General features: G+C 62.8%; 55 protein-coding genes and 2 pseudogenes (1 of these 57 running past the window's edge). 28 read left to right on the top strand and 29 right to left on the bottom strand.

Translation table 11 applies throughout. The annotated features are described in order from the left end of the window. Positions 1-262: the end of a DEAD/DEAH box helicase gene (locus tag NKH78_RS13895; RefSeq protein WP_352477469.1), read on the top strand. The gene continues 1,334 nt to the left of window position 1, outside the view; only the last 262 of its 1,596 coding nucleotides appear in the window; its start codon lies off the left edge, out of view; the stop codon is at positions 260-262. A gap of 45 nt (positions 263-307) precedes the next feature. On the opposite strand, the gene NKH78_RS13890 is transcribed toward NKH78_RS13895, so the two are convergent. After that, positions 308-2,320, bottom strand: coding sequence for a BTAD domain-containing putative transcriptional regulator (locus tag NKH78_RS13890; RefSeq protein ID WP_352739751.1), 2,013 nt, complete (start codon positions 2,318-2,320; stop codon positions 308-310). A 175-nt stretch (positions 2,321-2,495) separates the two neighbouring features. On the opposite strand from NKH78_RS13890, the gene NKH78_RS13885 reads away from it, so the two are divergent. Continuing rightward, positions 2,496-2,738: a YjiS-like domain-containing protein gene (locus NKH78_RS13885; protein WP_352689927.1), complete on the top strand. Its 243-nt coding sequence runs from the start codon at positions 2,496-2,498 to the stop codon at positions 2,736-2,738. Between the two features lie 25 nt (positions 2,739-2,763). Here NKH78_RS13885 and NKH78_RS13880 read toward each other — a convergent pair whose 3' ends face one another. Then, positions 2,764-3,657 (bottom strand): LysR family transcriptional regulator, encoded by an 894-nt coding sequence (locus tag NKH78_RS13880; protein ID WP_352739749.1) that lies wholly within the window; start codon positions 3,655-3,657, stop codon positions 2,764-2,766. 119 nt (positions 3,658-3,776) lie between these two features. Here NKH78_RS13880 and NKH78_RS13875 point away from each other — a divergent pair, with 119 nt between their 5' ends. Further along, positions 3,777-4,661 carry an NmrA/HSCARG family protein gene (locus NKH78_RS13875; protein WP_352777934.1) on the top strand — a complete coding sequence of 295 codons (885 nt, stop codon included), beginning with the start codon at positions 3,777-3,779 and terminating at the stop codon, positions 4,659-4,661. A gap of 48 nt (positions 4,662-4,709) precedes the next feature. After that, entirely contained in the window at positions 4,710-4,982 is a 273-nt protein-coding gene (locus tag NKH78_RS13870) for a DUF2798 domain-containing protein (protein WP_254817107.1), read from the top strand. Between the two features lie 90 nt (positions 4,983-5,072). Here the strand turns inward: NKH78_RS13870 and NKH78_RS13865 are convergent, their stop codons facing one another. From NKH78_RS13865 to NKH78_RS13840, 6 genes are all read right to left on the bottom strand, one after another. After that, positions 5,073-5,720 carry a YiaD family glycine zipper/OmpA-like lipoprotein gene (locus tag NKH78_RS13865; protein ID WP_254817106.1) on the bottom strand — a complete coding sequence of 216 codons (648 nt, stop codon included), beginning with the start codon at positions 5,718-5,720 and terminating at the stop codon, positions 5,073-5,075. A 174-nt stretch (positions 5,721-5,894) separates the two neighbouring features. After that, positions 5,895-6,263, bottom strand: coding sequence for a GFA family protein (locus NKH78_RS13860; protein WP_352739745.1), 369 nt, complete (start codon positions 6,261-6,263; stop codon positions 5,895-5,897). A gap of 197 nt (positions 6,264-6,460) precedes the next feature. Continuing rightward, on the bottom strand, positions 6,461-6,847 hold the full coding sequence (locus tag NKH78_RS13855; protein WP_352508561.1) for a hypothetical protein: 387 nt from the start codon (positions 6,845-6,847) through the stop codon (positions 6,461-6,463). A gap of 472 nt (positions 6,848-7,319) precedes the next feature. Next, positions 7,320-8,451, bottom strand: a protein-coding gene (prfB, locus tag NKH78_RS13850) for a peptide chain release factor 2 (protein WP_352752614.1) whose coding sequence is annotated in 2 segments (ribosomal slippage) — positions 7,320-8,384 and positions 8,386-8,451 — 1,131 coding nt in all. Because the reading frame shifts where the segments join, the coding sequence is not laid out codon by codon here. A gap of 166 nt (positions 8,452-8,617) precedes the next feature. Then, positions 8,618-11,074 (bottom strand): penicillin-binding protein 1A, encoded by a 2,457-nt coding sequence (locus NKH78_RS13845; RefSeq protein WP_352508562.1) that lies wholly within the window; start codon positions 11,072-11,074, stop codon positions 8,618-8,620. 215 nt (positions 11,075-11,289) lie between these two features. Next, positions 11,290-12,552, bottom strand: coding sequence for an N-acetylmuramoyl-L-alanine amidase (locus NKH78_RS13840; protein WP_352883105.1), 1,263 nt, complete (start codon positions 12,550-12,552; stop codon positions 11,290-11,292). A gap of 668 nt (positions 12,553-13,220) precedes the next feature. Here NKH78_RS13840 and NKH78_RS13835 point away from each other — a divergent pair. Further along, complete coding sequence (locus tag NKH78_RS13835; protein ID WP_352752616.1) at positions 13,221-16,202, top strand: Rne/Rng family ribonuclease; 2,982 nt, start codon at positions 13,221-13,223, stop codon at positions 16,200-16,202. Between the two features lie 97 nt (positions 16,203-16,299). On the opposite strand, the pseudogene NKH78_RS13830 reads toward NKH78_RS13835, so the two are convergent. Together NKH78_RS13830 and NKH78_RS13825 are read right to left on the bottom strand one after the other, a co-directional pair. Next, a pseudogene (locus NKH78_RS13830) lies at positions 16,300-17,264 on the bottom strand (glutaminase). A gap of 11 nt (positions 17,265-17,275) precedes the next feature. Then, complete coding sequence (locus NKH78_RS13825) at positions 17,276-18,424, bottom strand: pyridoxal phosphate-dependent aminotransferase (protein ID WP_352739740.1); 1,149 nt, start codon at positions 18,422-18,424, stop codon at positions 17,276-17,278. Positions 18,425-18,569: 145 nt separating this feature from the next. On the opposite strand from NKH78_RS13825, the gene NKH78_RS13820 reads away from it, so the two are divergent. The 6 genes from NKH78_RS13820 (at position 18,570) to aat (ending at position 23,918) form a co-directional block, all read left to right on the top strand. Further along, positions 18,570-19,964, top strand: coding sequence for a M48 family metalloprotease (locus NKH78_RS13820; protein WP_352883103.1), 1,395 nt, complete (start codon positions 18,570-18,572; stop codon positions 19,962-19,964). Positions 19,965-20,034: 70 nt separating this feature from the next. Further along, entirely contained in the window at positions 20,035-20,838 is an 804-nt protein-coding gene (locus NKH78_RS13815; RefSeq protein WP_352705055.1) for a DsbA family protein, read from the top strand. Between the two features lie 164 nt (positions 20,839-21,002). Further along, positions 21,003-21,437 carry a type II 3-dehydroquinate dehydratase gene (aroQ, locus tag NKH78_RS13810; protein WP_031211260.1) on the top strand — a complete coding sequence of 145 codons (435 nt, stop codon included), beginning with the start codon at positions 21,003-21,005 and terminating at the stop codon, positions 21,435-21,437. 26 nt (positions 21,438-21,463) lie between these two features. Continuing rightward, positions 21,464-21,922 (top strand): acetyl-CoA carboxylase biotin carboxyl carrier protein, encoded by a 459-nt coding sequence (accB, locus tag NKH78_RS13805; RefSeq protein ID WP_352477448.1) that lies wholly within the window; start codon positions 21,464-21,466, stop codon positions 21,920-21,922. A 19-nt stretch (positions 21,923-21,941) separates the two neighbouring features. Continuing rightward, positions 21,942-23,285, top strand: coding sequence for an acetyl-CoA carboxylase biotin carboxylase subunit (gene accC / locus NKH78_RS13800; protein ID WP_352477446.1), 1,344 nt, complete (start codon positions 21,942-21,944; stop codon positions 23,283-23,285). 15 nt (positions 23,286-23,300) lie between these two features. Continuing rightward, on the top strand, positions 23,301-23,918 hold the full coding sequence (gene aat / locus NKH78_RS13795) for a leucyl/phenylalanyl-tRNA--protein transferase (protein WP_292662502.1): 618 nt from the start codon (positions 23,301-23,303) through the stop codon (positions 23,916-23,918). A gap of 95 nt (positions 23,919-24,013) precedes the next feature. Here aat and NKH78_RS13790 read toward each other — a convergent pair whose 3' ends face one another. The 3 genes from NKH78_RS13790 to NKH78_RS13780 form a co-directional block, all read right to left on the bottom strand. Continuing rightward, entirely contained in the window at positions 24,014-24,364 is a 351-nt protein-coding gene (locus tag NKH78_RS13790; RefSeq protein WP_352705115.1) for a hypothetical protein, read from the bottom strand. Positions 24,365-24,452: 88 nt separating this feature from the next. Next, complete coding sequence (locus tag NKH78_RS13785; protein WP_352739736.1) at positions 24,453-24,935, bottom strand: DUF2155 domain-containing protein; 483 nt, start codon at positions 24,933-24,935, stop codon at positions 24,453-24,455. Between the two features lie 156 nt (positions 24,936-25,091). Beyond that, the gene (locus NKH78_RS13780; RefSeq protein ID WP_254817092.1) at positions 25,092-25,490 is read right to left on the bottom strand and encodes an NADH:ubiquinone oxidoreductase subunit NDUFA12; all 399 of its coding nucleotides are present in this window, start codon (positions 25,488-25,490) and stop codon (positions 25,092-25,094) included. Positions 25,491-25,743: 253 nt separating this feature from the next. Between NKH78_RS13780 and NKH78_RS13775 the strand changes: the two genes are divergently transcribed. The 5 genes from NKH78_RS13775 (at position 25,744) to NKH78_RS13755 (ending at position 30,746) form a co-directional block, all read left to right on the top strand. Further along, positions 25,744-26,904, top strand: a complete 1,161-nt coding sequence (locus NKH78_RS13775) for a helix-turn-helix transcriptional regulator (RefSeq protein ID WP_352739734.1) — start codon at positions 25,744-25,746, stop codon at positions 26,902-26,904. Between the two features lie 205 nt (positions 26,905-27,109). Then, positions 27,110-28,510, top strand: a complete 1,401-nt coding sequence (locus NKH78_RS13770; protein ID WP_352739732.1) for an ArnT family glycosyltransferase — start codon at positions 27,110-27,112, stop codon at positions 28,508-28,510. Positions 28,511-28,604: 94 nt separating this feature from the next. Continuing rightward, entirely contained in the window at positions 28,605-28,904 is a 300-nt protein-coding gene (locus NKH78_RS13765; RefSeq protein WP_352646745.1) for a hypothetical protein, read from the top strand. 146 nt (positions 28,905-29,050) lie between these two features. Continuing rightward, the gene (locus NKH78_RS13760) at positions 29,051-30,262 is read left to right on the top strand and encodes a hypothetical protein (protein ID WP_352649225.1); all 1,212 of its coding nucleotides are present in this window, start codon (positions 29,051-29,053) and stop codon (positions 30,260-30,262) included. A 142-nt stretch (positions 30,263-30,404) separates the two neighbouring features. Next, positions 30,405-30,746, top strand: coding sequence for a hypothetical protein (locus NKH78_RS13755; protein ID WP_352739730.1), 342 nt, complete (start codon positions 30,405-30,407; stop codon positions 30,744-30,746). Positions 30,747-30,762: 16 nt separating this feature from the next. Here NKH78_RS13755 and NKH78_RS13750 read toward each other — a convergent pair whose 3' ends face one another. The 4 genes from NKH78_RS13750 to NKH78_RS13735 form a co-directional block, all read right to left on the bottom strand. Then, positions 30,763-31,251, bottom strand: coding sequence for a GNAT family N-acetyltransferase (locus tag NKH78_RS13750; RefSeq protein WP_352649223.1), 489 nt, complete (start codon positions 31,249-31,251; stop codon positions 30,763-30,765). 1 nt (position 31,252) lies between these two features. After that, the gene (gene gatB / locus NKH78_RS13745; RefSeq protein ID WP_352649222.1) at positions 31,253-32,752 is read right to left on the bottom strand and encodes an Asp-tRNA(Asn)/Glu-tRNA(Gln) amidotransferase subunit GatB; all 1,500 of its coding nucleotides are present in this window, start codon (positions 32,750-32,752) and stop codon (positions 31,253-31,255) included. 190 nt (positions 32,753-32,942) lie between these two features. Beyond that, complete coding sequence (locus tag NKH78_RS13740; protein WP_023717464.1) at positions 32,943-33,374, bottom strand: CBS domain-containing protein; 432 nt, start codon at positions 33,372-33,374, stop codon at positions 32,943-32,945. A 100-nt stretch (positions 33,375-33,474) separates the two neighbouring features. After that, the gene (locus NKH78_RS13735) at positions 33,475-34,245 is read right to left on the bottom strand and encodes a rhomboid family intramembrane serine protease (protein WP_352739728.1); all 771 of its coding nucleotides are present in this window, start codon (positions 34,243-34,245) and stop codon (positions 33,475-33,477) included. 392 nt (positions 34,246-34,637) lie between these two features. Here NKH78_RS13735 and NKH78_RS13730 point away from each other — a divergent pair, with 392 nt between their 5' ends. The 3 genes from NKH78_RS13730 to NKH78_RS13720 all read left to right on the top strand — a co-directional run bounded on the left by NKH78_RS13730 (position 34,638) and on the right by NKH78_RS13720 (position 36,870). Continuing rightward, positions 34,638-35,276 carry a PAS domain-containing protein gene (locus NKH78_RS13730; RefSeq protein ID WP_352477429.1) on the top strand — a complete coding sequence of 213 codons (639 nt, stop codon included), beginning with the start codon at positions 34,638-34,640 and terminating at the stop codon, positions 35,274-35,276. 117 nt (positions 35,277-35,393) lie between these two features. Then, positions 35,394-36,011 carry a PilZ domain-containing protein gene (locus NKH78_RS13725; protein WP_254817716.1) on the top strand — a complete coding sequence of 206 codons (618 nt, stop codon included), beginning with the start codon at positions 35,394-35,396 and terminating at the stop codon, positions 36,009-36,011. A gap of 259 nt (positions 36,012-36,270) precedes the next feature. Then, positions 36,271-36,870: a transglutaminase-like cysteine peptidase gene (locus NKH78_RS13720; RefSeq protein ID WP_352508589.1), complete on the top strand. Its 600-nt coding sequence runs from the start codon at positions 36,271-36,273 to the stop codon at positions 36,868-36,870. 302 nt (positions 36,871-37,172) lie between these two features. On the opposite strand, the gene NKH78_RS13715 is transcribed toward NKH78_RS13720, so the two are convergent. Continuing rightward, complete coding sequence (locus NKH78_RS13715) at positions 37,173-38,069, bottom strand: LysR family transcriptional regulator (protein ID WP_352883097.1); 897 nt, start codon at positions 38,067-38,069, stop codon at positions 37,173-37,175. A gap of 140 nt (positions 38,070-38,209) precedes the next feature. Here NKH78_RS13715 and NKH78_RS13710 point away from each other — a divergent pair. Further along, a pseudogene (locus tag NKH78_RS13710) lies at positions 38,210-39,283 on the top strand (MFS transporter); the annotation flags it as partial. Between the two features lie 30 nt (positions 39,284-39,313). Further along, on the top strand, positions 39,314-40,060 hold the full coding sequence (locus tag NKH78_RS13705; RefSeq protein ID WP_352739724.1) for an SDR family oxidoreductase: 747 nt from the start codon (positions 39,314-39,316) through the stop codon (positions 40,058-40,060). Between the two features lie 57 nt (positions 40,061-40,117). Here the strand turns inward: NKH78_RS13705 and NKH78_RS13700 are convergent, their stop codons facing one another. Together NKH78_RS13700 and NKH78_RS13695 are read right to left on the bottom strand one after the other, a co-directional pair. Continuing rightward, positions 40,118-40,645, bottom strand: a complete 528-nt coding sequence (locus NKH78_RS13700; protein WP_352739722.1) for a gamma carbonic anhydrase family protein — start codon at positions 40,643-40,645, stop codon at positions 40,118-40,120. A gap of 18 nt (positions 40,646-40,663) precedes the next feature. Further along, on the bottom strand, positions 40,664-41,008 hold the full coding sequence (locus NKH78_RS13695) for a DUF6949 family protein (protein WP_352739720.1): 345 nt from the start codon (positions 41,006-41,008) through the stop codon (positions 40,664-40,666). Positions 41,009-41,128: 120 nt separating this feature from the next. Here NKH78_RS13695 and NKH78_RS13690 point away from each other — a divergent pair, with 120 nt between their 5' ends. Beyond that, entirely contained in the window at positions 41,129-41,860 is a 732-nt protein-coding gene (locus NKH78_RS13690; RefSeq protein WP_352739718.1) for a hypothetical protein, read from the top strand. Positions 41,861-41,928: 68 nt separating this feature from the next. Here NKH78_RS13690 and NKH78_RS13685 read toward each other — a convergent pair whose 3' ends face one another. Then, positions 41,929-42,132, bottom strand: coding sequence for a DUF3126 family protein (locus NKH78_RS13685; protein WP_023674799.1), 204 nt, complete (start codon positions 42,130-42,132; stop codon positions 41,929-41,931). Between the two features lie 211 nt (positions 42,133-42,343). Continuing rightward, entirely contained in the window at positions 42,344-43,192 is an 849-nt protein-coding gene (cysE, locus tag NKH78_RS13680) for a serine O-acetyltransferase (RefSeq protein ID WP_352739716.1), read from the bottom strand. 153 nt (positions 43,193-43,345) lie between these two features. On the opposite strand from cysE, the gene NKH78_RS13675 reads away from it, so the two are divergent. Next, entirely contained in the window at positions 43,346-43,945 is a 600-nt protein-coding gene (locus NKH78_RS13675) for an HD domain-containing protein (protein ID WP_352739714.1), read from the top strand. A 39-nt stretch (positions 43,946-43,984) separates the two neighbouring features. Here the strand turns inward: NKH78_RS13675 and NKH78_RS13670 are convergent, their stop codons facing one another. The 4 genes from NKH78_RS13670 to NKH78_RS13655 all read right to left on the bottom strand — a co-directional run bounded on the left by NKH78_RS13670 (position 43,985) and on the right by NKH78_RS13655 (position 46,441). Further along, entirely contained in the window at positions 43,985-44,356 is a 372-nt protein-coding gene (locus tag NKH78_RS13670; RefSeq protein ID WP_352739712.1) for a hypothetical protein, read from the bottom strand. A 134-nt stretch (positions 44,357-44,490) separates the two neighbouring features. After that, positions 44,491-45,258, bottom strand: a complete 768-nt coding sequence (locus NKH78_RS13665) for an alpha/beta fold hydrolase (RefSeq protein ID WP_352739710.1) — start codon at positions 45,256-45,258, stop codon at positions 44,491-44,493. 24 nt (positions 45,259-45,282) lie between these two features. After that, on the bottom strand, positions 45,283-45,846 hold the full coding sequence (locus NKH78_RS13660; RefSeq protein WP_352509414.1) for a DUF192 domain-containing protein: 564 nt from the start codon (positions 45,844-45,846) through the stop codon (positions 45,283-45,285). A 19-nt stretch (positions 45,847-45,865) separates the two neighbouring features. Then, positions 45,866-46,441 (bottom strand): cold-shock protein, encoded by a 576-nt coding sequence (locus NKH78_RS13655; protein ID WP_352739759.1) that lies wholly within the window; start codon positions 46,439-46,441, stop codon positions 45,866-45,868. A 236-nt stretch (positions 46,442-46,677) separates the two neighbouring features. On the opposite strand from NKH78_RS13655, the gene gloA reads away from it, so the two are divergent. Beyond that, on the top strand, positions 46,678-47,118 hold the full coding sequence (gloA, locus tag NKH78_RS13650) for a lactoylglutathione lyase (RefSeq protein ID WP_352509416.1): 441 nt from the start codon (positions 46,678-46,680) through the stop codon (positions 47,116-47,118). Positions 47,119-47,195: 77 nt separating this feature from the next. Continuing rightward, entirely contained in the window at positions 47,196-47,489 is a 294-nt protein-coding gene (locus NKH78_RS13645) for a DUF2218 domain-containing protein (protein ID WP_254817703.1), read from the top strand. Positions 47,490-47,497: 8 nt separating this feature from the next. Here NKH78_RS13645 and NKH78_RS13640 read toward each other — a convergent pair whose 3' ends face one another. Both NKH78_RS13640 and ilvA read right to left on the bottom strand, forming a co-directional pair. After that, positions 47,498-48,070: a DUF1697 domain-containing protein gene (locus NKH78_RS13640; RefSeq protein ID WP_352739708.1), complete on the bottom strand. Its 573-nt coding sequence runs from the start codon at positions 48,068-48,070 to the stop codon at positions 47,498-47,500. Next, complete coding sequence (ilvA, locus tag NKH78_RS13635; RefSeq protein ID WP_352739706.1) at positions 48,067-49,323, bottom strand: threonine ammonia-lyase IlvA; 1,257 nt, start codon at positions 49,321-49,323, stop codon at positions 48,067-48,069. Before ilvA ends, NKH78_RS13640 begins: the two co-directional genes overlap by 4 nt. A gap of 127 nt (positions 49,324-49,450) precedes the next feature. Here ilvA and NKH78_RS13630 point away from each other — a divergent pair, with 127 nt between their 5' ends. The 3 genes from NKH78_RS13630 (at position 49,451) to NKH78_RS13620 (ending at position 53,326) form a co-directional block, all read left to right on the top strand. Beyond that, positions 49,451-50,854, top strand: a complete 1,404-nt coding sequence (locus NKH78_RS13630; RefSeq protein ID WP_352883089.1) for an aminopeptidase P family N-terminal domain-containing protein — start codon at positions 49,451-49,453, stop codon at positions 50,852-50,854. A 102-nt stretch (positions 50,855-50,956) separates the two neighbouring features. Continuing rightward, positions 50,957-52,030, top strand: a complete 1,074-nt coding sequence (locus NKH78_RS13625; protein WP_254817699.1) for an alpha/beta hydrolase — start codon at positions 50,957-50,959, stop codon at positions 52,028-52,030. A gap of 132 nt (positions 52,031-52,162) precedes the next feature. Beyond that, on the top strand, positions 52,163-53,326 hold the full coding sequence (locus NKH78_RS13620; protein ID WP_352739700.1) for an alpha/beta hydrolase: 1,164 nt from the start codon (positions 52,163-52,165) through the stop codon (positions 53,324-53,326). A gap of 19 nt (positions 53,327-53,345) precedes the next feature. Here the strand turns inward: NKH78_RS13620 and ade are convergent, their stop codons facing one another. Next, on the bottom strand, positions 53,346-55,157 hold the full coding sequence (gene ade / locus NKH78_RS13615) for an adenine deaminase (RefSeq protein ID WP_352883086.1): 1,812 nt from the start codon (positions 55,155-55,157) through the stop codon (positions 53,346-53,348). Positions 55,158-55,448 lie beyond the last annotated feature (291 nt).

Here is a 55,448-nt window from a genome sequence, read left to right as displayed (position 1 = left end):
GCCGGTCGTGGCCGAAGCCGCCGTCGCCGATATTGGCGAGCGGCGTACCCGCAAGGAGGCGATCCGCTCGGAAAACAGCGAGCGCCAGGCTTCACCTGAACGGAAGGCTTCCCCCGATCGCAACGAACGGCGCGCGCCCGAACGCGGCGACACCAGGCCGCAGCGCGAGCGCCCTGCCCGCCAGCGCCAGGAAGACAATGACGCGACCGTCGGCTTCGGCGACGACATGCCGGCCTTCATGCGGATCGTCGCCAAGGTCTGATATCCAGCTTGCGCGTCCCACGGCCGCGCGAAGCGTTGCCGCGAGTCAGTCCGGCAGGCCAGCCTTGCGAAGACCTTCGATATATCTGCTGCGATCGTCCGGTCGATAAAACGGCGGCAGCACCTCGGCGAGATTCGAGAGCCGCAGCGAGGGATCGACCTCGCACACCCGGGCCATAGTCTGCTGCGCTTCCGACAGGCGTCCCGCCAGGGCATGACTCGCCGCCACTACACGCATCGCGCTCACGTAGTTCGGTTGGTACCGTAGCGACTTTCCCGCCCAAGCGGCGGCGTCATCGTAGTGGCCGGCACAAAAATGAGCGAGCCCGGTGTTGAATTGCCAAGCGAACAGACGTGGATCCAATGGGCTTAGGCGCATGGCAAGCGCGGCGTGCTCGACGGCCTTGCCTGGCTCGCCAAAGCAAGCCTTGACCCAGCTGCTTAGGCCCCACGCGGCCGCTAGATTCGGGTTGAGAACGAGCGCGCGATCGATGCAAGCCGCACTGTCGTCAAGGTCGCCACCTACGTAGCCGAGGACGTATCCACCGAAGGAAAGCGCAATCGCATCGTCCCTTCCGAGTTCGACCGCTCTCCTGGCCAGTCGAGTAGCCTCGGCATTCTCTTTCGCGCGGTCTGTCATCCAGCCGTTGCTTTTTCGGGTGGCGTAGCACCGCGCCGCCCGCGCATAGGCTGCGGCAAACTCCGGGTCACGGTCGATCGCTTTCATGAAGAGGCGCAAGGCATCGTCGATGGCCGATCTACTAGTGATCGTCCGGTCAAAGGCCGCCAGCCCGCGGAGGTAGTAATCATAAGCGTCGAGGCTTTCTGTCGGCTTGCGTTTGGCACGCTCGATCTCAGCCTCCTCCATTTTCGGTGTGATTGCGCCGACAATACTCGAGGCGACCTGGTCCTGCAGATCGAAGACTTCGGCGAGCGTCCCGTCAAAACGGTCGGCCCAGAGATAGGCCTCCGTCGAGGTGTCGATGAGCTGCCCGGCGATGCGCAGGCGGTCGCCCGCCCGGCGAACACTTCCCTCGACCACATAGCGCACGCCCAGCTCACGCCCGACCTGCTTTATGTCTATGGACCGTCCCCTGTAGGTGAAGCTCGAATTCCGTGCGACTACGAACAGGTGCCGAAAGTGAGCCAAGGCGGTGACAATGTCTTCCACCATGCCGTCGGCAAAATATTCCTGCTCGATATCACCGCTTAGGTTCTGAAACGGCAGCACCGCAATCGATGGCTGGTCGTCGCGCCTCGTCGGGACTGCCAGAACCGGCGCCAGTGATGCGGCGCCAGAGCTTGGCTCCGGCCGCTGATGTTCAGGTCGTTCACGGGACTGCAGGGAAGCCGCCAGCGAGCTTGTCTGCTCTTCAGGCTCGGCGTTCAGATGTTTCCTTAAAGCTGCCCGACACAGCTCGAACTGACGCAAGGCCGCGTTTTCGTGGCCTCGATGAGCATGGATGCGGATCAGCGCCCGATGGGCTGCCTCCGCCGTCGGATCCGAGGCGAGCAATCGCTCCGCGAGCCCTTCGCAGGCCGTCTCTTCGGCTGAGCCGGGTGCGGGCAGCGCCAGGCTCAGCCGGTCGACCAATTGCAGCGCCTTGCGCTGATACTTGCTCAGATACGGTCCAAACCACTCGTCCAGTTCGTCAGGGATGGCTTGCCCGGCAAGCAGCTCACCGCGGTAGAGATCGGCGGCGAAGGCGAGATCGGCGGTTCGGCCCTGCTCCAATTTCCGGTCGAAGATCGAGATGTCCGCCTCATCCGGACCGGCAATAAGCGCAACGGTTTCCTGATCCCCATAGATGTAGACGGCTGCATCCGAGCTGGCGGGGAACGTGCGCCTGATGTCGACCAGCGCTTGCCGCAAACTATTGCGGGCCTGCCCGTTGCTTCGCCCCGGCCAAAAGGCTTCGGAAAGCTGCTCGCGACCATGGCCGCGGCGGCCCGCGAGAACCAGGGCAGCAAAAAGGAGCGAAGTCTTGCGTGTGGCGAACCGGACAGGCCGGTGCTCCGGGGAAGTAACCTCCAGGCCACCAAGCAACCGGATGCGCACAAATCGTCTCCAGACTTTGACCGCGGCGACAGAATAGCATCTCGGTGGATCGATTTAACACCGATTTAACGGCGGATCGCCGGACTTCTCCCAGTTGTTCACGCCCAGCCGAACAGGCCGAAAACGTCTGCGTGGCACGCTCCCATGCGCAAACTCGAAATGGGAGACCAAAACAATGGCTCACTCGGAAACTCGCGCCGCCCGCAGCATGTCCAAACGCTTGCTTGGGTCTAGCTTGAAAGGCGCAGCAATGATGATCGCTGCCTTCACGGGATGGCGGCGGACCGCCGCAAGACGGAGGGCACTGGCAGATTTGACGACCGATCAGTTGAAGGACATCGGTCATTCGGAGGTCCATCAACCCGCACTCGATGCCGCCACGGCTGTTCTAGTCACGAACTTGATGTCAATGAGGTAAGCTCGGCGTTGAGTTTGGTCTGCGCCTAAAGGTTCTTGAGTTCCAGGCGGGATGCCAACAGGTCCAGAAAAGCGCGGACTTTGGCCGAGGATGATCTGCCTTCCGGCCACACGGCGTGTATCGGCACCGGCACTGGCTCGAATTCGGTCAGAGCCAGTTCCAGGCGGCCGTCGTCCACCAGGTGTTTTACCTGCCAAAGCGGCGAGTAGCCCAAACCCAATCCGTGAACCGCGGCTGCATAGATCGATATCATCAAATTTGACCGGAAGGTGCCCGCGACCTTCACCGGCCGGGGCTTGCCTTCTATCTGAAACATCCATTCGCCTGGGCGGCCGTCATCGGTTCGTACGATGCATTCATGCTCGCGCAATTCGAGCGGATGGGCCGGTCGGCCGTGTTGCTGGAAGTAGGCAGGTGCGCCGAACACCACGCGCCGCAGTGCGCCCAGGCGCTTCGCACGTAAATTGGAATCCGGCAAATTGCCGATCCTTACCGCCAGATCGAGACCCTCGGCATCGAGATCGACAAATTCATCGGAAAGCTGGAGGTCAACCTCGACCCGGGGATATGTCCGCATATAGTCGGCGATAACCGGCACGAGGAAGTCCGGGCCGAACAGAACCGGGGCGCTCATGCGCAGGATGCCGGACGGCTCCGACCGTCGATTGGCCGCCTGAAGCCTGGCTTCGTTAATTTCCTCGACGGCGGGTTTGATGCGCTGGAAAAAGGCCGCTCCGGCTTCGCTCGGCGTCGAGCGGCGTGTCGTCCTGTGCAGAAGCTCGACCCCGATTGATTCCTCCAATGTCGCCAGGGCCCGGCTGACCGACTGCAGCGAGCGGTTCAGCCGGCGTGCGGCAGCCGTCAGGCTGCCATGCTCGACAATGGCAATGAAGGCTTCGAAATCATCTATCCGGCTCATCGCTCATTCTCCCGAAAATCGGGAGAAACTATCGCAAATTCGATTAATTGTAACGCAGTTCGCTAGATTTTATCTTCCCTGCACAGGCCGAAAGGCAGACTCGAGGGAAGGAGATCGTCATGCGAACGTCCAGTCCAACCATCCTGGTCGTAGGCGCCGCAGGCCGCGTTGCCGGTTTGGTAGTGCCTGAACTCGTCGGCCGCAATGCCAGGATTCGGGCGCTTGTTCGTGACGCCGCGAGTGCCGAAAAAGCCCGGAAAGCCGGCGCATCCGAGATCGCGATCGGAGATCTGCGCAACCATCAGAGCCTTGAGCAGGCCGTGAAAGGTGTCGACGGTGTCTTTCACATCGGACCGGCCTTTGCTCCCGACGAAGCCGCCATGGGGGTTGCCATGGTTGAGGCGGCGGCGCGAGCAGGCGTTCGGAAATTCGTTTTTTCGTCGGTGATCCAGCCCACCAACACGAGGCTGGAAAACCATGCAAGCAAGGTACCCGTCGAAGCTGCCCTCTATTCGACGAACATGGAATACACCGTTCTGCACCCGGCCAATTTCATGCAGAATATCGCGGCGGCCTGGCCCTCTGTCGTCGAGCATGGCGTTTTCGCCGAGCCGTTTCCAAAGACGGCGAAGCTCGCCCGCGTCGACTACCGCGATGTCGCTGAAGTGGCAGCGATCGCACTGACCGAAGCGCGTTTGTCCTATGCGACCCTCGAGCTGTGCGCCGACGGTATGCACAGCCGCGAAGAGGTCGTCGCCATGATGAGCGAAGAGCTTGGCCGGCCGGTTTCGGCGGGCGAGCCGACATTTCAGGACTGGGCGGCGAAGGCCCGCCTTCCCTATACCGACCGGCAGTTGCAGATGCTGGCCAAAGTACACAGCTACTACGCCAAATACGGCCTCGGCGGGAACAGCCTGACGTTGCGTGCCGTGCTTGGCCGCGAGCCGCGTTCGCTGCGAAGCTTCATTCGAGAATTGGCGCTGCAGACGGCATATGCCGCCTGATCGTCCTCACAATAACGCCTACGCATATTTTCTGATTAGGAGACTTCGATGCAAGCATCACCGGACCAAGCCTTCAAATTGAGAAAGCTGCCGCCCTCCTACGGCGCGGTGGTGATGCCGTTGGTTCTTTCGATTCTGATGTCGTCGATTGTCTCGGCGGTTTCGACGGCAATCGGCGCAGGCTGGACGAACGGGTTTATAGCGGCCTGGAGCTATGCATGGGGCGCTTCATGGCTTGTGGCGTTTCCCAGTCTGCTGATTGTGCTTCCGATCGTGCGCCGGATCGTTGCCGCGATTGTCGATCAACCGGCCCGGTCCTGACATCACGAATGAAGGGTGCCGGCGGCCATAGGGCCGGCATAGCCATTAGAGCGGCCCCTTGCGAGGCCGCTCTAGGTTTGTGCGCTTGCCTCAGGTAAGCGGCGACAGCTGGATCTCGACGCGGCGGTTCTGAGCCCGGCCGGCAGCGGTCGCGTTGGAGGCGATCGGACGCGTCTTGCCGAAGCCGGTGACGGCGAAGCGGCGGGAATCGACGCCCTGTCCGGACAGATAGTTGGCGACCGCCAAAGCACGGCGCTGCGACAGGTCGAAATTGTGCTCGTCGCTGCCGGTCGAGTCGGTGTGGCCGAACACGTCGACCGTGGTCTGGCGGAACTTTTTCAGCACAAGGGCCACTGAATTCAGCACCGGATAGAAACCGGCCTTCACCGCGTCCTGGTCGACGTTGAAGGTAATGTCGGACGGCATATTGAGGATGATCTGGTCGCCGGTGCGTGTGACGCTGACGCCGGTGCCCTGAAGCTGTCGGCGCAGTTCGGCCTCGTTCTGGTCCATGGTGGCACCGATGGCACCGCCGGCAAGCGCGCCGATGCCCGCGCCGATCAGCGCGTTGCGGCGGTCGTTACCGCCGGCTAGCATGCCGAGCCCGGCACCCGCCAAAGCACCGAGACCGGCGCCGGCAGCGGTGTTGGAAACCTTCTGTTCCCCGGTGTAGGGATCGGTGGTGCATGCGCTCACGAGCACAGCCGTCGCCACGACGGCGAGCACAATCTTTTTCATATGGTGGTCCCTCTCCATTCCACGGCCGCGCAACGGCGCACCGCATCAGCCCTTCCAGCGACTTGTAACATGAAATGCGGCGAAAAGCGGACCAGCAAAAGCCGTTGCCGCGGCTTTTCCCGGCCCAATTCCACACGCCTGCGGCGGCTCGTGCGACCACCGCAATTCGACCGGCTACCAGAGATTCTTGCCGTCGATGACCACCACTTCGACCGTGTCGAGATCGAAATCGTCGAACAGCCGCGAGTTCACGCTGATCTTGGGATTGTCGAAATTCGGCTCGCCTGTCGACCAGTCCGGCGTCTCGGTGAAGGTGCCACAGCCGCAGGTGGCGCAAAAACCGTGTTTTATGGTTTTCGATCCCCACTGGTAGAACGAAACATTCTCCGGCGGGCTGGTGAGTCTGAATTGCGATGGGGTGTAATAGGCCCACAACGAACCGCGTTTCGAACAGAAGGAACAGGTGCATCGCGTCACCGTCTGCGGCGCTTGCGAAACCTCGAACGTCGTCGCCTTGCAGTGGCAGCTTGCCTTGATGGTCATGAATTGGTCCCTCACAATGCCGCCGCCCCGTACGGCAAAGGCAGCATAAAGAAACGCTCCTGACAACTGCCAGTCAGCAGGCCTGTGAGCCTGCGATGCACAGGTTAACAGTGCTAGAGTGCCGATCGAAGGCTCATCGAGCCAACGCCGCCGCACACCCTCGGGTCACCCCGTCGGCAAGCTTTGGGCGTCATGCGCTAATAGGACGATGGCGGCACGAACAGGCAGATGGTCTTTCCGTCATTGGCACCGGCAACGGAGCACCAATGATATTCGCCGTCGGGCGAATTCTTGATCCGCTTGTCGCTATAGGCCACGACCTCCCCGGTTCCTTTGATGACATAGCCCTCCGGACGTTCGCTGATCGATGTCTGAGAGACCTCGCGGCAATCATAGCCCGAGCAGCAAGAGAACGGATAGCTCCAGCCTTGCGGCATGGCCGCGGTCGGTTTGGCATCATGCGCCAGAGCAGGCGCCGCAAATGGAATGGCGGCAGCAATCAAAACCACTGCCGCGACAAGTGAATTCAGGAGTCGGCGCGCCGTGCGGGCGACTGAGGCCGGTCTGGTTGTGAGAGCAGGCATGAGCGCAGTTCCTATCAACGGTTGTCAAGCATCTCGCTTGCCCGTTCCCGGAACGTGTCTTCCCAGTGGCCGGATCGTCAGGTCGCAGATACGCCGCGTCCGGCCATAAATGCTTTTTTCCTCCCCAGCGCATGAATGCTGGGCTGATTCCTTGGTTGGCGCAAGCAATTGCTGTCGCAACCGGACGCCGACCTCTGCAGTCGGAACCAACCTGCCGCCCTGATTGACGAAACCTGGTCAAGCCCGGCAACGGGATCGCCAATAACGGGATTTGGCTCGCGCTGGTTCCAGGCTTGGCACCGGCGGCCCGAGACATCCGCGTCAAAAGCGGAAATCGATTTTGAAGAATCCGATGAAAAACAAAGTTGTAGAACGACAGGTAAGTGCGAATTGAGAGCTCGTCACTCTCGCGCGATGGCCGTAACGCTCGCGTGATGAACCCATATTCCTGCCGGATTGGTGCCCGGCGGCCTCAGTCGATATCGGCCACCGTTTCGCCGGCGCCACCTTCGATCCGCTGCGACAGCGAGGCTTCCATGAAATCGTCGAGGTCGCCGTCGAGCACGCTCGACGGGCTGGTGCTCTCGACGCCGGTGCGCAGATCTTTCACCAGCTGATAGGGCTGCAGCACGTAGGACCGTATTTGGTGGCCCCAGCCAATATCGCTCTTCGAGGCTTCGGTGGCGTTCGCCACCGCTTCGCGCTTCTTCAGCTCTTCCTCGTAAAGCCGCGAGCGCAGCATTTCCCAGGCCTTGGCCTTGTTCTTGTGCTGGGAGCGCTCGGCCTGGCAGGCAACCGCGATGCCGGTGGCGAGATGGGTTATGCGCACCGCCGAATCGGTGGTGTTGACGTGCTGGCCGCCCGATCCCGACGACCGATAGGTGTCGATACGGACGTCGGATTCTGAAACGTCGATGTCGATCGTATCGTCGATGACGGGATAGACCCAGACGCTGGCGAAGGAGGTGTGGCGGCGCGCATTGCTGTCATAGGGAGAAATCCGCACGAGACGATGCACGCCCGATTCCGTCTTCAGCCAGCCATAGGCGTTGTGGCCCTTGATCAGCAGCGTGGCGGACTTGATGCCGGCTTCTTCGCCGTCATGCACTTCAAGCACCTCGACCTTGAAGCGCCGGCGCTCGGCCCAGCGCGTATACATGCGCAGAAGCATCGAGGCCCAGTCCTGGCTTTCGGTGCCGCCGGCACCGGCATGGATTTCCAGATAGGTATCGTTGGCATCAGCCTCGCCCGACAGCAGCGTTTCGATCTGGCGCGCCTTGGCCTCGCCGCGCATCGAGCGGATCGCCGCTTCGGCCTCCGCGATGACGCCCTCGTCGCCCTCTTCCTCGCCAAGCTCGATGAGGCCGATATTGTCTTCCAGGGCCTGGGTGAGGCCTTTGACCGCGGCAATGCCTTCCTCGAGGCCCTGACGCTCGCGCATCAGCTTTTGCGCTTCCAACGGCTCGTTCCAGAGGCTCGAATCCTCGGCACGGACGTTCAGGTACTCAAGCCGCTTTATGGCTTGGTCCCAGTCAAAGATGCCTCCTCAGCAGGGTGATTGCCTGCCTGATCTCGTCGACAATGTTTTGCGTTTCCGCGCGCATGGCTGGCTGTTCTGTCCTGTTGCTGGATGGCGGTTTGGTGGCGCGATACATAGGGACGGCACGGTCTCCTGTAAAGCGCCGGCCCCTTTATGTACCGGCCTCTGTAAAGCGGAATGGACCGGCTCGACCATCATCGTCAAGCCGGTCCGACCCGATGCAGCGATTATCAGTAGAGCCCGCCGCCGCCCGACTGGATGGCCTGGTTGGCCTGCGGCGACAGCGCCCCGCCGGTGGCGTTGGAGCCGTCCGCACCCATGCCGATCACCCAATAGCTGTCGGCGGGACCGGTACCCGGCTTGAAGGCTTCGATGATGGTTCCGGCGTCGCCCGCGTTGGCTCGCATGCCGGTCTTGCGATTGATCGCAATCAGCTTCATGCCTTCCGGAACCTTGAAGTCGACATTGGGCGTGCCGTCCAGCGCCACGCGCATGAAATCCTTGAAGATCGGCGCGGCAAGGCCGCCGCCGGTCGCGCCCTTGCCAAGGCCTTTCGGCTGATCGTAGCCCATATAAAGGCCGACAACGAGGTTCGGCGTATAGCCGATGAACCAGGCATCCTTTTCGTCGTTGGTCGTTCCGGTCTTGCCGGCGATGTGACGGCCGAGCTCGTTGATGGTGGCGCCGGTGCCGCGTTGCACGACGCCCTCCATCATCGATGTGATCTGGTAGGCGGTCATCGGATCGAGCACCTGCTCGGAATTGTCGACCAGCTCCGGCTCTGGCTGGTTCTGCCACTCGGCGGCGTTGCAGTTCGAGCAGCCGCGTTCGTCCTGCCTAAAGACGGTCTTGCCGTAGCGGTCCTGGATGCGGTCGATCAGCGACGGCTTGATCGACTTGCCGCCATTGGCCATGATCGAATAGGCCGACACCATGCGCATCACCGTCGTCTCGCCTGATCCAAGCGCCATCGGCAGATACGGCGCCAGATGGTCGTAGACGCCGAAACGCTCGGCATACTCCACGACCAGCTTCATGCCCATGTCGTTGGCAAGCCGCACCGTCATCAGATTGCGCGATTTCTCGATGCCGGAGCGCAAGGTCGCCGGGCCGGCAACCGTTCCGTCGTAATTCTTGGGCGTCCAGGTCGTGTTGCCGCTCTGGATGGTGATCGGCCCGTCCATGATCACGGAGGCGGGCGTATAGCCATTGTCGAGGGCGGCCGAATAGACGATCGGCTTGAACGACGATCCGGGCTGGCGCATGGCCTGCGTCGCCCGGTTGAACTCCGACTGCGCGTAGGAGAAACCGCCGACCATGGCCAGGACGCGTCCGGTATGCGGATCCATTGCGATCAGGCCGCCTTCCACTTCGGGAACCTGGCGCAAGCTGTAGCTGTTGTCCGAGCCCTCGTTCTTCTGCACAAAAATCACGTCGCCCGGCTTCAGCACGTCGGCCGGCGACTTCGCCTTGACGGTCCTGCCATCGACGACGTGGCGCATGGCGAAGCTCATGTCTTCCTTGCTGACGGTGCCTTCGACGCGGTCCTTGACGATTTCACCGGAGATCTGGCGCGTCGGCTGCAGGCCGATGGACAGGCCGGTGGCAGAGCTGTCGAGCACGACGGCGAGCGACCATTCCGGCACGTCCTCCAATCGCTTGACGTTGCCCAGCGGCACGCCCCAGTCGCCGGAAATGTCAATGCTCGTGACCGGCCCGCGGTAGCCGCGCAACGTGTCGAACTTCATGAGACCGTTCTGCATGGCCTTGCGGGCAATCAGCTGCATCTTCGGATCGAGCGTCGTGCGGACGGAAAGGCCGCCTTCGTAGAGCGCATTCTCGCCATAGCGCGCGATGATCTGGCGACGCACTTCCTCGGTGAAATACTCCCCGGCGAAGAGATAGTTGCCGGTGCGGCGCGGCGTGACGCCGAGCGGCTCGGCCTTGGCCTTCTCGCCTTCTTCATGCGTGACGTAGCCGTTCTCGACCATCTGGTCGATGACCCAGTTGCGGCGCTCCAAGGCGCGATCGGCATGCTTGAAGGGATGGTAGTTGTTCGGCCCCTTTGGCAGGGAGGCGAGATAGGCGGCTTCGGCCACGGTGAGCTCATTCACCGATTTGTCGAAATAGGTGAGTGCAGCACCGGCGACGCCATAGGCGCCGAAGCCGAAGAAAATCTCGTTGAGATAGAGCTCGAGAATGCGATCCTTCGAATAGGCCTGCTCGATGCGGAAGGCGAGGATCATCTCCTTGATCTTACGCTCGTAGGTCTGATCCGAAGACAACAGGAAGTTTTTTGCCACCTGCTGGGTAATCGTCGAGGCGCCGACCTGGCGCTTTCCCGAGCCAACATTCTGCAGGTTGACGACAATGGCGCGGCCAAGGCCGGTCACGTCGATGCCGGGGTGATTGTAAAAATTCTTGTCCTCGGCCGACAGGAAGGCCGCCTTGACACGATCCGGGATCGCCTGAATCGGCAGATAAAGCCGCCGCTCACGCGCATATTCGGCCATCAGCGCGCCATCCGACGCGTGGATGCGGGTCGTCACCGGCGGCTCGTATTTGGCCAGCACCTCATAATCGGGCAGGTCCTTCGACAAATGGCCGATATAGATCGCCACGCCCGCCGCGACCAAAAGGGCCAGCGTCGTGCCGATGCCGAAGAAATAGCCAATGAGACGAATCATACCCGCTCCAGTCCTTGGTTCGGGAATTTCCTAAACGAAGCCGCCCTTCACGCAAGCTTTCGGGACGATCCCAAACCGTAATCGCAAAATCCATGTCGCGACCATGTGGGCAAAATACGGCGGCGCGGGATTTCGGTTTCGAATGCCGGAAATAAAAAGCACAGGGTGTTGTCGCCGTGCAACGCTGCTTCAGGTTGTGGGCGCCGGTGGGCATTTCAGCCTCCGGCCCCCGTTCCGCTTCTGGCCGAAGCAAACAGGGCAACGGCATTGGTTATGCTCTGGGTCGCCTTGTTGCGCCAATCGGCGCTGAGCAACTGCGCTTCGTCCTTGGCGTTCGACAGATAGCCGAGTTCGACCAGCACGGATGGAACGTCCGGCGCCTTCAGCACCTTGAAGCCGGCAGAACGCTGCGGGTTGTTGATCAGACCGACGCTGGTGGAAAGCTGGCCGACGAGAGTATGGGCGAAGCTCATCGAAAAATTATGCGTCTCGCGGCGGATCAGGTCGATCAGGATATCGGTCACTTCCTTGCTGTCGTCCTTGATCTCCATGCCGGCGAACTGGTCGGAAAGATTTTCACGGTCGGCAAGCGCCTGCGCCTCGGGATCGGAAGCCTTGTCGGACACGGTGTAGACGGTTGCACCGCGAATGCCCTTGAGGCTGATCGTGTCCGCATGGATCGAGATGAGCAGGTCGGCCTCATGCTGGCGGGCAATGCGCACGCGGTCGTCGAGCCGCAGGAACTCGTCCGTTTCGCGCGTCAGGAACAGGTCGTATTTGCCGCTGGCGGCGAGCTTGTCGCGCAGTTCCATGGCAAAGGCGAGCGTCACGTTCTTTTCGACCGTACCGTTCAGGCCCTCGGCACCGCCGTCGATGCCGCCATGGCCGGGATCGACGACGACGGTGAAACGATGGCCCGGATTGGAGACCGGCCCGGTACCGACCCTGCCGGCCTTGTCGGCGGAGACCGTCGAGCCGGTCGTCAGCGCCTGATTGGCGAGCGCTGCGTCGAATTCTCGCTGCGACGCTGCCGACATGTCGATGGCGATGCGGTAGCCGTTGCCGTCACCGTTCTTGAGCACGTCGAGATTGTCGACGGCGAACGGTCCCTTGCCGGTGAGAATCAGCCGCGATTTCCCCTCGCCGAGCTCGCCGTAACGCACGGCGCGGACAAGCCCGCGCGGCTTTACGTCCTTGGCATTGAGGGCGAATCTCGTGGCCGGCAGATCGATGACCAGGCGATCGGGGCCGCGCAGCAGGAACCATTTGATGTCGGGCTCGCGGTCGAAATTGATGACGATGCGCATCTTGGTGGCATCGCCGGCCATCTTGTAGCTTGTGGCAGCAAGCGGTGCGTCGGCAGCACGCGAAAGCGGCGAAAAGACCAGGCAAGCCAGGATCAGCGACAGCAGGCAGGCGGTGCGGAAGAACCAGCCTCCATGATGACGGCCCTTGTCTGCGAAGCTTGCCAGTCCCATCTTTCTACCAGTCGCTCCCGTTTTGGCGTCATGCCCGACCGCTTGTCGAAGGGCCCTGTTGCTTGTCAAAGTGCCGGCAGGCCGCGAACTCGATTAACGATTGGTATCCAGAGAAGGTTAACCAAGCCTTTTCATGGAAGGCTTGGGACCTGTGCTTCCGCTGCGGAACGGCTTTTTGCCGGCATCGGGAATCGGGGTTGCCTTCCAACCCGCCAAATCATAAAAGCGATGGTGGATCACTGCAATCCTGGAACCGTCCTCCTCCGCAGCTTCCTGCTACAGGTCAGACGCAAGACGGCTCCTTTCGCTTCAGGCGAAGAAGGCATCGGTGATCGCGACGATTTTCGCAGGCGTGCTCCCGTGGCGGGGGAATCGCCTGCGTGAGCAAAACGGCCGGGATTGTCCCGTGCCGGCTCTGTATGAGCAAACAAGCTGGTCCGGTTTTTCCCGGGCTTTGGTTCAAAAGGTTCTGCTGGTGACGATGGCTTCAAGCGCAATCATGGAAAGGTCCGCAACAAACCGCGCCACTATGGCTGCGGGCGGCACCGCCATGGCGCTCAGGCAGCGGCCGGCGGACGTTCAATTGTCCGGCACTCATGTTCCAGGTCCACGGCAGCGGGCATTGTCCCGCAAGCTGCGGCCGACGGCTGCCGGGAGGAAACGAAATAATGCCCAACAAAATGCTGATAGACGCCTCCCACCCGGAGGAAACACGCGTTGTCGTCGTTCGCGGTAACCGAATTGAAGAATTCGACTTTGAATCCCAGGACAAGAAGCAGCTCAAAGGAAATATCTATCTCGCCCGCGTAACGCGCGTCGAACCTTCCCTCCAGGCAGCCTTTGTCGAATATGGCGGCAACCGTCACGGTTTCCTCGCCTTCAGTGAAATACATCCCGACTACTACCAGATTCCGGTCGCCGACCGTCAGGCGCTGCTGCGTGCGGAAGCACAGGAAGCCCAGGACGAAGAGGACGAGGAAGCCGCCGAAGGCGAGGACCGCCAGAGCCGCGACCGTGGCAAGCGCGGACGCCGGCGCGGCGGCAAGAGCCGTGACCGCGGCGAGCACAGGCACGAGGCAGGCGCGTCCGACGGCGAGAACGGCGAAGGTGCCGTCGCAGAAAAGCTGGATGCCGCTACCGACAATGGCGAAACCATGTCCGACGTTACTGGACAGAGCGAGGGTGCCGCCGGACAGAGCGATGAGGTCGCCGATCGCGGCGAGACCGAGCCGTCCGAAGGCGGTTCCAGTTCCATCGCTGCCAGCGTCGATGCCGACGTAATCTCGGAAGCCGTCCCGCAAGTCGAGACAAGCGAAGCCGAGGCGGGCGGGGCCGAGACCAGCGGCGAAGCAACCTCCGAGGACAATGATCGCGGCATGCTGGAAGAGGTGCAATCCTCGCATTCGGACGATCACGAGGTCGAATCGGTCGGCGCCGAAGACGCGCTGGAAGAAGTGCGCAACCGCCGCAAGCCGGTGCGCCGCCAGTACAAGATCCAGGAAGTGATCAAGCGCCGGCAGATCCTGCTGGTGCAGGTCGTCAAAGAAGAGCGCGGCAACAAGGGCGCGGCGCTGACCACCTATCTGTCGCTGGCCGGCCGCTATTCGGTGCTGATGCCGAACACGGCGCGCGGCGGCGGCATTTCGCGCAAGATCACCAATGCGCAGGACCGCAAGCGGCTGAAGGAAGTGGTCGCCGATCTCGAAGTGCCGCAGGGCATGGGTGTCATCCTGCGTACGGCCGGCGAAAGCCGCACCAAGGCAGAGATCAAGCGCGACTACGAATATTTGATGCGGCTTTGGGAAAACGTCCGCAATCTGACGCTGCAATCCACGGCCCCTGCCCTGGTTTACGAGGAAGGCAGCCTGATCAAGCGTTCGGTGCGCGACCTTTACAACAAGGATATCGACGAGATCCTGGTTTCCGGCGAAGAAGGCTACCGCGAGGCCAAGGACTTCATGCGCATGCTGATGCCGAGCCACGCCAAGGTGGTTCAGCCGTTCCGCGACACGACGCCGATCTTTGTGCGCAACGGCATCGAAGCGCAGCTCGACCGCATGCTGCAGCCGCAGGTGACGCTGAAGAGCGGCGGCTACATCATCATCAACCAGACGGAAGCGCTGGTCGCCATCGACGTCAATTCGGGCCGTTCCACCAAGGAGCACTCGATCGAGGACACCGCACTTCACACCAATCTGGAAGCTGCCGAGGAAGTCGCGCGGCAATTGAGGCTGCGCGATCTCGCCGGCCTCATCGTCATCGACTTCATCGACATGGAGGAGAACCGCAACAACCGCTCCGTCGAGAAGCGGCTGAAGGATCACCTGAAGAACGATCGTGCCCGCATCCAGGTCGGCCGCATCTCGCATTTCGGCCTGATGGAGATGTCGCGCCAGCGCATCCGTGCCAGCGTGCTGGAATCGACGATGAAGCCTTGCCCGCATTGCGGCGGCACCGGCCATGTGCGCTCCGATTCGTCGGTCGCGCTGATGGTGGTACGGGCAATCGAGGAATTCCTGCTCAAGGATTCGCGCAGCCACATCACGGTGCGGACGCCGGCAGCGACCGCACTCTATGTGCTCAATCACAAGCGCGGCACGCTGGTGGAATTCGAGCACCGCTTCGGTGTGACCATCACCATCGAAGCCGATGATACGGTCGGTGCACAACACTATGCCATCTTCCGCGGTGCGCTGGCCGAAAAGCCGGAAGGCTTCGTCGAGGCGCGCACCTTCCCGGCCTATGTCGAGCCGGCAGAACCCGAGGACGAGATCGTCCTCGAGGAGGAAGACGAGGCACCGGTGCAGGCCGAGCAGCCACGCCCTGCCCAGCAGCCGCAGCAGCCAAGGTCCGGCGAGGACGGCGAAGGTCGCGATCGCAAGCGCCGCAAGCGCCGCAGACGGCGCGGCGGCAAGGATCGTGAACACGGGGATCGTGAACACGGGGATCGTGACCACCGGGACCGCGAACATGGCGCTGCTGTGGAAGGTGCTTCCGTTTCGGCGCCGACAGAGGATGCCTTGGTAGTCGACGGCGTCCAAGCCGCCGAAGCGGAACGTGAAGCGCCGGCCGGTGTTGCCGAAGCGGCGGAAGCGGCGGACGACGGTCACGGCAAGAAGCGCCGGCGCGGCAAGCGCGGCGGCAAGCGCAATCGCCGTGAAGACGGCGAGGACAGCGTCGAAGCCGGCGCCGGCGAGCCAGCCGCCATGACGGAAGGTGCCGTGTCGGAAGCAGAGCCCGTGACCGGCGAGCAGGAAGGTGCCCCGCCGGCCGAAGAGCTTGCGGTGCTTGCTCCGGCGAACGACGACATGCCGAGCGCCGAAAAGCCGAAGAAGCCGCGCCGCGCCGCCAAGCCGAAGAAGGTTGCGGCGGAAGCAGTTGCCCAGATTGCGGGCGCCGAGACATCGGCTGCCGAGGCCGCCTCCCTGGCTTCCGGCGAGACCCCCGCGCCGGTGTCGCCGGAGACCGAAGTGGCGGCTGCCGAGGAAACGCCGAAGGTCCGGCCGTCGCGGCGCAAGCCCGTACCGGTGGATGCTCCGGTCGTGCCGGTCGTCTCCTCGATCGTCGCCGACGAGGCAAAGACCGAGGAAGCAAAGACCGAGGACAAGCCAAAGCGTGCCGGCTGGTGGCAGCGGAAGGGCTTTTTCTAAGCCTTTCCGTGCATTAGCCAGACTTTCTGATTAGAAAAGTCCCGCGTCGCCGATCGGCCGCGCGGGATTTTTTTTGCCCCAATTGCAGGCGACGACACTAGGGTGCGAAGATCGACCAGTTCATTATCTTCGCCAGTTTTTCCAGCGCGGTCGAGCCCAGCCTGGAATTGCCGTTGGCATTGAGGCCAGGCGACCAGACGGCAAGCGAGGCGACGCCCGGCACGATTCCCAATATGCCGCCGCCAACGCCGCTCTTGCCGGGAATGCCGACGCGGAAAGCGAAGTCGCCGGAGCCGTCATAGTGGCCGCAGGTCAGCATCATCGCGCCGATGCGGCGCGCGCGCTCGGCCGAGACGACGGAATGCCCGGTCGCCGGGTTCTTGCCGCCATTGGCGAGGAAGCGGCCGGCCAGGGCCAGTTGCCGGCAGCTCATGGCGATAGCGCAATGGTGAAAGTAAACGCCCAGCGCCAGTTCCGGCGCATGGTGGAGATTGCCGAACGATTTCATGTAATTGGCGAGCGCGAAATTGCGAAAGCCGGTGGCGCGTTCGGACGCCGCGACCTCGCGGTCGACGATAATCGTGTCGTCATCGGCCAGGAACTGGATGAAGCGCAGGATCTCGCCGATCGCCTCGCGCGGCTGATGGCCGGCAAGCAGGATGTCTGAGACCACGATGGCGCCGGCATTGATGAATGGATTGCGCGGAATGCCGTTCTCGTGCTCGAGCTGGACGATCGAGTTGAACGGATTGCCCGAAGGTTCGCGCCCAACCCGCTGCCACAGCGCGTCGCCGACATTGCCGAGCGCCAGCGTCAGCGTGAACACCTTTGAGATGCTCTGGATTGAAAACGCCTCGTCGGCGTCACCCGCGGTCAGCACGCGGCCGTCATTGGTCACCGCGGCGATGCCGAATTTTTCGGATCGATCTCGCCGAGCTGGGGAATATAGCTGGCGACGTCGCCGCGATCGGTACGCTCCGCCATTTCGGTGGCGACCTCGCGCAAGGCCTGTTCAAGCTGGGGCGCCTGTTCAAGTTGAGACGCCTGTTCAAGCTCCGGCATCGTCGCCCCCGCTACTTCAGCCAGCGTTCGATGCGCGCCATCGCCTCGACCATGTCGTCGTGGCTACCGGCGTAGGAAAAGCGCATCGTGCGATGGCCCTGCAGCGGATCGAAATCGCGGCCGGGCGTCGCTGCCACATGCGCCTCGGCCAGCATCCGGCGCGCAAACGCCATGCTGTCATTGGTGTGCCTGGTGACGTCGCAGAAGGCGTAGAACGCGCCGTCCATGGGCGCGGCCAAAGCAAAGCCGAGCTCCGGCAGGCGTTGCATCAGGAGCTCGCGGTTCCAGGCATAGCGCGCCTTCACCGCTTCCAGCTCTGGCGTCGCCTTGAACGCCTCGATCGCGGCAATCTGGGACAGCTCGGGCGGCGAGATATAGAGGCTCTGGGCGATGCGCTCGACCGGCCGCACCAGTTCCTGCGGCAGCACCATCCAGCCGATGCGCCAGCCGGTCATGCAATAATATTTCGAGAAGGAATTGATCACCGTCACATCCGCGCCGAAAGAAAGCGCGGTCGTGTCTGGCGCCGCATAGGCCAGCCGGTGATAGATTTCGTCCGAGATTACGGCGATGCCGAGCTCTTGGGCCGTCTTGACCAGCGCCTCGAGATCGCTGGCGGGAATGACCGCGCCGGTCGGGTTGGCCGGGCTGGCGAACAGCACGCCCTTCAGAGGTTTTTCGCGATGCGCGGCTTGCAGGTGCTCGGCATGGAGGTAGGCGGCGCCGTCCAACTCGATCTCGGCGATGTCGATGCCGAGCGCGGCCATGATGTTGCGATAGGCCGGATAGCCGGGGGCGGCGATGGCGACGCGATCGCCTGGATCGAACATCGCCAGAAAAGCAAGGTTGAAGGCAGCCGACGATCCGGTGGTGACGGCTATCCGCTCGGGCGAAACGTCAAGCCCGTAATGCTCGCCATAGTGCGCCGCGATCGCCTTGCGCAGACCGGCGAGGCCCAGCGCGTCGGTATAGCCGATGCGGCCTGCTTTCAAGGCATTGGCCGCCGCTACGCGAACCCCGGCCGGCGCCGGATCGGAAGGCTGGCCGACGGCCATGGATACGACCGGCAGGCCGTTGGCTTTCAGCCGATTCGCCTCGGCCAGGATGTCCATGGCGTGGAACGGTTCGACCGCGCCGCGGCGCGAAAGCGAAACAACCATTTTTCAATCCACCACACTTGTCCGCGCGTGCCGGCCATGCTGGCCGCGCCGCACAAATGCCCGATTGGTGTGGGGATCACAAGTTCGGTAAGTTTAGGCTGCTGACTTTTCATCCTTCGCCCACTCGTCTACCAGTGGACCTGCCATGTTGAGCCGACCCAAATCGACGATCGCCAGGACAGCGCGCGCTTTCGCGACGCTTGCGCTTGCCGCGGTGGTCGCCATGGCCGGCTCGGTCGATGCATTTGCGCAGAATGTGCCGGTGGTGCGCGATGCCGAGATCGAAGCGCTGGTACGCGACTACGCGCGGCCGATCTTCAAGGCGGCCGGTCTATCGGGCGACGCCATCAACATCGTGCTGGTCAACGATCAGAGCTTCAACGCCTTTGTTGCCGGGCGCCGCATGTTCATCAATACCGGCGCGCTGATGACGGCCGAAACGCCCAACGAGATTATCGGCGTCATCGCCCACGAGGCCGGCCATATCGCCGGCGGGCATCAGCAGAAACTGCGGGAGCAACTCGAGCGTGCCAAGACGATGGCAATACTGGCGACGCTGCTTGGCGCCGGCGCCATGGTTGCCGGCGCCACCAGCAACAGCCGCGGCCTCGCTGGGGCCGGCATGGGCGTGATGGCCGGCGGCGGCGAGATGGCGCAACGCAGTATCCTAGCCTATCAGCGCACCGAAGAGATGACCGCCGACCGCTCGGCGATAGCTTATCTCAATGCTACCGGCCAGTCCGGCATGGGCATGCTGAAGACGTTCGGCCGTTTCCAGAACGCATTGTCGCTCTCTGGCGGGCAAGTCGATCCCTATCGCATCAGCCATCCGATGCCGCAGGAGCGTATCGCCAATCTCGAAGTGCTGGTGAAGCAGAGCCCTTACGTCGACAAGGTCGACCCGCCGGCACTGCAGCAGCGCCACGATATGATGCGCATCAAGATCGCCGCCTACATGCAAGGCCAGGCGGCGGCGTCACGATTGATGCGCAAGAACCCCGGCAGCCTCGCCTCGCGCTATGGCGACGCGCAGATGACCTATCTTTTCGGCAATCTTGCTTCGGCGCTCACCAAGACCAACGCGCTGATCAAGGAACAGCCGAAAAATCCGTATTTCCAGGAATTGCGCGGCGACATCCTGATGAAGGCGAACCGGCCGAAGGATGCTGCCGACGCCTATGCCAAGGCGGTCAGCCTCGATCCGGCGCGATCCGGGCTGCTGCCGGTCTCTTACGGCCAGGCGCTGATGGCCATCGGCACGGAGGATTCGCTGAAGAAGGCGGTGGCGCAGATCAACACCGGCCTCGGACGGGATCGCGAAAACGCCGACGGATACCGCTATCTGGCACAGGCTTACGGGGAACTCGGCAGCATCCCGGCCGCCGAGCTTGCAACCGCCGAAGGGCATTTCTATTCCGGCGACTACAAGAATGCGAAGATCTTCGCCATGCGGGCGCAGCAGAGCATGAAGCGGGGCGAGCCCGGCTGGCTTCGCGCGCAGGACATTATAAACTACGCACCATTAGGTAAGAAGAAGTGAACCTTTCGGACGCAGGCTGCGACACAGCCAAAGCGAGCGGACCGGAACACGGGCAAGAGGATCGAGGATCATGACCAAGGCAATTCTGCTGGGCACTACCGGAGTGGCAGCGGCTCTCGCCATGCTGGCGTTCGGCTTCGTCGCCGGCAATCCGCAGACGGCGAAGGCCGGCACGGCGCAGCTTGCCCAGACGGCGTCCTCGGGTACCAAGCTCGACCGCACCGAAGTCGAAGGCATCGTCCGCGACTATCTCCTGAAGAACCCGGAAGTGCTTCTGGAAGCACAGCAGGCACTCGAGGCCAAGCAGAAGGAAGAACAGCGCGTCGCCAGTCTCGGCGTCATCAAAGACGCCAAGGACCAGATCTTCAATTCCTCCTTTGACGGCGTTGTCGGCAATCCCAACGGCAAGGTCACTATCGTCGAATTCTATGATTATAATTGCGGCTACTGCAAACGCGCCATCGACGACATGCGCGCGCTGACCAAGGCCGATCCGGACCTGCGCTTCGTGCTCAAGGAATTCCCGATCCTCGGCCCGGATTCGCAGAAGGCGAGCGTCGTCTCGATGGCCTTCCACTTGCTGAAGCCCGAGAAATACGGCGAATTCCATAATGCGCTGCTCGGCGGCCAGGGGCGCGCCACCGAGGCGGCGGCAATCAAGGTGGCGCTGTCGCTCGGCGCCGACGAGACGACGCTGCGCGAAAAGATGAAGGACCCGAGCATCACCGAGGCCTTCTCTAAGACCTATGATCTCGCCACCAAGCTCGCCATCACCGGAACGCCGTCCTACGTGGTCGGCAACGAGGTTGTGTTCGGCGCGCTTGGCCAGGAAGTGCTGGCCGAAAAGATCGAGGCGGCGAAGGCGGCGCTCTGATTAGCGTTCGGGTTTCGATTGGGGCTGCGGGTTTCCGGCGCGGGCCGTTTTCCGGCTGTTGTGGACGGCGAAAGAACGCACTTGCGCTCTTTTCGCCAGCGTCTATGCCCATTATAGAGGGTCCGGCGCGCCGGCTTAGCCGCGCCGGGAAAGGTCGGCATTTTTTGAAAACGGTTTTCGTCCTGAACGGCCCCAATCTCAACGCGCTCGGCAAGCGCGAGCCTGGTATCTATGGCGGCAAGACGCTTGCCGCGATCGCCGACGACTGCAAGCAGGCAGGTGCCGCACTTGGGCTGGAGATCGATTTCCGCCAGTCGAACCATGAGGGCGACCTCGTCGACTGGATCCAGGAGGCCGCCGACAAGGCCGCCGCAATCGTCATCAATCCGGGCGCCTACGGCCATACCTCGATCGCCATTCACGATGCCATCCGCGCCGTCGCGCCGCTGCCGGTAGCTGAGGTGCATCTTTCCAACATCCATGCGCGGGAACCATTCCGCCACGTCTCCATGGTCGCGCCGGTCGCCGTCGGCATGATCTGCGGGTTCGGGCCGCTCGGCTACACGCTGGCGCTGCAGGCGCTGGCTGCACGCCTATGACCGGCCAACAAACAGAAGGCTCGAAAATGTCGATAAAGAAGAACGGTGTTGACCAGCAGCTGATCCGCGATCTGGCGGGCATACTGAACGACACCAACCTGACCGAGATCGAGGTCGAGCTGGGCGATCTGAAGGTGCGCGTCTCGCGGCAGGCGCCGGCCGTCCATGCTGTCGCCGCAGCGCAGCCGGCCCACGCGCCGGCAGCCGCGCAGCCCGCGGCAGCCGCCGTGCCGGCGGCGCCCGACGTGTCGAAGAACGCCGTCGCCTCGCCGATGGTCGGCACAGCCTATCTGGCGCCGTCGCCCGACGCCAAGGCGTTCATCGAGGTCGGACAGAAGGTCAAGGAAGGCCAGACGCTGCTGATCATCGAGGCGATGAAGACGATGAACCAGATCCCCTCGCCGCGCGCCGGCACGGTGACGGCGATCCTGTTCGAAGACGCGCAACCGGTCGAATATGGCATGCCGCTCGTTGTGATCGAGTAGAGCCGGGAACAGGCGAAAGATGTTCCAGAAAATCCTCATCGCCAATCGCGGCGAAATCGCCCTCAGGGTGCTGCGCGCCTGCAAGGAGCTCGGCATCCAGACGGTGGTGGTGCATTCGACCGCCGACGCCGACGCCATGCATGTGCGTCTCGCTGACGAGAGCGTCTGCATCGGCCCGCCGCCGTCGCGCGACAGCTATCTCAACATCCACCAGATCGTCGCCGCCTGCGAGATCACCGGCGCCGACGCAGTGCATCCCGGCTACGGTTTTCTGTCGGAGAACGCCAAGTTCGCCGACATCCTCGCCGCGCACAACATCACCTTCATCGGCCCGACCGGCGACCATATCCGCATTATGGGTGACAAGATCGAGGCCAAGCGCACGGCAAAGCGCCTCGGCATCCCCGTGGTGCCCGGCTCCGACGGCGCGGTCACCGAGGACAAGGAAGCCAAGCGCATTGCCGCCGCGATCGGCTACCCTGTGATCATCAAGGCGTCGGCCGGCGGCGGCGGGCGCGGCATGAAAGTGGCGCATAGCGAGGCCGACCTCGAGGTGGCGCTGCAGACGGCACGCTCGGAGGCGGGTGCGGCCTTCGGCGACGACGCCGTCTACATCGAGAAATATCTGCAGAAGCCGCGCCATATCGAAGTGCAGGTGTTCGGCGATGGCGCCGGGCGCGGCGTGCATTTCGGCGAGCGCGACTGCTCGCTGCAGCGCCGCCACCAGAAGGTCTGGGAAGAAGCGCCCTCGCCGGCGCTCAATGCCGAGGAGCGCGCGCATATTGGCGGCGTCTGCGCCAGGGCCATCGCCGATCTCGGCTATTCCGGCGCCGGCACCATCGAATTCCTCTATGAGGACGGCGAGTTCTATTTCATCGAGATGAACACGCGCCTGCAGGTCGAACATCCGGTGACCGAGGCGATCACCGGCATCGATCTCGTGCACGAGCAGATCCGCGTCGCCTCGGGCGGCGGGCTTTCGGTGCGCCAGGAGGATATCCGCTTCCACGGCCATGCCATCGAATGCCGCATCAACGCCGAGGATCCGCGCACCTTCACCCCCTCGCCAGGCACCATCACCCACTTTCACACGCCGGGCGGCCTCGGTATCCGCGTCGATTCCGGCGTCTATTCGGGCTACAAGATCCCACCCTACTACGACAGCCTGATCGGCAAGCTGATCGTGCACGGCCGCAACCGCGTCGAGTGCATGATGCGGCTGCGGCGCGCGCTCGACGAATTCGTCGTCGACGGCATCAAAACGACGCTGCCGCTGTTTCGCGACCTCGTTGGCAACGCCGACATCGCCAATGGCGACTACGACATCCACTGGCTGGAAAAATACCTGGCCGAAGGCGAGTGATACAGGGGCGAAGCGATGACCCGTCCCTACGCACCCGGTTATCGCATCCCGACCGACCTTTTGCTCAAAGCCTATGCCTCCGGCGTCTTCCCGATGGCCGAAAGCGCCAATGACCCCGAAGTATTCTGGGTGCGGCCGGAGACGCGCGGCATCATTCCGCTCGACGGGTTCCACATACCGAAAAGCCTGAGAAAGACGATCCGCAAGAACCTGTTCGAGTTCCGTATCGATTTCGACTTCGAGGCGACGATCGAGGCCTGCGCCGAAAGGCGCGAGGAACGTCGGTCGACCTGGATCAACGCGCCGATCCGCGAAGCCTATATCGAGCTGCATCGGATGGGCCATTGCCATTCGGTCGAGGCCTGGCACGACGACCGGTTGGTCGGCGGGCTCTACGGCGTATCGCTCGGCCGCGTGTTTTTCGGCGAGAGCATGTTCGCCAGGGAGACCGACGCGTCAAAGGCCTGCCTGGTTCACCTCGTCGAACGCCTGAAGGCGCGCGGCTTTGCACTGCTCGACACGCAGTTCACCACCGAGCATCTCAAACGCTTCGGCGCAATCGACGTGCCGCGCGGCAAGTACGAGAAGATGCTGGCCGAGGCGCTGAAGGGCGAGGCGGTGTTTTTTCCATAACCTGGAGAATGGTTCATCGTTTTCACAGAATTCCGGACGGAAACCGTTCACTTTTCGTGGAATTGCTCTAGCGGCCAGTCAGCTTTTTGCTGCCGTCACAGCGGCGTCTGTGCGTGGAACATCATCTTCCAGCCATTGACGCGGTGGACATAGCCAGTGCTGACCAGCGCCGCATAGGCTTCGCCATTTTGCCGGGTCGCACGCGCCTCGTAGGTCAGCATGACGATGTCGCTGCCCGGCTCGATGATGCCCTTGAGGTCGATGTCGAGATCGCGCCAGCGGTTCTGGTCCGTGGCGGTTTCGGCCAGATCGGAATTGCTCATCACCCGCGCCATCTGCGGGAAGGCCACCAGGCATTCGGTATCGGCATTGGCCTTGAAGTAGTCGGCGTCGCCGCTCCAGAATCCCCTTTCGATGTCGAGAAGTTCGTTCTTGTTGGCCATCATCATGGCAACCTCCTCCGTAGAGAGGCACCAACGCTCGGGGAACGCGGCGGTTCCGCGGGGCGCGGTATCCGCCGCGCGCTGACAGATTCTAGTTGGTTTTGGGGGCGGCGGGTGCCGGCACGTCGGACTTCTGCTTGCAGCCCTTCAGCCAGATATCATAGACGGCATGCTCGACGGCGTTGATCCCGGGGCTTTCGGCAAACATCCAGCCGGTGAAGATACGGCGTATCTTCCGGTCGAGCGTGATCTCGTCGACCTCGACGAACGAATCCGTCTTCGGCTCTTCGTTTTCGGGCCGCGAATAGCAGATGCGCGGCGTCACCTGCAAAGCGCCGAACTGCACCGTCTCGTCGATATAGACATCGAAGGTGATGATCCGGCCGGTGATCTTGTCGATGCCGGCGAATTCAGCGACGGGATTGGTGAGGCGTTCGGATACTGCCGGTGCTGCAGGCGCTACCGACGCGTCCGGCGCAGGCGGCGCCAATTCCTGCGCAGCGGCAAGCGCCACCATGGAAGCGAGAACGACCGCGGTTAATCCGCCCGTCAAAATTCGGCTGAACATGCTCATGCAAGGTCCGGTGATTTGCGCCCGGGTGATTCTCTTAACGCCAAGGCTAGTTGCTGCTGTCGGATCAGCAAACAGCTAAACAGTAATTGTGGCGACAAAGGACCGCCCGCGTGGGGACCGCCTCCGTGGGGGACCGCGGCCTGTCGCGGCGATCGATCACGAACCGGGCGTCCAGGCGTCGTAGTCGCCCGTCACCTGCGGACGATGCCGGTTGGTCAGCACCGACCCCTTCGGCCGATAGGCTGCGGGGCTGCCGGTGAGGTTCGGCACATGCGGCTTTTGCCAGTCGCGTGGCTTGTAGTCTTCGCTTGGCGGCGGAACGTCTACACGGTGATGGATCCAGCCATGCCAGCCGGGCGGAATCGCCGAGGCTTCCGAATAGTCGCGGTAGATGACCCAGCGGCGGGTGCGGCCTTCCGAATCGACGCCGCCCTCATAGTAGACGTTGCCGACCTCGTCCTGCCCGACCTTCTTGCCATGCCGCCAGGTGTGAAAGCGCGTTCCCAATGTCTGGCTGTTCCACCAGGTGAAAAACTGCAGAAGGAAAGTCTTCATCCAAATCCTCGTGGCAAGTCCTTGTGGCAAGTCCTCGCGGCGGCTGCGGCGCCTGTACCTGCTTATGGCGTCACGGCATTGCGAAGGCAAGGGTCTTGCCGCAACCGGCGAGCAAATGGCTGACGGAAAAGCGATACGTTCATGCTATTTTCGCGGCCGTCCGAAGCAGATGAAATAAGTTGTTGGCAACCTTACGCAGCGTTATTCTAACAGTTGATGCTTCGTTGCCTAGGACGGCAAATGAGAGGGGTTTATGTCATCGCTGGCGGGCACGGCCGGTCGCGCATTGCCGCAGGTCGTTGAGGCGATCTACGATTCGATTGCCGACGTCGACCGCTGGCAGGCGACACTCGAGGCCATCTGCAATCTGGCGGAAGGCCGGCTTGCCATGCTCGCCGTCATCGACACGATCAGCAGCTCTGCGCGGTTTTCGGTATCCTGCGGCGATCCCGCAGTTCTTGAGCCGTTGAAGCATGACTACGGCTCGCAAGTACCGTTCTATGCGGCGGTTCCCAAGATGGAGATCGACGTGCCCTTCACCGTCGATTCGATCTACGCCCTGCAAGGCCCGGATACACGACAGAGATGGCTCGAAAGCCGCATCGTGCGCGAATGGGTACAACCCAACCGGCTGGACGATTTCTTCTGGGTGGCGTTGATGAAGCGGCCGACCCGGATCGGTACGCTAATGGTGGTGACCGACAAGGACAGACGCCAGATTTCCCGCGAGGATCTCGAGCTTGTCTGCCTGCTGGCGCCGCATGTGCGGCGCGCGGTGACCATCGGCGACCTGTTCGAGGCCGAGCGGCGCAAGGCCGAAATCTTCCGCTCCATCATCGAAAGCCTCGACCATCCGGTGCTGATCGTCGCCGAAGACATGACCATCATCTTCGCCAACCCGTCAGCCGAAGCGCTGCTCGCCGAAAACATTTCGGTCGCTTGCGTGCGCGGACAGCTGTCCTTCACCTATGCCAACGCCAACGCCGCGATCGGCCGTGCCGTCCAGCTCGGCACGCGCGACGAATTCGCACTCGGACCTTGCGGCATCAACATTCCCCTGGCCAAGACGGCCGTTCCGGCGGTGGCCCATGTTATGCCGCTGGCGCGGCGTGAAATCTCGGCGCGCATCTCGCAGCGGGCCGCCGCAGCGATCTTCATCGCCGCGGCCGGTTCGACACCGACCCCGGCGCTGGACGCCATTGCGGCGCTGTTCGGACTGACCGCGGCAGAAAGGCGAGTCGCCGGTCACGTTGCCGCCGGCCTGACGCGAAAGGAAATCGCCGCGGCCGGCGGCGTCTCGGACGGCACCGTCAAGTCGCAGCTGGCGACGATCTTCGACAAGACCGGCACCGGCGATCAGCGCGAGCTCGAACTCTTGATGCGCGAATTGTCACCGCCGTTGCGCTCCAGTTGATTTGCGCAGATTCTCGAACCGGCGGTGGTCCAAATGACTCGGCCGGTAAGTTTTTCAACCTTTGCCACCATCGTCCGCAAAATCTGGGAAACGAAACCGGCATCGTTGCAATTCGGCCAAAATCGTGGTGCGGTCGTTCGCGGTCCAGAAACGCAGCACTCTGCTCGGCTGGAAAGAAAATGGTTTCTGGCGCGGATCTCAATCTTTGACACCGACATCTACCAAGCGGCTGCTCCCCTACCTCTTTTTGCTTGGGCTGATCGTAATCGCAGTCGCTTTCCGGCCACTGCTGCCCGTCGACGAAACGCGATATCTCAGCGTCACCTGGGAAATGTATCTGAGCGGACAGATCTTCGTCCCGACGATGAATTTCGCGCCCTATCTGCAGAAGCCGCCTCTGCTGTTTTGGCTTATCGACCTTGTCTGGAAGATTTTCGGCGCCAGCCGGCCGGCCGCGATGCTGGTCATCTTCGCCGCCTCCTCGCTCGTCATCTGGCTGACGACGGCTTTGGCAAAGACCCTGTTTCCGGGCCGCGACGACATCGCACGGCGCATCCCCTGGCTGGTTGCCGGAAGCTGCGTGTTCGTCATCTATTCGACGCTGATCCTATTCGACTTGTTGCTGACGGTGTTTGTGCTCGCCGCGCTGTTGTCGTTGATTGCCTTTGCCCGGAGCGGCAATCGCTGGCAGGCCGTTCTGGCCGGGCTGTTCATCGGCATGGGCGTGCTGACGAAAGGCCCGGTGGTGCTGATCCATATCGGCGCGCCCATCCTGTTCTACCCGTTCTGGCGCGACCGACGGGCGGGACTGACGACACCGAACTTCCTCGCTGGAGTGGGCCTGGCGGTGCTTGCCGCGCTGATTCCGGTGGCGATCTGGCTGGTGCCGGCGACGATCCTGACAAAGGGCAGTTTCGTCTATGATCTGGTCTGGAACCAATCGGCGGGGCGCGTCACCGGCAATTTGCGCAATTCGCACGGCCGGCCGTTCTATTTCTATCTGCTGCTGCTGCCGGTCATGTTCATACCGTGGATCTTCATACCCGAGGTCTGGCGGTTGAAGCTGCGCACGCGGATACGCAGCCTGATCGAGACGAAGTCGCCGGATCTGCGCGCCTTGCGCCTGCTGTCGTTCTCGTTCGTTGCCGTGTTGCTGGCGTTCAGCGCGATATCCGGCAAGCAGCCTCACTATGTCGTGCCGATGTTGCCGTTCGTGACCATCCTGTTCGGGTATTTCATGGCGGAGATCCCGCTCGCCAGGCTGAAAAGCTCGGCCGTCGTCATGCTTGTCATTTTCGGCATCGGCCACGCGGTGGCATCGGCAGCCGCGTTCAAACGCTATGACCTGACGCCGCTCGCCAACTTCATAGACGAGCGAAAGGATGCGGACTGGGCCGTGGCTTTCGACTATCAAGGCGAAGTCGGCTTCCTGGCCCGGTTGCAAAGGCCATTCGAAAGCACCGACAAACCGGAAGAATGGCTTGGCTCGCATCCCAGCGGCTATGTCATCGACAAGGTTTCCAAGGATCCCGGCACTGCAGGGCAAATCGCCTTCCGGCTTCGCGTCGAACGCGGTTATCTCGTCGTGCTGAAGGGACAGCATTGACGATCGTCACCGGTATGCGAGTTCGTCCCCCGCGCGGGAGATGAAAGCGTTGCTGCTTCGTGGTTCCATCGCTCGATAGAACCGGGAGGTATTCATGCGCAAGCTCATCTCGACGACGCTTTTTGCCTTATCGCTCGCTGTGGCCGGCCTTGCCGCCGATCCGGCATGGAGCTTCAAATGTCAGTCCGGAACGATCGGGCAAGGCAGTTGCTCCTGCTCCGGGACCGCCGACTGCACCGATATGCGGCACTCCAAAATGTGCAAGGGCGACCTGAACTGCGGTTCGGGCAAGTGCTCCTGCACGGCTGCATTGGTAGTCGACCCCGGCCCGAAAACCCCCAAGCCCAAGGTCGTCGCGCCGAAGGCGACAACCAAAGGCGTCGTGAAGCAGTAGATGTCCGATCCGAAAGGACGGCGGCTCGACGTCGCTGGGCCGGCCCGACGTTTCGCGGTTCATCCCCCGTGCGGGCGATGAACCGCCATCGAAGAAGTGCTGCTGTCTAGCCGGAGGGTGGTTTCCAACGACAGAGCGAGGATACCATGTTGAAAACCTGCATGATGCTGTTCTTCTGCCTGATGGCGGCCACCGCGGCCGCCCAGCCGCCGCCTTCGGGGCCGCCGGTTCCCAGTGCGGCACTTGCCCCATGCAACGCCACACAATCGAACAAGCCGTGCAAAGCCGAACTCGGCGTGTTCCTGATCACCAACACCGTCCGCAACCTGGCGCAAGCCAAGGTCGACGCCACCAACGCACAGCTGGCCGCCCAGGGACGATCGTCACGCGCATCGATCGAATCGCTGAAGCAATGGCGGCCGTCGCGCTTTGCGACGCAGATGCTGAACCAGCCGAACAGCTGGTTTGTCAAAGTTCCTTACATCCTGACCATCAAAGTCTCGATCCCGGTGACCTCCGACCGCCACATCGGCATTCCCATAGACGTCAACGTCTTCTGCAGCGGCTGGCAGACCGATTCCAGCCAGGTCATCATCCGCTCGCAACCCGGCCCGGCGAGCTTCGAGGGCGGCAACATCCTCGAGGACGTTTTCAACGTCGGCAATTACATCGACGCGCAGGTACGCAACTCGTTTTCGGCACCCCTACCGGTGACGACGCCGGTTCCAAATTCGAAATGCTCGGCAATAGACGGCTCCGATGCCGGCACGCAGGCTACCGGCGATGATCTCATCTTCTGGACGGTGCCGCGGCGCAACCTGGTGGTGACGGACGCCATAGCCAAGCCGACGGTTGAAGTCACCTTCGACAGCCTCACACGCCTGTCAGCCCGCGACTTCCACAGCAATGTCGTCTATGCGGAATCCGAGGCTATAAACCTCAACGTCTACGCCAATGAGGACGGCCTTCAGAAGGCGCTGACGATGCGCGAAGGCGACGTGGCTGCGCTGAACCTTCCCGCAGTACGGCTCGACGCGCGAAAATACGATTCGCTAGTGGTCATCGGCAATGTCGACCAGCCGCCGAACGATCCCAGAGACAGCGCCTTCGCAGTAGCGGCCAAGACTGCGGGATTCGGTGCCGGTTCCAAGATCATGCAGATCCCGAAGTGGTATTCGAGGCCTCCGGACCAGTTCAATCCCAAGCCTACATGGATCAGAGTTCCCGCCTATGAGCTGCACTATACGGTACGCTATCTCAATAGCGGCGAGCTGGCCGTCGATGGTGGAACCAGTACGGTCCGGCCTCCAAAAGTCGCCGTTCCGATAAAGACGCTTATCAAGCCGAAAACGCGCTGACGCGGCCGCTCGCGGATCACGGCGGCAGTTCCCGCCATCCCCCGCGCGGCCGATGCGGCAGCGCCGGCGTCATGGCCTGATCTTGCGGAAACAAACGCGCCGCTGCGCCGCGAGCGAGCGGCGCCATCGATGGAGACGCACGATGCTGCACTCGCCCCACACCATGCCCGCCGTCCGGATCATTGCGGCAATCTCGCTGCTTGCCTTCCCGAACTTCCTGCCGCCGGTCACGATCCCGGCGAACGCGCTGCCGGTCAGCCAATCCTGCCGGATCACCACCTATTACAAGACGGCGGCAAAGGCGACGGAGGTTGGCGTGCGCTCGACGTGCCAGGGCGTTAAAAAATGGGGCGTCACCTCGAAATATTACGAGGTCGAAAAGATCGAAGCCGCTACGCCCCCGCACACGTCGGACGGCGGCGGCAGCCTGCCGTGCGAGTTTCTCGCCGCCGGCTGCTTCAACCTGCCCGTGAAACGCAACTGAGCGCCAGGCGAACGAGCTAGCCGATCGCCTTCTCCAAAACCAGCGCCGGCAATCCTGAGGCGCCGCCGCAATCGGCCGTGTTGCCGGCGGGCGTGAACCCTCTCGAGCGGTAAAAGGCAACGGCCGGAGCATTTGCTTCCTCGACCTCGACGCGCAGCGTTCGGGCCTCCGGAAAGCTGGCCTCGATCTCGTCCAGCAGGGCCTGGCCGATGCCTTGCCTCTGCCAGGCCGGATGCACGTAAAGCTGGTTCAGCATGACGACCCCGGCATCCGTCGTGGCGGCCGCGAAAGCCATGCCACCGATGCTTTTGCCGTCGTCCGCGACCAGGAATTCCGAGTTCGGTCGTGTCAACCGCGCTTTGAGCGCGGCGATCGAATGCCATTCGTCGGTGATTTCGGTGACCCGCGCCGCGCCGTAGATGGCGTCATAGGTGGCGTGCCATGTCTCCACCAGCAATGCGCGCACCGCCGCAAGATCGCGCTCGCTGGCGGTGCGGACGAACATCCTATTCGATCCCGAGCTTGGCCTTGACCAGCTCGTTGACCACCTGCGGGTTGGCCTTGCCGCCGGTCGCCTTCATCACCTGGCCGACGAACCAGCCGGCCATGGTCGGCTTGGCGCGCGCCTGTTCGACCTTGTCCGGGTTGGCGGCGATCACCTCGTCCACCGCCGTTTCGATAGCCCCGGTATCGGTGACCTGCTTCATGCCGCGGCTTTCGACCAGCTGACGCGGATCGCCGCCCTCGTTCCAGACGATCTCGAACAGATCCTTGGCGATCTTGCCGGAGATGGTGCCCTCCTTGATCAGATCGATGACCGCGCCGAGCTGATCGGGCGAAACCGGAGCATTTTCAATACTCTTGCCGGCTCTGTTCAACGCACCCAGCAAATCGTTGATGACCCAGTTGGCGGCAAGCTTGCCATCGCGACCAGCGGCCACCTTCTCGAAATAGTCGGCGACCGCCTTTTCCGATACCAGGATCGAGGCGTCGTAGGTCGACAGGCCGAGCGAGGAGATCAGCCGTGCCTTCTTGGCGTCCGGAAGTTCAGGCAGGTCCTTTGCCAGCGCATCGACATAGGCCTGGTCGAATTCCAGCGGCAGAAGGTCGGGATCCGGGAAATAGCGATAGTCGTGCGCTTCTTCCTTGGAACGCATCGAGCGCGTTTCGCCCTTATTGGGATCGAACAGCCGCGTTTCCTGGTCGATCTTGCCGCCGTCCTCCAGGATGGCGATCTGGCGGCGCGCCTCGGAGTCGATGGCCTGGCCGATGAAACGGATCGAGTTGACGTTCTTGATCTCGCAGCGCGTGCCGAATTCACCGCCAGGCCGGCGTACCGAGACGTTGACGTCGGCGCGCAGCGAGCCTTCGTCCATGTTGCCGTCGCACGTGCCGAGGTAGCGCACGATGGTGCGCAGCTTGGTGACATAGGCCTTGGCTTCATCGGCGGAGCGCATATCCGGCTTCGAAACGATCTCCATCAGCGCCACGCCGGAGCGGTTGAGATCGACATAGGACATCGTCGCATGCTGGTCGTGCATCGACTTGCCGGCATCCTGCTCCAGATGCAGGCGCTCGATGCCGACCTCGATATCCTCGAACTCGCCCTGCCGGTCGGGGCCGACGGAGACGATCACCTTGCCCTCGCCGACGATCGGTTGCTTGAACTGCGAGATCTGGTAGCCCTGCGGCAGGTCGGGGTAGAAATAGTTTTTCCTGTCGAAGACCGATTTGTGGTTGATCTGGGCCTTCAGGCCCAGACCGGTACGGATCGCCTGCTTGACGCATTCCTCGTTGATCACCGGCAGCATGCCAGGCATCGCCGCATCGACCAGGCTGACATTGGCGTTGGGCGCGGCGCCGAAAGTGGTCGAGGCGCCGGAAAACAGCTTTGCCTGCGAGGTCACCTGCGCGTGGACCTCGAGGCCGATGATGATCTCCCAGTCGCCGGTGGCGCCGGGAACCAGGCGCTTGGCGTCGGGCGTGCGGGTATCGATGATGCTCATAAGGGCCTGCATATTGGAATTGCGGATATGCGGAACGCATATTTTGGTGTGCAACTTCGCTAGTGCAAACCGCTTCGCGAGACAAGCGCCAAGCCGCAGGCGCCGACGCGGCACAGGCCCGCAGCTGCCGCGATGGACTGCTATAGCAGCTTGAAAAATTCAAATGGCCGGCAACCCGGCCGCCGCCGCCTCATGCCGTGGCGATATAGGCCCTGATCTCCTCGGCCTCGCGCTCGACATCCTCGATGCGCCGCTTGACCACATCGCCGATCGACACGATGCCGTCGAGCAGCCCGTTCTTTTCCACCGGCAGATGGCGGAAGCGACCCTTGGTCATGATCTCCATCACCTCGTTGACGGTGTGGTTCTCATTGCAGATCTTCACCTTGGGCGTCATCGCCGAGCGGATGGCAAGGTCGAGCGCCGCGGCCCCCTCCTTGGCGAGAACCCGCACCACATCGCGCTCGGAAAGAATGCCGACGATCTTGTGATCGCCGTTGGTGATGACCAGCGCGCCGATCCTGTGTTCGGAAAGCATGCGGATGGCTTCGCTGAGCTTTTCGTTCGGCCCGAGCGTCACCACGTCGTGGCCTTTTGCCTCGAGAATTGCCTTAACAGTCATGGCGTCCTCCTCTGCATTTCCTGCCGGCTCCTGCCCTGGCCGGCTTTCCCTGGGATGAACATGGTGCGCCGCGATCGGTTGCTTTTCAAGTGCGGAGGTCTCAGCTCTCCGGCTCCTCCGTCTGCCGGGGCACCTGCTCTCGCCGATCAAAAAACCGCAGGCCGAAGAAGCCGGCAAGAAAGCCGCCAATATGGGCTTCCCAGGCGATCTGGCCGTCAATGCCGGGCGCCAGGCCGAAGAGGCCGGTCGCCAGGTTGATCACCATCCACATGGCGAGAAAGGTGACGACGCCACGCGAGCGCAGGACCGCCGCCATCGGCAAAGGCCGGCCAGCGAAGGCGGCCTTGCCCGACGAGCGGTCGATGCGGAAGCCGTAGCGCGCCGCCGCGCCCATCATGCCGGAAATCGCGCCGGAGGCGCCGACCAGCGGTGCCTCGCCAAGCGGGTGCATGGCCCAGAACAGCGCCACCGCCGCCAGTCCCGTCGCGGCGAAGAACAGGCTGAAGCGCAGCGCGCCGAAGCGGTTGGCCAACGGTGAGCCGAAAGCCGCGAGCCACACCATGTTGATGGCAAGATGGGCAAAGCCGCCATGCAGGAAGGCATAGGTAAAAGGGCTTGAAAAGGCGAAGAAATCCAGGTCGAAGCGGCCGGAATAGCGGATCGGCACAAAGGCAGCCCGGACAAGCAGTTCGAAGTCCTGGTCGTCGGTCAGCCAATAGACCCGGATCAGATGGACCGCGACGCAGATGCCGATCACCGCCAGCACCACGGGCGGCAGGTTGAACACCGGCTCGCGGCGCTGCTCCGGTTCGCGGGCGACACGCCCACCCTGGCCCTGCTCGATCTGCGGTGGGCTTTCTGGGTCACTCATATGGCTTGCACTCAGTCGCTGGATTGGACTTCGCGAGCATGTAGATCACGGCCAACCGAATCACAAACGGCGAATCAGCAGGCCCGGATCAAAAAAGAAGCCGTCCAAGGTTTCCCTTGAACGGCTGGTCGAGCCCCCTTGCTCCCCCTGAACTCTTGACTGAAGTGCTGCCGATCGTCGCAAAACGACCGCTTCTGGAGTGATTTCGGTGTGCCACAGGGCTGGCAGGCGCGCAACGTAAACCAGTTGTTAACCTTAACCGCCCCGACCCGTGAACAAGTATTAACGATGCTGGCACGCATCCTGCTCCGCAACGCATGTAGGTCTTCGGAGGGCGCCCTTCTGTTCACCGATGGGACATCAGAAGACAGAATGCGCGGAGCAGCATTAGCATGAACCAGACCGGATCGATCACGCTGTTCCATTATTGGAACCGGTTGCGTGACGGACGCCCTGCCCCGAAGCGCTCGGAAGTCGAACCGGCCGACATCAAGTCGCTGCTGGCCGACACGTTTATCCTGGAAAAGGACACGCGCGGCGAAGCGGTGTTCCGGCTGGCCGGCACCAGGCTTTGCGCAGTCTATGGCCGCGAACTCAAGGGGTTTTCATTCCCTTCGCTGTGGCGCGAAAAGGACCAGCGGCTGATCTCGAAGCTGACCGACGGCGTCTTCGACCTGAAATCGGCGGCCCTCATTACCTATGAGGGTTTCAGCCGCAATGGCCGCTCCAACAGGTTCGAGCTGCTCGCGTTGCCGCTCGACGGCGGGGTCGAGAGCCCGCGCTGCCTCGGCGTGATAAGCGCCGTCGAAAAGCCCTTCTGGCTGGGCGCGGACCCGGTTTTCGACGCGTTGATCGATTCGATCCGTGTCGTCGATCCCGACAAGGAGCCGATGTTCCTGAAGAACCGGCCGGCGATAGAGGTTCCCTCGCTCGCCCCGTCGGAATTCGACCCGCCCGAGACGATTTCGGCGCTCGGCCAGGCCCGCCGCATCCGTCACCTGGTCGTCTTCGACGGCGGACGCGAGGAATGATGCCCAAAGCTTAAAGCAACAGCGCCGGGTTTTCCCCTTTGTTAACCTGCTTTGTTGTAGTTTTCCGCTGAAATTCCCCGCATCCATGCGCGGAATGCCGAACGGGGTATGGCAGTGATGAGGTCAGCGGCGGTCGACCATGCACCGTCCCAAGCTGAAAGGCGTAACTTTCAGCGCGTCCGCGTGAAGATTTACGGACGCTTCATGCTGGAAGACCGCACCGAACATCCCTGCCAGGTAGTCGACATGTCGCCCGGCAACGTTTCGCTGCGCACCGAGCGCGCCGGCCTGGCTGGCGAAAAGGTCATTGCCTATATCGATCATATCGGACGCATCGAGGGCGTCATTACCCGCACTTTGCAGGATGGCTTTGCGATGACCGTCATCGCGTCGGAGCGCAAGAGGGACAAGCTCGCCGCGCAACTGACCTGGCTTGCCAACAAGCACGAGCTCGACCTGCCGGAAGACCGTCGCCATGAACGCGTCGCGCCGCGCAACCCGACGAGCGTGCTGCAGCTTGCCGACGGACGCCAGTACCAGTGCCGCATCATCGACCTGTCGCTGTCGGGCGCGGCGATCGAGATCGACGTCAAGCCGGCCATCGGCGTCCAGGTGACGCTGGGCACCATGCGCGGCCAGGTGGTGCGCCATTTCGAAGATGGCATCGCCATCGAGTTCGCCGTCATCCAGCGCCCCGAAACGCTTGATACCGAATTCAGCTCACCGCGCGGCTGACGCGGAAGCGTTAGCGCCATCGGGAAGCGAGGCTGGCGACCTTCGCGCCCCCTCGTCCCGCCATCTTAGCTGTTCGAACGGGGCGACGAAGCATGGGAACGCACCCGGCTGGAATCCATAAACAATTCTATACTTAATTGCATCAAATTTTATGTTTATTCTATTGTTGTTTTACTTAATGTCTACTTCGCGCTTTTGCGTCAAATAAATCCAGCCGTGTCATTGTCTCCTCAAACGGGGAGACGGAATAATGAACAGGATGAGGGGCAAGCTGTTGCTGGCGGCAATAGCGATGCAGCTTTTCGGCTGGGGGACTGCAAACGCGGCGGAGCCGGCCTTCATGCACACCGGCGGCCGCACCACACAGCCGGTCGGTCACTACGAATTGTGCCAGCAGTTTCCGCGGGAATGCAATCAGAGGACGCCTGACCAGGCACCGGTCGAGCTCACCCGCAAGCTGTGGGCGACGATCGTCAAGATCAACAATTCGGTCAACAGCAAGGTCGCGCCCCGCACCGACATGGAAATGTGGGGCAAGGAGGAAGTCTGGTCCTTTCCCAATAACGGCTTCGGCGACTGCGAGGACTATGCGCTGGAAAAGCGCCGCGAGCTGATGAGCATCGGCGTGCCGGCCGGCGATCTGCTGATGACGGTCGTGCGTCAGCGCAACGGCGACGGCCATGCTGTGCTGACCGTGCGCACCAGTCTTGGCGAGTTCATCCTCGACAATCTGCAGCCCAAGGTGCTGTCCTGGACCAATACCGGCTACACCTATCTGAAGCGCCAGTCCGACCGGAATTCCGGCGCCTGGGTGACGATCAACGACGGCCGCTCCGACGCGGTCGCCAGCGTCCGCTGAGGACGCCAATGCATGTCGCCCAAAAGCGCGTAGCGGTTGTGGGATAACGACATGCATAAAACAGAGGTTAAGTGCGTCGCATGACTTCGCGCTTTAGGAGAAACCCGGTCGAGTCCCCACCCTCCCCGTCCCCAACGACCGGGTTTAAGGAGCCGGCCCCGTCCCCGGGCCGGCTCCACCATTTCCGGCGGAACAACATCTCGATACAGTTATCTCGGCTTTGCCTCCAACTGCGCTTCGTCATCCAAGCTGTCTCACGATCGTTTGTGGGATACGAGCTGCCGTTTGCCGTCGAAACGCTGTTACTTGCCCCTGATACGGAACGTGTCGACAAAGGCGGAAAACGCCGGAGAGGGATGGCGTCGGCTTGGATAGTACAGGTGGTAACCCTGGAACGTCGGGCACCATTTGGTCAGGACTTCCTGAAGAAGGCCACTCTCAATGTGTGGCAGGACGAGTTCGCGCGGTAGATAGGCCAAGCCCACTCCGTCAAGCGCGGCCTGGATCGCCGGCCCCATGTTGTTAAGCGTCAGTTGCCCCTCGACCCGAGCACTGAACTCGCGCGCTCCTTCCCGCAATTCCCATGCATAGACCGATCCTGACGTCGGCAGCCGGTAGTTGATGCAGTTATGGTCGGTCAGCTCCTGCGGCGTCTGCGGCGGTGTCCGGTGGGCGAAGTAACGGGGTGAGCCGACGACAGTGTAGGTCACGTCGGCTCCGATGCGCACGGCTACCATGTCCCGGGCAATGGACTCGCCCAGCCGAACACCGGCGTCGAACTGGCGCTCGACGATGTTGGTGAAGGCGTTATCAACCACCAGCTCGACATTGATATCGGGGAAGTCGCTCAGGAACTTTGGCAGCCGGGCGCGGAAGACAATGTCGACCGAATCGTCGGTGCACACCAGGCGAATGTTGCCGGACGGCCTGTCGCGCAGGACGCCGAGAGCGCTGAGCTCAGCCGCGATGCCTTCGAAATGCGGTTCGATGCCTTCCTTGAGGCGTTGACCGGCCGCCGTCGGGGCCACGTCGCGCGTGGTGCGAGACAGAAGACGGACGCCAAGCCGCGACTCCAGCGACTTGATGGTGTGGCTAAGAGCCGAAGGAGTGACGCCGAGCTTGGCGGCTGCTCGGGTGAAGCTCCGCGTCCGGGTGATCTCCAGAAACGCGCGCATTTCGGCGAACTCGTCGCGTGGCATTGATGAGCCTCATTCACAACCACATCAAAATTATACCCGCTAGTCGCATTTGGCCAGCCCGACTACTTAATTCGGGAACGGACAGGAGACTGCCTTATGACCATTGAACTCGCGCTGGGCGAGGCCGCCGCTGCTGACACCTGCCGGTGAGCCTGCTCACCCCGATCGCTCAGGATCTGGCCGTCTCCGAGGGTCAGGCCGGCCAGGCAATCGCGGTATCCGGATTCTTCGCCGTGGTTACCAGCCTCTTCGGCAACTCGCTGTTGCGAAACGTCGATCGACGGACGGTGGTTCTGCTCCATACGGCAGTGCTGGCCGCATCGAGCCTGGCGGTGGCGGTTGCTCCCAACTTCCTGGTCTTCCTGGCCGGGCGGGCGCTGGTCGGCATCGCGATCGGCGGTTTCTGGTCACTGTCGACGGCCATTCTGGCCCGCTTGGCCCCGGGACCCGACCTGCCCAAGGCCATTGCCTTGCTCCAGGGTGGCACTGCGTTCGCATTGGTGATCGCCGCGCCCGTCGGCAGCTTCCTCGGATCGCTGATCGGATGGCGGGGAGCCTTTTTCGTCACTGTCCCCATCGGCCTTGCGGCGCTCGTGTGGCAGTTGGCCGTTCTCCCGAAGATGCCACCGATGGAGGCCGCCTCGGTGTCGAGCATGTTCCGCTTGCTGCGGAATCGCAGATTCGCCATCGGCATGGGCGCAACCGGGCTCGCGTTCATCGGGCAGAACGCGCTCTCGATCTACCTGCGGCCGTTTCTGGAAAACGTGACGGGCCTCGAGGTCAACACCCTCTCAATGGCTCTGTTGGGCGTCGGCCTCGGCGGCCTGGCGGGACTGTCGATCATCGGCCTCATACTCCGGCGGCACCTCACAGCCGTGCTCATCGGGCTGCCGAGTGCCCTCGCGGTCTTCGCTCTACTCCTGATTGCCTTTGGACCGTTTGCAGACACGACGGCCGGCCTGCTGGTTCTTTGGGGACTGTTCGCGACCCCGATCCCGGTGGCGTGGAACACCTGGATGACCACGCTCATCCCTGAAGACCTGGAGGCCGGGGGCGGACTCCAGGTCGCCCTGATCCAGTTCGCGATCGCGGGCGGCGCTATCGCGGGAGGCCTGCTGTTCGACGCGGCCGGCTGGTGGAGCGCCTTCCTTCTCGCCGCCGTCCTGCTCACGGGTTCGGCCTTGCTCGCCGCCTCGGCCGGCCCCCGCACCTGAACTCTTTCAATTCTTGTCTAGGAGAATCTCATGTCCGAAGGAATCGAGAACAAGGTCGTTGTCATCACCGGTGCCAGCAGTGGCCTCGGTGAAGCGACGGCACACCATCTTGCCGCGCGAGGCGCTTCCGTGGTCCTGGGTGCACGCCGGTCACACCGCATCGACGCGCTTGTCCAGGAACTGACCGCCGCTGGGCTCAAAGCCAAGGCCGTCACTACGGACGTCACCGACGCCGGCCAGGTCCAGAACCTGGTGAACACGGCGGTCCGGGAATTCGGCCGCATCGACGTGATGCTCAACAATGCGGGCCTCATGCCGTTGGCCCCGCTCGAACGGCTCAAGATTGACGAATGGGACCGGATGATCGACGTCAACATCAAGGGCGTCCTTTACGGCATCGCGGCCGCACTTCCGTACATGAAGGAACAGCGATCGGGGCACATTATCAATGTCTCGTCCGTATACGGCCATGTGGTCGACCCGGGTGCGGCGGTCTATTGCGCCACCAAGTTCGCCGTGCGTGCGCTGTCCGAGGGTCTGCGGAAAGAGGTGAAACCCTACAACATCCGCACCACGGTGATCTCGCCGGGCGCTGTCACCACAGAGTTGCTCGAGCACATCAGCGAGAAGGATATCCAGCAGGACACCAGGGACTTCGTGAGCAAGATCGCCGTGGGGCCAGATACGTTTGCCCGCACGGTCGCCTTCGCGATCAACGAGCCCGACGACGTCGATATCAACGAGATCTTGTTCCGGCCGACCGCCCAGCCGGTTTGACTTGGAAGGGGCTATGCTTTCGGTATCCCAAGGCCGGCTCCACCATTTCTGGATCGGCTAGACCTTCTTCAGCCCAGCCCTGAATCGCCTGCCGTTGGCCACATAATGCGCGGCCGAGGCGCGCAGCCTGGCGATTGCGGCTTCGTCGAGCGTCCTGACGACGCGCGCGGGCGAGCCGACGATCAGCGAATTGTCGGCGAATTGCTTACCTTCGGTGACCAGCGCGCCGGCCCCGACCAGCGAGTTGTTGCCGATTTTCGCGCCGTTCAGAATGATGGCGCCCATGCCGATCAGGGTGTTGTCGCCGATCGTGCATCCATGCAGCAAGGCACGGTGGCCGATCGTGCAGCCTTGGCCGACGGTCAGCGGAAAGCCGGCGTCGGTGTGCATGATTGTGTGCTCCTGCACGTTTGTGTCGGCGCCGATGACGATCGGCTCGTCGTCGCCGCGGACGACGACGCCGAACCAGAAGCCGGCATTGCGGCCGATCCTGATATTGCCGATCAGCGTGGCGTCGGGCGCGATCCAGTTGCTGTCGGCGTCCTCGAAGGCGGGCGCTTTTCCGTCAATCGCGTAGATCGGCATTGCTGTCTCCAGATCGTCTCACACCGACAAGCTGCCAGACCCTAGAAGCGAAGCCGCCCAGGACGCAATGGCGATCACCACCATGCCCAGCGCCAGCGCCCAGATGGTCGCCATACAGCCGCAGGAGATCAGCCCCAGCACCGAGATGCGACGCTCGCGCCAGGCGTCCAGCGCCTCGTTGGCGAACATCAGCGGCCCGGCGCAAGCCGTCGCAGCGAGCGAGCGCAGCATGTGCTTCGACGATACATAGGGCTGGACGAAGGCAAGCTTGCGGCCTGCGATCAGCTCCATCGCCGATCCGGCCAGGCCGCAAGCCGTCAGCCCAGCCATAAAACTGAATATGATTTGTTCGACGGGACCCATCTTTACCCTCCGTTTACCATGAAATCGCACAGTCGCCTGCAAAAGCTGCATAGCAAGAGCCGTGCCGCGCCGAGATGTGCCGCTCAGGCACACCCGACGGGACGACAGATGAGGGTCGCGATGAAGCAGGCAGCCGCAACACAGGGCCAGCAACTCAGTGTTGTCGATTCGACGCTGATGAAGCGGGTGTTTTATGCATTCGCAACGCTGGCGCTGCTTTCGATGGCGATCAGCCTTGGCGGCAGATGGTTCGGCCGCTCGATCGCCATGGCCGGGTACACCGACGACACCACGGTCCACAAGGTCGTCATCGGCAACAACGTCATCGCCGTGCCGGCCAATGTCATCCGCTTTGCCCAGGCCCGGCGCGACGGCATCGCCTCGCGGCTCGACCTCTATCTGCGCTATCCCGAGATGGACGGTTACAGCGAGGCTGCCCGCAACGACTTCAACCACACCGGACCCAGCAAGGACATCGTCTTCCTGTCGTTCGAGCCGCAGATGATGTCGCGCGACATGAGCGGCCGCTTTGCGCCGATCTACAGTGCGCTGATTGCCAAGCCGGGTACGCCCGGCCCTGGCAGCACGACGCTTTACGCCTTCAGCGAAAAATCAGGCTATCTCAACGAAGTGCTGGCGGTCGCCGACCGCCCCGGCAAGGATCCGTTTGTTGCACGCTGCCTCAGCGGCCCGAGCGCGGACGAATCGCTAGCGCCCTGCGAGCGCGACATCCTGGTCGGCGATAATCTCAGCCTCACCTACCGCTTCCCGCGGGAATTCCTGGGCGACTGGCAGGCGCTCGATGCGGCGATTTCGGGCGAGGCAACGCGTGTGCTGAAGACCGGGCGGTAAGCAACGAAACGAGCCGTTCCGTAGCGATCCTTCGCTGTCCCGCCGGCGCCAGTCGCAAAATTCCCGGCTCAGGCCAGATCGATGTCGAGGATCGCCATCGAGAAATTATAGTCCCCGTCGTCCTCGTCCTTGAAGACGATGCCGAGGAACTCGTCGCCGACATAGACCTCGGCCGAATCTTCCTTGCGCGGCCGCGCCTTCACTTCGAGTTTTGGGTTCTGGAAGGTGCGCTTGAAATAGGCGTCCAGCTTTCTGATTTCGTCCGGCTTCAACAGTCTTCTCCGATCGTCGCTTGCTAAAGTACGTCGCGTCTGAAGAGATCGATGCGACGCGCTTTGAATCTTGCTTCATCCATGTCGCTATCCCAAAACCGCTGGGCACTTTTGGGCGACATGCATTGGTGAGCGCGCTTCTGGCACGTCGACAATGGCCATGTAAAGGCAAGCCGGCATAGGGGGCAGGAATTCAGCCCTGCCCGAGCACTCAGATGTCGAAGCTGACGACGTGGTCCATCGTCTGCGATGGCAACAGCTGGTCCATCTGCCGCGACGGCTGATCGCAGCCGGTCTCGCCGACGACGCGGGCCGGCACGCCGGCAACCGTCTTGTTGTGCGGCACCGGCGACAGCACCACCGAGCCGGCCGCGATCTTCGAGCAATGGCCGATCTCGATGCTGCCGAGGATCTTGGCGCCGGCGCCGATCAGCACGCCGTAGCGGATCTTGGGGTGGCGGTCGCCGCCGGCCTTGCCGGTGCCGCCCAGCGTGACGCCGTGCAGGATCGACACGTCGTCCTCGATCACCGCCGTCTGGCCGACGACGAGGCCGGTGGCGTGGTCGAGGAAGATGCCCTTGCCGATGCGGGCGGCCGGATTGATGTCGGTCTGGAACACCGAGGACGACCGGCTCTGCAAATACAGCGCAAAATCCTGGCGGCCCTGGTTCCACAGCCAATGCGCCAGCCGGTGCGTCTGGATGGCATGAAAACCCTTGAAGTAGAGCACCGGCATGATGAAGCGGTCGCAGGCCGGATCGCGGTCGTAATAGGCCTGGATGTCGACGCGCACCGTCGTCGACCAATCCTTGTCGTCGGCCGCCATTGCCTTGAATGTCTGGCGAATGAGGTCGGAGCCGATGTCCTGGTGGGCGAGGCGCTCGGCCAGCCGGTGAATGACCGCTTCTTCCAGGTTTTCCTGGTTGAGGATGGTCGAATAGAGGAACGCCGCCAGCAGCGGATCGCGGTTGACCGCTTCCATCGCTTCATCGCGGATCGAACGCCAGATCGGATCTACCGGCTGCACCATGGTGGGACGGGAAATCGTAACGCTGTTCATCTGATGTCTCCGGCCATCCAATGTCATCCACTGTCTCGGTTGGCGGCTTGCCTATTCTCCGGCCGCACCTATAAGCCAGATCATAGCACGGGTGAACTCAATTTTCCTTAGTGCTTCGTCAAATGGATTTGGTTGGCGGAATTTCAAGCAGCCATGGAAAACCCAACCTTGATGGACGAGACCCTGAAGCGCGAGCTTTCCGCGCTCTATGCGGCCGAAGATCGCCACTACCACGACCTTGGCCATATCGAGGCGATGCTGGCGCTAGCCAACGATTACAAGGCATTGCTGCATGATCCTGAAGCAGTCGAAGCGGCGATCTGGTTCCACGACGCGATCTACGACAGCCGCGCCAAGGACAATGAGGCGAGGAGTGCCGCACTTGCCGAGGAGAAGCTCGCCGGCCGCTCCGACGCACAACGCATCGGTCGCATTGCGGCGATGATCACTGCCACTGCCAGCCACGAATTGCCGCCCCTTGACGATCAACATTCGGTTCGTGACGCGGCGCTGTTCCTCGACATGGACCTGGCGATCCTGGGTGCCGCGCCCGACGTGTTCGACGCCTACGAACAGGCGGTTCGCCGCGAATACCAGTGGGTCGATGAGCCGATGTGGCGGGCCGGCCGTGCCGCCGTCCTGAAGGGCTTCCTCGCGCGCCCGCATATCTTTCACAGCGAGGAGTTCCGCCGGCGCTTCGAAACGCGGGCCAAGCAAAACATTGCACGCTCGCTCAGGGCGCTTGGATCGTAGCTCGCGTCGCTCCCTTGCGTCCGGGAGATTTGCCCGAAATCAGGTGAACGCGCCAAAAGTCGATGCCATTCCCCACAACATGAACACCCCAGCCGCCAGCGACGCACCATTGACCACGATGCCAGCCAGGCCGAGCACACGATTGTCGTTTGGGGGACCAACGGCCATCAACCCGAAGACCACTCCCGTAAGATGTGCCAAAGGCCCGGCCAGAAAAAATACCGCAGCGAAGAAGCCCGTCGCACTGTTCTGGAGCAGTGGAGACGCGTCGCTCGGCATTGCTATCAACGCGGTGATCGCCATCGCCCCTGCCGCTAAAGCAGCCAGCGCTAGAACAACGGACCATTCGCCGAACGTGCCTTTTGCAATGACGCCCGGCAAAGCGGCGTCGGTCCTTCCCCATTGTGCCATGATACCCCCTGCCCTCCGTTCAGCGCATGGCGGGTTTGAACCGATCCACACGTCGCGCTTATTTACTCCTGTATCGTTGCAAAACCGCTAAGGACCCCAGCTTCAGGCGCAATGGTCGCTTTGGGAGCCGTCCATCAAAGCGGATGCTCGGCATAAAACTCCAGCACGCGCTGCTTGAAGGCCTTGTCGCCGACCGCCAGCATATGGTCGCGGCCTTCGATGTGAAAAGCCCTGGCGTTGGGCATCAGAGCGGCGAGTTCATCCGGCGAGCCGCCGATGTCGTCCTTGGTGCCAACGGCGATCAGCGTCGGCTGGGCAATGCGGGCAATGTCGGCCTCGCTCAGCAATTCGCGCGAGGTGGCGATGCAGGCGGCGAGCGCCCGGCGATCGCTGCGGGTCTGATCGGCGAAGGCGCGGAACGAGCGGCCGCGCGGATCGCTGGTGCCTGCCGGATCGTCGGCCAGAAGGGCGTCGGCTATAGGATCCCAGTCGCCAACGCCGGCGACCATGCCGACGCCGAGGCCGCCGAAGACCAGCGTCGCCACCTTGTCCGGGTTGGAGAGCGCCAGGAACGCCGATATGCGCGCGCCCATCGAATAACCCATGACATGGGCGCGTTCGATGCCGAGATGGTTCAAAAGCGCTGCCGCGTCGGACGCCATTTTTGCCGGCGTGTAGTCGGCTTCGTCATAGCTCTTCGACGACGAGCCGTGGCCGCGATTGTCGAAGGCGATCGCACGGTAGCCGGCATCGTTCAGCGTCTTGAACCAGCCGGGCGACACCCAGTTGACGTAATGGCTCGAGGCAAAGCCGTGGATCATCAGCACCGGATCGCCCTGCCCCGACGCCGGTTGGCGATCAAGGAAAGCAAGGTCGAAACCATCATGGGAGAAGAACTGCATCGGCCGAAGATCCTGCCCGTTCGTTCAGTCGGAATCGACACTCGGCGCGTCGCCCTTGTCGGGCGGCGGCATGGCCGGCCCAGGCGCCGTGCCGATGGCCGGATGGCGCAGCAGGTCGCCGTCCTTAATGCCCTTTTTGGCGGCGGTGCCTGCCTTGAGCTCGAGCACGAAGCGCACCGGTTCGTCCGGCGAGATGATCGCCTCCGACTGCGGCTCGCCCTGCTTGATCGCCCGGATCCGGCCGTCCTGGCCGACGAAGATCAGGTCGAGCGGCATCGGCGTGTTCTTCATCCAGAAGCTCACATCCTGCGGCGCACCGAACACGAACAGCATGCCGTGATTGTCGGCCATGTGCCGGCGGAACATCAGGCCGGCCTCGCGCTCGGCGGGCGTGTCGGCAATTTCGACGGAGAAAGAACGCTCGCCGGCCTTCGTCACCGCGACCAGCGGCGCCGGGTCGACGGGAAGGATCATCGCCTTGCCGCCGGCCGAACTCGGTTGCTGAAAATAGAAGAAGGCACTTGCGGCGACGATGAGGAAAATCCCGGCGCAGAGCGCGCCCGCCGTCAGCCGGTTCCTGTGAGCCATATGAAATCCTCGACCGGAACTAATGCGAGACCGGCAAGGTACCCATATCGGGGTGAATTTCGGCAGCCATAAGGCCTTTGTCGCCGCGTCCGAAGCGGACCAGCACCACCTGGCCCGGGCGGAGTTCGGTGATGCCGTAGCGGCGCAGCGTCTCCATGTGGACGAAAATATCCTCGGTGCCCTCGCCCCGGGTCAGAAAGCCGAACCCTTTGGTGCGGTTGAACCATTTCACCAGCGCCCGTTCGAGGCCGCTTTCCGGCGTCACCGCGACATGGGTGCGCTGCTCCTGCATCTCCGCCGGATGCACCGCCGTGGTGACATCCATCGAGAGCACGCGGAAGGCCTGCAGCCCGCGCTCGCCCTGCTTGACCAGGCAGACGACACGGGCGCCTTCAAGCGCGGTCTGAAAACCGTCCTTTCGAAGGCATGTCACATGGAGGAGGATGTCGCCCGAAGTACCATCATCGGGAAGGATGAACCCGTAGCCCTTGGCTACGTCGAACCATTTGATGGCGCCAGCGATTTCGATGAGATCGGCCGTATCGGCGCTCTCATCCCGCTTCAACGCATCGCTACCGGCCCCGTCCCGCCCCATGAAAGAGGCCTTTTCCCCCATAAGAACGCCCCCTTTTTTCAAGAAACACTGCAACTGATTCTTGGTATCAGATTAACACCGCGGCTTCCGGTGTGTGCAAGACCTGACCTGCCTTTTTTCACGGTTCCATACAGGAATAGCGGATTTGCCGTTTGCCGGCGCTGGCAAGCGTGGCCGATTGCCCTTTGGCCGGGCCGCCCCTATGGTGCGCCGCAACGCAACATAAGGAGGAAATCATGCGCTATCTGCACACCATGGTCCGCATCGCCGACATCGATGCTTCGCTCGATTTCTACTGCAACAAGCTTGGCCTCAAGGAAGTGCGCCGCCATGAAAACGAGCAGGGCCGCTACACGCTGATCTTCCTCGCCGCGCCCGAAGACGAGCAGAGCGGCATCTCCGAAAAGGCGCCGCTGATCGAGCTGACCTACAATTGGGACCCGGAAGACTACAAGGGCGGCCGCAATTTCGGCCATCTTGCCTATGAGGTCGACGACATCTACGCCACCTGCCAGCGGCTGATGGACAATGGCGTTACCATCAACCGGCCGCCGCGCGACGGCAACATGGCGTTCGTCAAATCGCCGGACGGCATCTCGATCGAGCTGTTGCAGAAAGGCCCGGCCAAGCCAAAGGCCGAGCCGTGGGCGTCGATGCCGAACACCGGCAGCTGGTAGCCATCACGCTATCTTGAGCGGACGTCGGCGGGCCCTGGTTCGGTTTTCCCGTTCGCATTCCCAAGGAGAATTCATTCATGCCGGCCAGCCATGTCGACGTCGCCACCGAACATGCCAGCCGCTATCTGCAGCAGCTGTGCAAACATTGGGCGCACAAGTTTCCCGTCGAATTCGACCCGAACCATGGCACCATCGATCTGACGCTCGGCCGCACGGTTCTCGATGCCGACCCGGCTGCGCTGCACATTGCAGTGACGACCGATGAAGCCGGCTCGCTCGAGCGCCTGGAAACGGTCGTCGCCGAGCACATCAAGCGCTTCGCCTTCCGTGAAGAGCTGGCATTCGACTGGAAACGCGCTCCGGCCGCGTAGACGACCTGTCAACCGCCGGCCTTGGCCGTGTCCAGCAGCATCAGCACGGTGCGCCAATTGCGCGCCGTGCAGGGCACCTTCAGAACGCGCGGGATGAGATTGGCAAAGACCGATTTGCCGAGGCCGTCGGGCGCATGCAGGTAGAGCACGTCGCCCTTGATCTCGAAGCGTTCGGGCCCGGTGCATTTTTCCGCCAGACGGGCCACCTCCTCGGCGGTCGGCCGGCGCTCCAGCGCATAAGCATGCAGCTTGGTCGGCTCGCCGGCCACTTCCGGATAGGGATTGTCCGCCGCCAGCCGCTCGAGCCAGCCGAGATCGCGCACCATGATGCGCGAATGGAAGCCCCATTTCTTCTCGAATTCCGCTTCCAGCCGCCTGGTCAGCATCGCCGCATCGCCGTCTGGCGACCGGAACACGGCGTTGCCGCTCTGCACATGGGTGGCGATATCGGAGAAGCCGAGCTGCTCCAAGAATGACCTGAGCTCCGCCATCTTGACGATGCGGTTGCCGCCGACATTGATGCCGGAAAACAGCGCGATAAAAACCTTCGCCTGAGTGCTCGGAAGATCGTTGCTGCTCATATGATGAACCCGGCGAGCGTCTCGTTGTCGGTGATGTCCTGGTAATGGACGCTCTCGGCGTCGAAATTCGCCTTGAGCAGGTCGAAATTGCGGCGGTCCTTGGTTTCGATGCCGATCAGCACCGAGCCGAAATTGCGCGCCGATTTCTTCAGATATTCGAAGCGGGCGATGTCGTCGTCAGGACCAAGCAATTCGAGGAAATCGCGCAACGCGCCGGGCCGCTGCGGAAAGCGGATGATGAAGTATTTCTTCAAGCCCTCGAAGCGCAGCGCCCGTTCCTTCACATCCGGCAGCCGCTCGAAATCGAAATTGCCGCCAGACACCACGGCGACGATGGTCTTGCCCCTGATTTCCTTTTTGGAAAAATCCTTGAGCGCATCGATCGCCAGCGCACCGGCCGGCTCGAGCACGACGCCTTCGACATTGAGCATTTCGATCATGGTCGCGCAGAGCCGGTTTTCCGGGATCAGCCGCACCGCATCGGCAGCAAACTCCTTGAGGTGGCGCAACGGCTCGCGGCCGATCTCGGCCACCGCCGCGCCGTCGACGAAATTGTCGACCTTGGCGAGCTTGACCCGCTTTCCGGCGGCAAGGCTCTCGCTCAGGCTCGGGGCGCCGGCCGGCTCGCAAAAGACGAAACGTGTTTCACGCAGCTGGTCGGCGAAATAATGGGTGACGCCGGCGGCCAGGCCGCCGCCGCCGACCGGCAGCATGACGATATCAGCCATGTGCGCGCCGGGCATCTGGCCTGATATCTCGTAGGCGACCGTCGCCTGCCCCTCGATGATGTCCTTGTGGTCGAAAGGCGGCACCATGTGCGCGCCGGCAGTTTCGGTGAATTCGAGTGCCGCGCGGTAGCAGTCGTCGAAAAAATCGCCGACCAGCCTGATCTCGACGAACTCGCCGCCGAACAGCCGCGTCTTGTCGATCTTCTGCTGCGGCGTGGTCACCGGCATGAAGACGACGCCCTTCTTGCCGAAATGGCGGCAGACGAAGGCAAAGCCCTGCGCGTGATTGCCGGCCGAGGCGCAGACGAACAGCTCGGCAGCGTTGCCGGCGGCAAGCGTCTTGCGGAAGAAGTTGAAGGCGCCGCGGATCTTGTAGGAGCGCACCGGCGTCAGGTCCTCGCGCTTCAGCAGCACCCGCGCGCCGCTCTTCTTCGACAGATAGTCGTTTTCCTGCAGCGGCGTTTCCGGAAACATCTCGCGGATCGCGGCAGCGGCGGCAGCGACGCGAGAGGAGAAACTGGTCATGGCAAGAGCACCCCACAGGCTAGCCGAATTCGGTCCCGCTATTGCATATCCGGCTTCACGAAGCCATTGTCCGGCCACCCTGAAAGGGTGTTCCCAAAACCTCGTTGGCCGTTAGGAGCGTCTGTTCATGCCTGTCGCATCGGTGGCCCAGAAAACCGTGTCGCTGCCGGAGTTCGGCGAGCCGACGGTGATGCCGCTGGTTCCGCGCGCCACCTATGAGGCCCGCATCGCGGCACTGGTTACACGCGGCGGCGAAGCGGGGTTCGACGCGTTCGTCGTCTATGGCGACCGCGAACATGCCGCCAATGTCGCCTATCTCTGCGGCTACGATCCGCGCTTCGAGGAGACGCTGCTGGTCATCGTTCCCGGCAAGCCGCCGAAACTGCTGGTCGGCAATGAGGGCTGGGGCTATGCCGAGATCTGCGACGGGCCTTACGAGCGCGTGCTCTATCAGACGTTCTCGCTGCCGGCGCAGCCGCGCGACCGCTCGCAGGCGCTTCCCAACATTCTTGCCGATTGCGGCCTGAAAGCTGGCCAGCGCATCGGCGCCATCGGCTGGAAACCGTTCGGCCCCGGCGATGCCGGTTTTGGTGAAACGACGCTCGACCTGCCGTCCTTCATCGCCGACACGCTACGCACGCTTGCCGGCGATAGGGGCGTGATCGTCAACGCGGCAAACCTTTTGATGAACCCTGCCGACGGCCTGCGCGCCATCAACGAGGCCGACCAGTTGGCCGCGTTCGAATTCGCCGCGACCTATTCCTCGCAAGGCCTGCGCAATGTCCTACAGGTCATCGAACCCGGCATGACCGAATTGCGGGCGGCGCGGCTGATGGGCATCAACGGCCTGCCGCAATGCTGTCACCCGATGCTGTCGGCCGGCAGGCGCGCGGCCTATGGCCTGCCAAGCCCGCGCCTCGAAATCATCAAGCGCGGCGACCCGATCACCATGGCCTACGGCATCCATGGCTCGCTCAACGCCCGCGCCGGTTTTCTGGTCGAGGGCGCGGCCGAACTTCCAAGGAGCATCCAGGACTATGTCGAGAAACTGGTCGCGCCCTATTTCTGCGCCGTCGTCGACTGGTATGAGACGGTCGGCATCGGCGTTCCCGGCGGCGCGCTGTGGCAGGCGGTGCACGACCGGATCGGCGATCCGTTCTTCGGCGTGTCGCTCAATCCCGGCCATCTCATCCATATCGACGAATGGATGCATTCGCCGGTATTTTCCGGCTCCGACATCAGATTGAGGTCTGGCATGGCCTTGCAGGTCGACATCATCCCGGCGACCGGCACCGATTATTTCACCACCAACATCGAGGACGGGATCGCGCTGGCCGACGAGGCGCTGCGCGAAGAGATCGCCGCGCGCTATCCCGAAGCCTGGCGCCGCATCGAGGCGCGCCGCGCCTTCATGACCGACGTGCTTGGCATAAGACTGAAGCCGGAAGTGCTGCCGTTTTCCAACATCCCGGCGTTCCTGCCGCCGTTCTGGCTTTCGCGCAACAGTGCGATGGCCGTCGCGAGGCACTGAGCGCATTTCGGCATCCGCGACTTACTTCTGCCGCACTTCGCCTGTCCGGGAGGGGCGGCGGAGGTGGATGGCCTTTGGTCAGGCCGGAGTGGAATTGCTTAAGTGCCCTTGAAGACGATTTGCATCATTGTCCTTGCCGCGCTGCTCGCCGGCTGCGGTGGCCGCCAAACCGAGGAACTGCTCGGCAGCGCCATGATGGCGGTGCCGGTGACGGAAATCGCCGGCAACCACTCGATCTTCATCGCAACGACGCGCAAGCGCTCCGACGATCCCAACAAGGTCTTCGACGGCGAGCGGTCGGCGACGCTGAACTATGCCCGCGTCAACGTCACCGTCCCCGGCATCCACAAGACAGGCCAGATCGAGCGGCGCTCGCGCGGCAAGTCGGACGATCCGGCCAAATACTTCATGGCTTCCGAGGTTGTCGGATACGACACCCAGCCGAAATTCTCCAGTGCGCTCAGCGCCGACATCGCGGCGCGCGGCGGCCGCGTCATGGTCTTCGTCCACGGCTACAACACCGGCTTCGACGATGCGGTCTACCGCGTCACGCAGATCACCCATGATTCCGGCTATCCGGGCACGCCGGTGCTGTTTTCCTGGGCGTCGGGCGCCAAGACCACCGACTATGTCTACGACAAGGAAAGCGCCAGCGTTGCCCGCGACCAGCTGGAAGTGACGCTGAGAATGCTGGCGCAGACCGGCGCGCGGCGCATCGACATCGTTGCCCATTCGCTGGGGACCTGGGTCACCATGGAGGCGCTGCGCCAGCTCGCCATCACTGGCGACCGCGATCTCGGCGGCAAGCTCGGCGACGTCGTGCTGGCCTCGCCCGACATCGACGTCGACGTGTTCAAGAGCCAGATGCGCCGCTACGGCAAGCCGGACAAGCCGTTCATCCTGCTGCTCTCCGACGACGACCGGGCGCTCAGGCTGTCCGGCCTGATCGCCGGCGCGCGGCCGCGCGTCGGCGACTACAAGGACGCCGCCGACCTCGCCAGCTATGGCGTCTCGGTCGTCGACCTCTCCAGCGTCAAGGGAGCCGACCGCTTCAACCACACCAAGTTCGCTGACAATCCGGAATTGGTGCAGTTGATCGGCCAGAAGCTGCGCGAGGATGACGGGTTTGCCAGCGACCGCGAGGTGACCGACCGGATTGCCTCGGTCGGACAATAGCTGCATTGCGCGGCAGTCGTTGTTGACCATTGCCGCACCATCGGAACAGTTTGAACTGGACCGTGCCGGCCTCTGCCTCTATCGAATAGGCCAAGACGTCTCCGGCTCGACGTCGCCTTTGCGGGAGCCCGCGTGATCGTGCCTTCGAAGATCTTTCTCGTCGTTGCGTTCGCGCTCGCGCTGGCAGGCTGCGCCGGCCAGAACACGCACGATCTGCTCAACAAGACGACGATCATCGTGCCTGCTTCGGACATTGCGGCGACGCACAAGATCTTCGTCGCCACAACCCGGCAAAGGGCAACGAAGGAGCCCCGGCAGGTGTTCGACGGCGACCGTTCGCCGAGCACCAGCTTTGCCAGCGTCGAGGTGACGGTGCCGAAGGTGCATCAGGTCGGTGCCATCGAACGGGTCAAGGGCTCGGCCAACAGCAATCCGGCGAAGGATTTCACGGCGACCGGCGTCACCTTCTACGAAGGCGCGCCGCAATTCGCCAAGGCGGTCGGCGCCGACATCGCCCTGCGCGGCGACCGCGCGCTGGTTTTCGTGCACGGCTTCAACAACGGTTTCGACGACGGCATCTACCGGCTGACGCAGATCGCGCACGACACGAAATACCCCGGCACGCCGGTGCTGTTTTCGTGGGCGTCGAGCGGCAAGACGACCGGCTACATCTACGACAAGGAAAGCGCCAATGCGGCGCGCGACGATCTCGAAGCTACGCTGCGCATGCTCGCCAAGAGCCGCGCCAAGAGCATCGACATCATTGCCCATTCGATGGGGACCTGGGTGACGATGGAAGCGTTGCGCCAGCTTGCGATCACCGGCGACCGCGACCTCGGCGGCAAGCTCGGCTACGTCATCCTGGCTTCGCCCGACATCGACGTCGACGTGTTCAAGAAGCAGATGATCCGCTACGGCAAGCCCGACAAGCCGTTCGCCGTGCTGCTTTCGGGCGACGACCGGGCGCTCAGGCTGTCGACCCTGATCTCCGGCGACAAGCCGCGCGTTGGCGACTATGGCGACGCGGCCGACCTCGCCAGCTATGGCGTCTCGGTGGTCGACCTGACCAAGACCAAGGGCGGCGACCGGTTGAACCACGCCAAATTCGCCGACAACCCGTTCCTGGTGCAGCTGCTCGGCGACCGCCTGCGCGCCCCGGCCGGTCTCGCCTCCGAAGAGACCGCGCCGGCCCAGCTCGACAATCTCGGCCAGGGCCTCGGCAAGGCCGTCGGCTCGGTCGCCGAAATCGTCATCACCACGCCGTTCAAAGTGCTGACCATCGCCACCGGCGGATGAATAGGCGCCCCGGCGGCGTTCAAACGAACAAATCAACCTTCTGGAAGGTCGTCACGTCGATCAGGCCGACGTCGGAAATCCTGAGCTCGGGGATGACGACCAGCGCCAGCAGCGAGTGCTGCATGTAGGCGTTGTTCAGCGAGCAGCCCATCTGGCGCATGGCGTCGCTGAGTTTGTCCGCCTTGGCGGCGACGATTTCCGCCCGCTCGTCCGACATCAGCCCGGCGATCGGCATTTCGACCAGCGCCAGTTCCTTGCCCTTGGAGAACAGCACGACGCCGCCGCCGACCTCACCCAGCCGGTTCACCGCCAATGCCATGTCCTGCTTGTTGGTGCCAACGACGATGATGTGGTGGGCATCATGCGCCACGCTGGAGGCCATGGCGCAGTCGCCGATATAGCCGAAGCCGGAGACGAAGGCGTTGGTGACGCCGCCGGTGCCCTTGTGGCGTTCGACCAGCGCGATCTGGCAGACATCGTTGCGGCGATCCATGGCAACCAGCCCGTCCTCGACGGCAAGATCGGCCTCCAGCGCCCGCGTCGGCGCCTGGTTTTCGATGACGCCGATGACCCGCACCCGCACTTCGTTGGCGCCTATCGGTGCCGCGATGTCGAAATCGCCTGCCTTGAGCTTCTTGCCGAGCTTGACGGTGTTCTTCGCCGTCCGCGGATAGTCGTAGGCCGGAATGTCGATTTCGAGCTTGCCGCCCTTGGCCAGCCTGACGCCGCGGCCATAGACCTCGTCGATGGTCATTTCGGCGAGGTCGGAGACGATCAGCAGATCGGCGAGCCGTCCCGGCGCTATCGAGCCGATCTCGCGCTCCAGCCGGAAATGCTGGGCGGTGTTGAGCGTCGCCATCTGGATCGCCGTCACCGGCTTCAAGCCCTGGTTGATGGCGTGGCGCACGACCCGGTCCATATGGCCTTCGTGCACCAGCGTGCCGGAGTGGCTGTCGTCGGTGCACAGGATGAAGTTGCGCGGGTCGAGCCCGCTCTCCGTCACCGCCTTGATCTGCGAGGCCACGTCATACCAGGCCGAACCCAGGCGCAGCATCGCCTTCATGCCCTGGCGGACGCGGGCGATGGCATCCTCGGCGCGCGTGCCTTCATGATCGTCCTCGGCGCCGCCGGCGACATAGCCGTGGAACGGCAGGCCGAGATCGCGCGAGGCATAGTGCCCGCCGACAGTCTTGCCGGCCCTCACCGTCGCCGCGATCTCGCCCGACATCACCGGATCATTGGCGACGACGCCCGGAAAATTCATCACCTCGCCGAGCCCGACGATGTTCTCCCAGGTCATCGCCTCGGCAACATCGGCGACGGTCAGCTCGGCGCCGGCATGTTCCAGCCCCGGTGCCGACGGCACACAGGACGGCATCTGCACATGCACGTTGACCGGCATGGCGACCGCCTCGTCATGCATCAGCCGCACGCCCGGCAGGCCGAGCACGTTGGCGATCTCATGCGGATCGATGAACATCGATGTGGTGCCGTGCGGGATCACCGCGCGGCAGAATTCCGTCACCGTCACCATGCCGCTCTCGACATGCATATGCGCGTCGCAAAGCCCCGGCACCAGGTAGCGGCCGCCGGCATCGACCACCTTGGTGCCCTGGCCGATGGCGTGGCCGGCATTCGGCCCGCAATAGGCAAAGCGACCGCCGGCGATGGCGATGTCGGTGCCGGCGATGATCTCGCCGGAATGAACGTTGACCCAGCGCCCGTTGCGGATGACGAGATCGGCGGGCTTGCGGCCCATGGCGACATCGACCAGATGCGTCGCCATCTCGGCCCAGGGTTTTGGTTTTGTCGCGTTGGCGGTCTTCGGCATCAACAGGCTCCCGTTTGCCCGACTGTGCCAAGCCGCGAGGGTTTTGACCAGCGAGGAAGCAAGCGCGGACGGCGAAGTTGCAGCTCTCCCCCCTTGAGGGGGAGATGTCGCCGAAGGCGACAGAGGGGGTCGCCGATCCACGCGCGACGACCCCCTCTGGCCTACCGGCCATCTCCCCCTCAAGGAGGTGTTTGGACCGGGGACATCGCGAACAGGTGTGCGAGGACATCGCGAACAGTTTGGCGCGCTTTGCGCTGGGGGGTTCGGGATGCCATTCGAGGACACGAGCGC

Source organism: Mesorhizobium sp. M0910, from assembly GCF_040319465.1.
GTDB lineage: Bacteria > Pseudomonadota > Alphaproteobacteria > Rhizobiales > Rhizobiaceae > Mesorhizobium.
Note: the sequence above shows the minus strand (reverse complement) of the source record. Positions and strands in the feature narration are given on the sequence as shown.

What these genes read in the sequence shown, in the direction of transcription:
- NKH78_RS13885 (WP_352689927.1), top strand. Translation starts at nt 2,496, where the DNA reads ATGGCTCACTCGGAAACTCGCGCCGCCCGCAGCATGTCCAAACGCTTG.
- NKH78_RS13880 (WP_352739749.1), bottom strand. Translation starts at nt 3,657, where the DNA reads ATGAGCCGGATAGATGATTTCGAAGCCTTCATTGCCATTGTCGAGCAT.
- NKH78_RS13875 (WP_352777934.1), top strand. Translation starts at nt 3,777, where the DNA reads ATGCGAACGTCCAGTCCAACCATCCTGGTCGTAGGCGCCGCAGGCCGC.
- NKH78_RS13870 (WP_254817107.1), top strand. Translation starts at nt 4,710, where the DNA reads ATGCAAGCATCACCGGACCAAGCCTTCAAATTGAGAAAGCTGCCGCCC.
- NKH78_RS13865 (WP_254817106.1), bottom strand. Translation starts at nt 5,720, where the DNA reads ATGAAAAAGATTGTGCTCGCCGTCGTGGCGACGGCTGTGCTCGTGAGC.
- NKH78_RS13860 (WP_352739745.1), bottom strand. Translation starts at nt 6,263, where the DNA reads ATGACCATCAAGGCAAGCTGCCACTGCAAGGCGACGACGTTCGAGGTT.
- NKH78_RS13855 (WP_352508561.1), bottom strand. Translation starts at nt 6,847, where the DNA reads ATGCCTGCTCTCACAACCAGACCGGCCTCAGTCGCCCGCACGGCGCGC.
- NKH78_RS13845 (WP_352508562.1), bottom strand. Translation starts at nt 11,074, where the DNA reads ATGATTCGTCTCATTGGCTATTTCTTCGGCATCGGCACGACGCTGGCC.
- NKH78_RS13840 (WP_352883105.1), bottom strand. Translation starts at nt 12,552, where the DNA reads ATGGGACTGGCAAGCTTCGCAGACAAGGGCCGTCATCATGGAGGCTGG.
- NKH78_RS13835 (WP_352752616.1), top strand. Translation starts at nt 13,221, where the DNA reads ATGCCCAACAAAATGCTGATAGACGCCTCCCACCCGGAGGAAACACGC.
- NKH78_RS13825 (WP_352739740.1), bottom strand. Translation starts at nt 18,424, where the DNA reads ATGGTTGTTTCGCTTTCGCGCCGCGGCGCGGTCGAACCGTTCCACGCC.
- NKH78_RS13820 (WP_352883103.1), top strand. Translation starts at nt 18,570, where the DNA reads ATGTTGAGCCGACCCAAATCGACGATCGCCAGGACAGCGCGCGCTTTC.
- NKH78_RS13815 (WP_352705055.1), top strand. Translation starts at nt 20,035, where the DNA reads ATGACCAAGGCAATTCTGCTGGGCACTACCGGAGTGGCAGCGGCTCTC.
- accB (WP_352477448.1), top strand. Translation starts at nt 21,464, where the DNA reads ATGTCGATAAAGAAGAACGGTGTTGACCAGCAGCTGATCCGCGATCTG.
- accC (WP_352477446.1), top strand. Translation starts at nt 21,942, where the DNA reads ATGTTCCAGAAAATCCTCATCGCCAATCGCGGCGAAATCGCCCTCAGG.
- aat (WP_292662502.1), top strand. Translation starts at nt 23,301, where the DNA reads ATGACCCGTCCCTACGCACCCGGTTATCGCATCCCGACCGACCTTTTG.
- NKH78_RS13790 (WP_352705115.1), bottom strand. Translation starts at nt 24,364, where the DNA reads ATGATGGCCAACAAGAACGAACTTCTCGACATCGAAAGGGGATTCTGG.
- NKH78_RS13785 (WP_352739736.1), bottom strand. Translation starts at nt 24,935, where the DNA reads ATGAGCATGTTCAGCCGAATTTTGACGGGCGGATTAACCGCGGTCGTT.
- NKH78_RS13780 (WP_254817092.1), bottom strand. Translation starts at nt 25,490, where the DNA reads ATGAAGACTTTCCTTCTGCAGTTTTTCACCTGGTGGAACAGCCAGACA.
- NKH78_RS13775 (WP_352739734.1), top strand. Translation starts at nt 25,744, where the DNA reads ATGTCATCGCTGGCGGGCACGGCCGGTCGCGCATTGCCGCAGGTCGTT.
- NKH78_RS13765 (WP_352646745.1), top strand. Translation starts at nt 28,605, where the DNA reads ATGCGCAAGCTCATCTCGACGACGCTTTTTGCCTTATCGCTCGCTGTG.
- NKH78_RS13760 (WP_352649225.1), top strand. Translation starts at nt 29,051, where the DNA reads ATGTTGAAAACCTGCATGATGCTGTTCTTCTGCCTGATGGCGGCCACC.
- NKH78_RS13755 (WP_352739730.1), top strand. Translation starts at nt 30,405, where the DNA reads ATGCTGCACTCGCCCCACACCATGCCCGCCGTCCGGATCATTGCGGCA.
- NKH78_RS13750 (WP_352649223.1), bottom strand. Translation starts at nt 31,251, where the DNA reads ATGTTCGTCCGCACCGCCAGCGAGCGCGATCTTGCGGCGGTGCGCGCA.
- gatB (WP_352649222.1), bottom strand. Translation starts at nt 32,752, where the DNA reads ATGAGCATCATCGATACCCGCACGCCCGACGCCAAGCGCCTGGTTCCC.
- NKH78_RS13740 (WP_023717464.1), bottom strand. Translation starts at nt 33,374, where the DNA reads ATGACTGTTAAGGCAATTCTCGAGGCAAAAGGCCACGACGTGGTGACG.
- NKH78_RS13735 (WP_352739728.1), bottom strand. Translation starts at nt 34,245, where the DNA reads ATGAGTGACCCAGAAAGCCCACCGCAGATCGAGCAGGGCCAGGGTGGG.
- NKH78_RS13730 (WP_352477429.1), top strand. Translation starts at nt 34,638, where the DNA reads ATGAACCAGACCGGATCGATCACGCTGTTCCATTATTGGAACCGGTTG.
- NKH78_RS13725 (WP_254817716.1), top strand. Translation starts at nt 35,394, where the DNA reads ATGAGGTCAGCGGCGGTCGACCATGCACCGTCCCAAGCTGAAAGGCGT.
- NKH78_RS13720 (WP_352508589.1), top strand. Translation starts at nt 36,271, where the DNA reads ATGAGGGGCAAGCTGTTGCTGGCGGCAATAGCGATGCAGCTTTTCGGC.
- NKH78_RS13715 (WP_352883097.1), bottom strand. Translation starts at nt 38,069, where the DNA reads ATGCCACGCGACGAGTTCGCCGAAATGCGCGCGTTTCTGGAGATCACC.
- NKH78_RS13705 (WP_352739724.1), top strand. Translation starts at nt 39,314, where the DNA reads ATGTCCGAAGGAATCGAGAACAAGGTCGTTGTCATCACCGGTGCCAGC.
- NKH78_RS13700 (WP_352739722.1), bottom strand. Translation starts at nt 40,645, where the DNA reads ATGCCGATCTACGCGATTGACGGAAAAGCGCCCGCCTTCGAGGACGCC.
- NKH78_RS13695 (WP_352739720.1), bottom strand. Translation starts at nt 41,008, where the DNA reads ATGGGTCCCGTCGAACAAATCATATTCAGTTTTATGGCTGGGCTGACG.
- NKH78_RS13690 (WP_352739718.1), top strand. Translation starts at nt 41,129, where the DNA reads ATGAAGCAGGCAGCCGCAACACAGGGCCAGCAACTCAGTGTTGTCGAT.
- cysE (WP_352739716.1), bottom strand. Translation starts at nt 43,192, where the DNA reads ATGAACAGCGTTACGATTTCCCGTCCCACCATGGTGCAGCCGGTAGAT.
- NKH78_RS13675 (WP_352739714.1), top strand. Translation starts at nt 43,346, where the DNA reads ATGGAAAACCCAACCTTGATGGACGAGACCCTGAAGCGCGAGCTTTCC.
- NKH78_RS13670 (WP_352739712.1), bottom strand. Translation starts at nt 44,356, where the DNA reads ATGGCACAATGGGGAAGGACCGACGCCGCTTTGCCGGGCGTCATTGCA.
- NKH78_RS13665 (WP_352739710.1), bottom strand. Translation starts at nt 45,258, where the DNA reads ATGCAGTTCTTCTCCCATGATGGTTTCGACCTTGCTTTCCTTGATCGC.
- NKH78_RS13660 (WP_352509414.1), bottom strand. Translation starts at nt 45,846, where the DNA reads ATGGCTCACAGGAACCGGCTGACGGCGGGCGCGCTCTGCGCCGGGATT.
- NKH78_RS13655 (WP_352739759.1), bottom strand. Translation starts at nt 46,441, where the DNA reads ATGGGGCGGGACGGGGCCGGTAGCGATGCGTTGAAGCGGGATGAGAGC.
- gloA (WP_352509416.1), top strand. Translation starts at nt 46,678, where the DNA reads ATGCGCTATCTGCACACCATGGTCCGCATCGCCGACATCGATGCTTCG.
- NKH78_RS13645 (WP_254817703.1), top strand. Translation starts at nt 47,196, where the DNA reads ATGCCGGCCAGCCATGTCGACGTCGCCACCGAACATGCCAGCCGCTAT.
- NKH78_RS13640 (WP_352739708.1), bottom strand. Translation starts at nt 48,070, where the DNA reads ATGAGCAGCAACGATCTTCCGAGCACTCAGGCGAAGGTTTTTATCGCG.
- ilvA (WP_352739706.1), bottom strand. Translation starts at nt 49,323, where the DNA reads ATGACCAGTTTCTCCTCTCGCGTCGCTGCCGCCGCTGCCGCGATCCGC.
- NKH78_RS13630 (WP_352883089.1), top strand. Translation starts at nt 49,451, where the DNA reads ATGCCTGTCGCATCGGTGGCCCAGAAAACCGTGTCGCTGCCGGAGTTC.
- ade (WP_352883086.1), bottom strand. Translation starts at nt 55,157, where the DNA reads ATGCCGAAGACCGCCAACGCGACAAAACCAAAACCCTGGGCCGAGATG.